49 protein-coding genes and 1 tRNA gene (1 of these 50 running past the window's edge) are annotated in these 57,671 nt (G+C 37.2%); 21 read left to right on the top strand and 29 right to left on the bottom strand.

What is annotated here, in order from left to right:
• Positions 1-980, top strand: the 3' portion of a protein-coding gene (locus EGT49_RS07350) for a uracil-xanthine permease family protein (protein WP_135372992.1). The gene continues 349 nt to the left of window position 1, outside the view; only the last 980 of its 1,329 coding nucleotides appear in the window; the start codon falls outside the window, past its left edge; it ends in the stop codon at positions 978-980.
• A gap of 511 nt (positions 981-1,491) precedes the next feature.
• Here EGT49_RS07350 and EGT49_RS07340 read toward each other — a convergent pair.
• Entirely contained in the window at positions 1,492-3,402 is a 1,911-nt protein-coding gene (locus EGT49_RS07340) for a fructose-bisphosphatase class III (RefSeq protein ID WP_246013816.1), read from the bottom strand.
• Between the two features lie 136 nt (positions 3,403-3,538).
• Between EGT49_RS07340 and EGT49_RS07335 the strand changes: the two genes are divergently transcribed.
• The gene (locus EGT49_RS07335; protein WP_135372988.1) at positions 3,539-4,423 is read left to right on the top strand and encodes an aldo/keto reductase; all 885 of its coding nucleotides are present in this window, start codon (positions 3,539-3,541) and stop codon (positions 4,421-4,423) included.
• A 33-nt stretch (positions 4,424-4,456) separates the two neighbouring features.
• On the opposite strand, the gene EGT49_RS07330 is transcribed toward EGT49_RS07335, so the two are convergent.
• From EGT49_RS07330 to EGT49_RS07320, 3 genes are all read right to left on the bottom strand, one after another.
• The gene (locus EGT49_RS07330; RefSeq protein ID WP_135372987.1) at positions 4,457-5,248 is read right to left on the bottom strand and encodes an FAD:protein FMN transferase; all 792 of its coding nucleotides are present in this window, start codon (positions 5,246-5,248) and stop codon (positions 4,457-4,459) included.
• 132 nt (positions 5,249-5,380) lie between these two features.
• On the bottom strand, positions 5,381-6,160 hold the full coding sequence (locus EGT49_RS07325; RefSeq protein ID WP_135372985.1) for an FAD:protein FMN transferase: 780 nt from the start codon (positions 6,158-6,160) through the stop codon (positions 5,381-5,383).
• 100 nt (positions 6,161-6,260) lie between these two features.
• Positions 6,261-7,547: a nucleobase:cation symporter-2 family protein gene (locus EGT49_RS07320; protein ID WP_135372983.1), complete on the bottom strand. Its 1,287-nt coding sequence runs from the start codon at positions 7,545-7,547 to the stop codon at positions 6,261-6,263.
• A gap of 128 nt (positions 7,548-7,675) precedes the next feature.
• Between EGT49_RS07320 and EGT49_RS07315 the strand changes: the two genes are divergently transcribed.
• From EGT49_RS07315 to EGT49_RS07295, 5 genes are all read left to right on the top strand, one after another.
• Positions 7,676-9,112: a C69 family dipeptidase gene (locus tag EGT49_RS07315; protein ID WP_135372981.1), complete on the top strand. Its 1,437-nt coding sequence runs from the start codon at positions 7,676-7,678 to the stop codon at positions 9,110-9,112.
• A 54-nt stretch (positions 9,113-9,166) separates the two neighbouring features.
• The gene (greA, locus tag EGT49_RS07310) at positions 9,167-9,640 is read left to right on the top strand and encodes a transcription elongation factor GreA (RefSeq protein ID WP_135372979.1); all 474 of its coding nucleotides are present in this window, start codon (positions 9,167-9,169) and stop codon (positions 9,638-9,640) included.
• A gap of 192 nt (positions 9,641-9,832) precedes the next feature.
• Positions 9,833-10,750 carry a DMT family transporter gene (locus tag EGT49_RS07305; protein ID WP_135372977.1) on the top strand — a complete coding sequence of 306 codons (918 nt, stop codon included), beginning with the start codon at positions 9,833-9,835 and terminating at the stop codon, positions 10,748-10,750.
• Positions 10,751-11,504: 754 nt separating this feature from the next.
• Positions 11,505-12,509 carry a D-2-hydroxyacid dehydrogenase gene (locus tag EGT49_RS07300; protein ID WP_135372975.1) on the top strand — a complete coding sequence of 335 codons (1,005 nt, stop codon included), beginning with the start codon at positions 11,505-11,507 and terminating at the stop codon, positions 12,507-12,509.
• Positions 12,510-12,843: 334 nt separating this feature from the next.
• A complete protein-coding gene (locus EGT49_RS07295) occupies positions 12,844-15,351 on the top strand; it encodes a hypothetical protein (protein ID WP_135372973.1) in 2,508 nt (835 codons plus the stop codon).
• Here EGT49_RS07295 and EGT49_RS07290 read toward each other — a convergent pair.
• A complete protein-coding gene (locus tag EGT49_RS07290) occupies positions 15,348-15,689 on the bottom strand; it encodes a hypothetical protein (RefSeq protein ID WP_135372971.1) in 342 nt (113 codons plus the stop codon). The two genes, EGT49_RS07295 and EGT49_RS07290, sit on opposite strands and share 4 nt — an antisense overlap.
• Before the next feature lie 572 nt (positions 15,690-16,261).
• On the opposite strand from EGT49_RS07290, the gene EGT49_RS07285 reads away from it, so the two are divergent.
• The 5 genes from EGT49_RS07285 (at position 16,262) to EGT49_RS12625 (ending at position 21,748) form a co-directional block, all read left to right on the top strand.
• A complete protein-coding gene (locus EGT49_RS07285; RefSeq protein ID WP_135372969.1) occupies positions 16,262-17,386 on the top strand; it encodes a 5-methyltetrahydropteroyltriglutamate--homocysteine S-methyltransferase in 1,125 nt (374 codons plus the stop codon).
• A gap of 236 nt (positions 17,387-17,622) precedes the next feature.
• Positions 17,623-18,009: a YxeA family protein gene (locus EGT49_RS07280; RefSeq protein ID WP_135372967.1), complete on the top strand. Its 387-nt coding sequence runs from the start codon at positions 17,623-17,625 to the stop codon at positions 18,007-18,009.
• 22 nt (positions 18,010-18,031) lie between these two features.
• Entirely contained in the window at positions 18,032-18,412 is a 381-nt protein-coding gene (locus EGT49_RS07275; RefSeq protein WP_135372965.1) for a YxeA family protein, read from the top strand.
• 754 nt (positions 18,413-19,166) lie between these two features.
• On the top strand, positions 19,167-20,537 hold the full coding sequence (locus EGT49_RS07270) for a DHA2 family efflux MFS transporter permease subunit (protein ID WP_135372963.1): 1,371 nt from the start codon (positions 19,167-19,169) through the stop codon (positions 20,535-20,537).
• Between the two features lie 80 nt (positions 20,538-20,617).
• On the top strand, positions 20,618-21,748 hold the full coding sequence (locus EGT49_RS12625; RefSeq protein ID WP_135372961.1) for a GGDEF domain-containing protein: 1,131 nt from the start codon (positions 20,618-20,620) through the stop codon (positions 21,746-21,748).
• Between the two features lie 44 nt (positions 21,749-21,792).
• On the opposite strand, the gene EGT49_RS12720 is transcribed toward EGT49_RS12625, so the two are convergent.
• Together EGT49_RS12720 and EGT49_RS07260 are read right to left on the bottom strand one after the other, a co-directional pair.
• The gene (locus EGT49_RS12720) at positions 21,793-21,927 is read right to left on the bottom strand and encodes a hypothetical protein (protein ID WP_281275457.1); all 135 of its coding nucleotides are present in this window, start codon (positions 21,925-21,927) and stop codon (positions 21,793-21,795) included.
• Positions 21,928-22,221: 294 nt separating this feature from the next.
• Positions 22,222-23,691 carry an MDR family MFS transporter gene (locus tag EGT49_RS07260; RefSeq protein ID WP_135372959.1) on the bottom strand — a complete coding sequence of 490 codons (1,470 nt, stop codon included), beginning with the start codon at positions 23,689-23,691 and terminating at the stop codon, positions 22,222-22,224.
• 252 nt (positions 23,692-23,943) lie between these two features.
• Here EGT49_RS07260 and EGT49_RS07255 point away from each other — a divergent pair, with 252 nt between their 5' ends.
• Entirely contained in the window at positions 23,944-25,113 is a 1,170-nt protein-coding gene (locus EGT49_RS07255) for an RNA-guided endonuclease TnpB family protein (RefSeq protein ID WP_135372957.1), read from the top strand.
• A 595-nt stretch (positions 25,114-25,708) separates the two neighbouring features.
• On the opposite strand, the gene EGT49_RS07250 is transcribed toward EGT49_RS07255, so the two are convergent.
• The 3 genes from EGT49_RS07250 to EGT49_RS07240 all read right to left on the bottom strand — a co-directional run bounded on the left by EGT49_RS07250 (position 25,709) and on the right by EGT49_RS07240 (position 28,944).
• Positions 25,709-26,638, bottom strand: a complete 930-nt coding sequence (locus EGT49_RS07250) for a DUF7916 family protein (RefSeq protein ID WP_135372955.1) — start codon at positions 26,636-26,638, stop codon at positions 25,709-25,711.
• Between the two features lie 20 nt (positions 26,639-26,658).
• Entirely contained in the window at positions 26,659-28,005 is a 1,347-nt protein-coding gene (locus EGT49_RS07245) for a PTS sugar transporter subunit IIC (protein ID WP_135372953.1), read from the bottom strand.
• 291 nt (positions 28,006-28,296) lie between these two features.
• Positions 28,297-28,944 (bottom strand): NAD(P)H-binding protein, encoded by a 648-nt coding sequence (locus EGT49_RS07240; protein WP_135372951.1) that lies wholly within the window; start codon positions 28,942-28,944, stop codon positions 28,297-28,299.
• Positions 28,945-29,068: 124 nt separating this feature from the next.
• On the opposite strand from EGT49_RS07240, the gene EGT49_RS07235 reads away from it, so the two are divergent.
• On the top strand, positions 29,069-29,488 hold the full coding sequence (locus tag EGT49_RS07235; RefSeq protein WP_135372949.1) for a MarR family winged helix-turn-helix transcriptional regulator: 420 nt from the start codon (positions 29,069-29,071) through the stop codon (positions 29,486-29,488).
• A 13-nt stretch (positions 29,489-29,501) separates the two neighbouring features.
• Positions 29,502-30,440 (top strand): nucleoside hydrolase, encoded by a 939-nt coding sequence (locus EGT49_RS07230; RefSeq protein WP_135372947.1) that lies wholly within the window; start codon positions 29,502-29,504, stop codon positions 30,438-30,440.
• 658 nt (positions 30,441-31,098) lie between these two features.
• Here EGT49_RS07230 and EGT49_RS07225 read toward each other — a convergent pair.
• From EGT49_RS07225 to kduD, 4 genes are all read right to left on the bottom strand, one after another.
• Positions 31,099-31,749, bottom strand: coding sequence for a bifunctional 2-keto-4-hydroxyglutarate aldolase/2-keto-3-deoxy-6-phosphogluconate aldolase (locus tag EGT49_RS07225; RefSeq protein ID WP_135372945.1), 651 nt, complete (start codon positions 31,747-31,749; stop codon positions 31,099-31,101).
• On the bottom strand, positions 31,746-32,705 hold the full coding sequence (locus EGT49_RS07220) for a sugar kinase (RefSeq protein WP_135372943.1): 960 nt from the start codon (positions 32,703-32,705) through the stop codon (positions 31,746-31,748). Before EGT49_RS07220 ends, EGT49_RS07225 begins: the two co-directional genes overlap by 4 nt.
• A 63-nt stretch (positions 32,706-32,768) precedes the next feature.
• Positions 32,769-34,106 (bottom strand): PTS galactitol transporter subunit IIC, encoded by a 1,338-nt coding sequence (locus EGT49_RS07215; protein WP_135372941.1) that lies wholly within the window; start codon positions 34,104-34,106, stop codon positions 32,769-32,771.
• A 26-nt stretch (positions 34,107-34,132) separates the two neighbouring features.
• Entirely contained in the window at positions 34,133-34,960 is an 828-nt protein-coding gene (kduD, locus tag EGT49_RS07210) for a 2-dehydro-3-deoxy-D-gluconate 5-dehydrogenase KduD (RefSeq protein ID WP_135372939.1), read from the bottom strand.
• A 171-nt stretch (positions 34,961-35,131) separates the two neighbouring features.
• On the opposite strand from kduD, the gene EGT49_RS07205 reads away from it, so the two are divergent.
• On the top strand, positions 35,132-35,887 hold the full coding sequence (locus EGT49_RS07205) for an IclR family transcriptional regulator (RefSeq protein ID WP_167849783.1): 756 nt from the start codon (positions 35,132-35,134) through the stop codon (positions 35,885-35,887).
• 385 nt (positions 35,888-36,272) lie between these two features.
• Here the strand turns inward: EGT49_RS07205 and EGT49_RS07200 are convergent, their stop codons facing one another.
• Positions 36,273-37,574: an SLAP domain-containing protein gene (locus EGT49_RS07200; protein ID WP_135372935.1), complete on the bottom strand. Its 1,302-nt coding sequence runs from the start codon at positions 37,572-37,574 to the stop codon at positions 36,273-36,275.
• Positions 37,575-37,722: 148 nt separating this feature from the next.
• On the opposite strand from EGT49_RS07200, the gene EGT49_RS07195 reads away from it, so the two are divergent.
• Complete coding sequence (locus EGT49_RS07195; RefSeq protein ID WP_135372933.1) at positions 37,723-38,694, top strand: helix-turn-helix transcriptional regulator; 972 nt, start codon at positions 37,723-37,725, stop codon at positions 38,692-38,694.
• Positions 38,695-39,157: 463 nt separating this feature from the next.
• Here EGT49_RS07195 and rlmH read toward each other — a convergent pair whose 3' ends face one another.
• The 7 genes from rlmH to yycF form a co-directional block, all read right to left on the bottom strand.
• Complete coding sequence (gene rlmH, locus EGT49_RS07190; RefSeq protein ID WP_135372931.1) at positions 39,158-39,637, bottom strand: 23S rRNA (pseudouridine(1915)-N(3))-methyltransferase RlmH; 480 nt, start codon at positions 39,635-39,637, stop codon at positions 39,158-39,160.
• 390 nt (positions 39,638-40,027) lie between these two features.
• Positions 40,028-41,386 (bottom strand): S1C family serine protease, encoded by a 1,359-nt coding sequence (locus EGT49_RS07185; protein WP_135372929.1) that lies wholly within the window; start codon positions 41,384-41,386, stop codon positions 40,028-40,030.
• Positions 41,387-41,474: 88 nt separating this feature from the next.
• Positions 41,475-42,299 carry an MBL fold metallo-hydrolase gene (locus EGT49_RS07180; protein ID WP_167849782.1) on the bottom strand — a complete coding sequence of 275 codons (825 nt, stop codon included), beginning with the start codon at positions 42,297-42,299 and terminating at the stop codon, positions 41,475-41,477.
• Positions 42,271-43,086, bottom strand: coding sequence for a two-component system regulatory protein YycI (locus tag EGT49_RS07175; protein ID WP_135372927.1), 816 nt, complete (start codon positions 43,084-43,086; stop codon positions 42,271-42,273). The genes EGT49_RS07180 and EGT49_RS07175 overlap by 29 nt, the downstream gene beginning before the upstream one ends.
• Positions 43,087-44,400 (bottom strand): YycH family regulatory protein, encoded by a 1,314-nt coding sequence (locus EGT49_RS07170; RefSeq protein ID WP_135372926.1) that lies wholly within the window; start codon positions 44,398-44,400, stop codon positions 43,087-43,089.
• Positions 44,390-46,285, bottom strand: a complete 1,896-nt coding sequence (gene walK, locus EGT49_RS07165) for a cell wall metabolism sensor histidine kinase WalK (protein ID WP_135372924.1) — start codon at positions 46,283-46,285, stop codon at positions 44,390-44,392. Before walK ends, EGT49_RS07170 begins: the two co-directional genes overlap by 11 nt.
• 416 nt (positions 46,286-46,701) lie before the next feature.
• Positions 46,702-47,403, bottom strand: a complete 702-nt coding sequence (gene yycF, locus EGT49_RS07160) for a response regulator YycF (RefSeq protein WP_135372922.1) — start codon at positions 47,401-47,403, stop codon at positions 46,702-46,704.
• Positions 47,404-47,581: 178 nt separating this feature from the next.
• Between yycF and EGT49_RS07155 the strand changes: the two genes are divergently transcribed.
• Positions 47,582-47,654, top strand: a tRNA-Lys gene (locus EGT49_RS07155).
• A 463-nt stretch (positions 47,655-48,117) separates the two neighbouring features.
• On the opposite strand, the gene EGT49_RS07150 is transcribed toward EGT49_RS07155, so the two are convergent.
• The 5 genes from EGT49_RS07150 to EGT49_RS07130 form a co-directional block, all read right to left on the bottom strand.
• A complete protein-coding gene (locus EGT49_RS07150; RefSeq protein ID WP_135372920.1) occupies positions 48,118-48,393 on the bottom strand; it encodes a type II toxin-antitoxin system RelE/ParE family toxin in 276 nt (91 codons plus the stop codon).
• Positions 48,390-48,731: a type II toxin-antitoxin system RelB/DinJ family antitoxin gene (locus EGT49_RS07145; protein WP_246013815.1), complete on the bottom strand. Its 342-nt coding sequence runs from the start codon at positions 48,729-48,731 to the stop codon at positions 48,390-48,392. Before EGT49_RS07145 ends, EGT49_RS07150 begins: the two co-directional genes overlap by 4 nt.
• 99 nt (positions 48,732-48,830) lie before the next feature.
• Positions 48,831-50,060 (bottom strand): acetate/propionate family kinase, encoded by a 1,230-nt coding sequence (locus tag EGT49_RS07140; protein WP_135372918.1) that lies wholly within the window; start codon positions 50,058-50,060, stop codon positions 48,831-48,833.
• 201 nt (positions 50,061-50,261) lie between these two features.
• Positions 50,262-52,457 carry a TonB-dependent receptor gene (locus EGT49_RS07135; RefSeq protein WP_135372916.1) on the bottom strand — a complete coding sequence of 732 codons (2,196 nt, stop codon included), beginning with the start codon at positions 52,455-52,457 and terminating at the stop codon, positions 50,262-50,264.
• A gap of 30 nt (positions 52,458-52,487) precedes the next feature.
• Positions 52,488-52,838 carry a hypothetical protein gene (locus EGT49_RS07130; RefSeq protein ID WP_135372914.1) on the bottom strand — a complete coding sequence of 117 codons (351 nt, stop codon included), beginning with the start codon at positions 52,836-52,838 and terminating at the stop codon, positions 52,488-52,490.
• Between the two features lie 227 nt (positions 52,839-53,065).
• Here EGT49_RS07130 and EGT49_RS07125 point away from each other — a divergent pair, with 227 nt between their 5' ends.
• Both EGT49_RS07125 and EGT49_RS07120 read left to right on the top strand, forming a co-directional pair.
• Entirely contained in the window at positions 53,066-53,410 is a 345-nt protein-coding gene (locus tag EGT49_RS07125; RefSeq protein WP_135372912.1) for a hypothetical protein, read from the top strand.
• 147 nt (positions 53,411-53,557) lie between these two features.
• Positions 53,558-54,010, top strand: a complete 453-nt coding sequence (locus EGT49_RS07120) for a hypothetical protein (protein WP_135372910.1) — start codon at positions 53,558-53,560, stop codon at positions 54,008-54,010.
• A 68-nt stretch (positions 54,011-54,078) separates the two neighbouring features.
• Here EGT49_RS07120 and EGT49_RS07115 read toward each other — a convergent pair whose 3' ends face one another.
• Positions 54,079-54,654, bottom strand: a complete 576-nt coding sequence (locus EGT49_RS07115; RefSeq protein ID WP_246013814.1) for a 5-formyltetrahydrofolate cyclo-ligase — start codon at positions 54,652-54,654, stop codon at positions 54,079-54,081.
• Positions 54,655-54,663: 9 nt separating this feature from the next.
• A complete protein-coding gene (locus tag EGT49_RS07110; RefSeq protein ID WP_135372908.1) occupies positions 54,664-56,247 on the bottom strand; it encodes a cation:proton antiporter in 1,584 nt (527 codons plus the stop codon).
• A 307-nt stretch (positions 56,248-56,554) separates the two neighbouring features.
• Here EGT49_RS07110 and EGT49_RS07105 point away from each other — a divergent pair, with 307 nt between their 5' ends.
• Positions 56,555-57,055, top strand: a complete 501-nt coding sequence (locus EGT49_RS07105) for a GtrA family protein (RefSeq protein ID WP_135372906.1) — start codon at positions 56,555-56,557, stop codon at positions 57,053-57,055.
• The last annotated feature ends 616 nt before the right edge of the window (positions 57,056-57,671 follow it).

Raw genomic sequence — 57,671 nt, 5'->3', positions numbered from 1 at the left:
TTGTTGGTTTTGCCGGTTCCGACTGGATCGACAAAGCATTACCACCTATCGTTGTTGGTCCAATCATCATTGTTATCGGTATGTCAGTTGCCGGAAGTGCTGCAAATAATGCGATGATGAATGGTTCACATTACGATCTTAAATACTTCGGTGTCGCCATGTTCACACTTTTCTTAACAGTTATTTTAAATATGGTCTTACGTGGTTTCTGGAGTAATATTGCTATCTTACTAGGTATCGTCGGTGGATACTTATTGTCATTAGCTTTAGGAATCGTTGATTTTTCAAAAGTTATTTCAACACCTTGGTTCAAGTTACCAGCCTTTGATTTAATGTTCATCAACTACATGCCTAAACAAATTTACTGGGGTGCCATTTTAAGTTTTGCACCTATTGCCTTCGTTACGATGGCTGAGCATTTGGGTCACATTATGGTGCTAGATGAGTTGACCAATCGTGATTTCTTCAAAGATCCTGGTCTTCACAAAACTCTAGCTGGTGATGGTACAGCTTCAATCGTGGCTGCCTTTCTAGGTGGTCCCCCAATTACATCTTACGGTGAAAATATTGGCGTGATGGCTGTTAACAAAATTTTCAGTGTCTACGTTGTTATTGGTGCCGCGGTCTTTGCTGCATTGTTTGGATTCGTTGGTAAACTTAGCGCCTTGATTCAAACCGTGCCTGGTCCTGTTATCGGTGGTATCAGTTTCGTCTTGTTCGGTGTTATCTCTTCAAGTGGTTTAAGAATTTTGGTCGAAAATAAAGTCGACTTCAATGAAAAACGTAATTTGATGATTGCTTCTGTTATCTTGGTTATCGGTATTGGTAATGCTTATCTACAAATCGGTAATTTCCAATTTACTGGTGTCGGTGTGGCTACTGTCGTTGGTATTTTGCTAAACTTGATTTTGCCTAAGCATGCTTTGTCTGAAAACTGGGACGAAGATAAGGAAGATTGGAAGAGTCGTCAGAATAAATAACAAACTAAGAACTTACTTCATTAATATAAAGAGGTAGGTTCTTTTTTGTTTGGAGGTGAAGTATGCCGTCCTCCGCACAATCCCTGTGATGAGCTGGAACGCTGCCGGCACTATTTTGAGTTTTTGCAAAGTACGCAAAATCTCAAAACTAGGCCTTTTCCTAATCGCTAAAGCGATAAGGAAAATTTGGTGGCTGAGTCATCACAGGGATTGTGCTCCGGACTGAATTTTCGTTCTTTGTTTTATTTTCCATTCATTTGGGGATACTAATTCTATTCAAAAATAAAGTTTGGTATTTTAATTCGTTATTGTGTTACCTCCCTTATTTAAAAATCAAAAAAAGAGGGTCTTATCAGAGACGGCAATTTACTGCTGTTCTAGTAAGATTCTCTTTTTTTATCTCAGTTCAAATTAATATATTTAACCGTTATAACGCATTCAGATTGTGCATTAGTTTTGTCTAAATAACGGCAAAGAATCGGATTCATGTTGTATAAGACGACATTAATATCTACTCGTCTACATCATCTTCACTATTATCATGTAATTCAGCCACTAAATCATCAATGTGTTGTTGAATCTTCTTTCCAAAGTCTGTATCGTAAACCATCTTTCGTTCGTCAAATCTTTCAATTGTCTTTCTTGATGCGGCTACATCCTCCATTGAATTGATGGCGTGATTCATTGAAACGAAGGGATTTAATTTTATTAGTTGCATATCAAATGAATCATATAGTAATGTATAGCCACCTTCGTTTTCTGTTTTTGGTCGGCCAGCATTTATCATGATTAAGTTACCTTTAGCTTTCAAGGGGCTCTCATCTGTTGGTGGTGTGTGACCAATTACTATATGACCACTTTCGGGGATATCAAATTCTGCCTTTATTTTCTTAATGAAGGCTTCATCATCACAAAATTGATAAAACGGATTGGATTTTTCTGCTGTTAGATTCGTGTCTTGTAGGAAATAACTCTCAAAAGTAGCCATCTTATCTTTTCCAAACAATGGCGAATCTTGGCCGCACCACAGATACCAAATAATGTCAGAATTAAAGCAATCACCAGTTGTAGGATGGTGCATTGCGTCTAACAATACTTCATTAAAGTAATCGAACAAGGCTTTTCCAGCATATGTGTGCCCATCAATTTCCCACTCAGTAAAATTGCCTTTTTCATCGACTGGAACGCAGCCGTGGAATAATAAATTACCATTGTGCTTGAGATACATCGAACCGTGATCAGCCATAAACCACATGTGCTCATTGAGTTTGCTTGAATGGGTGAATTGATTTATCAAGTCAATCAAAACTACTTGCTCAGGATGGGCGATTTGATAAGGGTCAGCCGGATTGATCAATTGAAAACAGCCATTGTTGATTTCATATTCTTGACCATTTAACTCGATCAAATTCTTGCCTTGGCTCAGTTTGTCAAGTAAGAGTCGATCTTCCATGTGAAATTCTGGACGGCGTTTGATGGCTTGGCCTTCCAATTTAAATTGCATGATAGCCGCTGCTTGTTGAACACAGTTATCGGTAATTCTTTCTTCTTCCGGAATCTTAGGAGCAATCTCTAAATTCTCCTCAAAATTTGGTAGCGGACGATAAAAATGACGAGCAAAGGTTATCAAAGATGTTAAATCAATATCATAAGCATCCCTTAGTAAGCCTAAATTATGGTAGCGGGCACAGAGCCGAATCAAATTAGCCATGCACAATTTAGAACCTGCCATTGTTCCCATCCAGAGAATATCGTGATTGCCCCATTGAATATCAAAGTTTTGCCAGTGATCGACTAAATAATTTAAAACCAAATTAGGATGAGCACCACGATCATAAATGTCTCCAACGATATGGATTCGTTCGATCGACAAACGTTGAATGGCGTGACAAGTTGCTACAATAAAATCATCTGCCATTCCCAATTTAACAATACTTTTTAACATTCCTTGTGAATAGTCGTTTTTAGTTTTGTATTTCCCATCGATCAATAACATATTCTCAATGGTCGTCCAATAATTCGGTTCAATCGACTTTTTAACGAGATTCTTGGGATACTTGTTAGTCGCATATCGCAGTATTTCAATTAGGTGATTGAAAGCATCCATATACCACTGATCTAATTCTTGCCGATTAGTGATTTTGAACTTCATGCCACGGATAACTTGCGAAGGATAATAAATCAGACACGACAGCTTCTTTTGATTTAACGTTGTCAAACGGCCTTCAAACAGGTCTTCAACCTTACGGCTAATGTTACCGGCACCACTGCGCATAATGTGTGAGAAGCGGCCAAAATCACCATGAACGTCACTAATGAATGTCTCAGTTCCTTTTGGTAATTCTAATTCCGCTGACAAATTGATAATTTCCGTTTGTAATTCACTCTTACTCAAAAATTTTTCCTTAAACTTATCTTCCAAGACTCTTCCCCCAAAAATTATGGTCTCACTTATATGATAGCGCATTCAATTTGAACTATACCAAACGAAAAGTAATATTCCAAGTATCAAAATTATATTTGAGTTAAAATTAAAGTTATAGGAGGTCAGAATTATTATGAATTTAAAATTGGATTCTACTGTAACTTTGAATAACGGCGTGAAAATGCCTCAACTAGGAATGGGTGTTTGGAAGGTCAACAACTCTGGTGCTTCCCAAGCTGTTCAATGGGCATTGAAACACGGCTATAAAGCTATCGATACTGCAAAACAATATGGTAATGAAACTGGTGTTGGTGAAGGATTACAAAAAGGTTTCGCAGAAAATGGTCTCAAACGTGAAGATATCTTTTTAACAACAAAGATTTTCAATGGTGACCAAGGCTATCAATCAACACTCGACAACTTCGAAGGTCAATTGAAGAGATTACAAACAGACTATGTAGATTTACTCTTGATTCACTGGCCAGTTAATGGAACATATCTTGATACATGGCGTGCACTAGAAAAGATTTATCAAGAAGGTAAAGCCCGTGCTATCGGTGTTTCAAACTTCGATATTACTAGATTGAAAGATATTTTAAAGAATTGTTCAGTTAAACCAGCTGTTAACCAAATGGAATATCATCCACTTTGCCAAGAAGGCGACATCAAGAACTTCTGTGATGAAAACAATATTCACCTTGAAGCTTGGTCTCCACTTGGTGGTGGTACTGTTTTAGGTGATACTAGATTGAAGAAGATCGCTGATAAATACAATAAGTCAGTTGCCCAAGTTATCTTACGTTGGGACCTTCAAAACGGTGTTATCACAATTCCTAAGTCAGTTCACGAAGAAAGAATCATTCAAAACGCTGATGTTTATGACTTTGAATTGAGCGACGCAGACATGAAAGAAATCGACGGTTTCGACCAAGATAAGAGAAGTCTTTGGTATGGCGGTTTCTATTGGAGCGGTAACCCAGATGGTTATAAAGATGAAGTTGAACAATGGGACGACTAGCATAAAAAAAAGAGCTCAATTGAAGCTCTTTTTTTATGCCTTCACTTGCTTATTATCAATGATACTTCCGAAGTTGAAATTCAATAATTGATCATTTTTTTCGGCCACAATTCCCGTTAAATTGTAGTGTTCGATAAAGGTTTTAAACATTTCAATATCAGAAGACGTTGCTACCAACGACCAAACGGCCGCTTCAACTAAGCTACTTCTAATTACCGTCGCCTGTTTGATATCACTTTGTGTTCTTTTCAAGGCATTGCCGACAAAGTTGCTAGCTTCAGATGTCGAAATGGCACCGTTTTTTAAATAATAAATTGCTATCGAGTCATCATCCGAATCAATTGCGATAGTCCAATTGAAGTCGACATCTTGTTTAGTCGCAAACTTCTTAGAGTCACTACCTTCCAAGTAAACTCCAACTACTTCGGGATTTTTCAACAGCGGCTTTAATTCTTGATTGAAGGCTTGTTCAATTGCCCAATTGATCACGATAACTCTTGGATCGAACTTTCCAGCAAAGTATGGACTATAAATACCATTTGTCATTTGTTCTGATAACATAGCGGCGTTATAAACTGCTTTGAAGTCTGCTGAATTGGCTAATGGCTTGGGATTTCCTCTTTGAAATTGAGATACTAGTGAGTCATAACGAAAGGCCGAAAACTCACGGTCAATTTTTGCTAAATGAGCATTGATTCTCTCAGTTATGACTTTGAGTAGTTCCATAACGGTGAAACTGTTAGTGATTGTTGCTAGTTTAATTAAAAAATTTGTATTCATTTGATTGATTTTATTAGTGTTAATAAAGTATTTTTGATTTTTCATAAGTAATTCCTCTGTTTCTTTTACTTTACAAAACAAAGTATAGAGAAAAGTTTTGAATTATTTATGATGAAAAAACGAATAAAGATGGATTGTCATCAATTAAATTTTTAAATGTTGTAACGGCGTTTTGCTCTATTTTTTTACTGCTATTTTATTTGAGATACCATCTCGAAAATTGATCAAGCCTTCATTTTTATCAACTAACATCCCTGTTAAATGGTATTTTGTTACAAACTCCGGAAACTTATTTGTTCCGGCGGAAATACCAGCATTCGACCAAATATTAGCATCCAATGCATTGTTATTAACGATTGTCACTTGTTCAACGTTACTCTTCTCGCTTCTTAAACTCCGCATACTTTTAGAAGTTGAAACTGAGCCATTTTGTAAGAAGTACGTTGCCAATAAATTGTCTTCATTATTCGGATTTTTAATTTCAACTCGCCAGCGAAAATCAATATCAGGTCGACTTGCCAAGCGAACATCTTCACCGCAACGTAACGATACGCCGTCGATACCATTGACCTTTAATAGTCCTAGCAAATACTTATTGAATAAATTATCGATCATCCAACCGTCCAGTAGACCAACTGGATCATACTTGCCGTTGTAATAGGAACTAAAGTAGTGCTGAGTCATCTGTTCTGCAGTAATTGTTTGTTCATAGACTTCTCGAAAAGCTTTTGAAACCATTAACGGACTTTCTTCTCCGTCTTGAAACCTTGCCAAGAGTGAATCCTTATCTTCTAGTGAAAACATCTCGGCATACTCACTAATTTTCTTGGTCATAGCCTCTACTGCTTGATCAACCGCATTCTGTTCAATTACAGAATCTTTGGGAGTAGCTAATTTCATTTCAAATGGTTCATCAAATTTATTCAAAGTTACGTTTAAATATTTATATTCAGTCATCTTATCACTCCTTGCATAAAAAAATACGTATGCTTATCTAATCATCGACAAGTATACGTACTAAATGTGACAAAAATATGACTAAAGTTTGTGAAAAAAATTAATCCTTATTTGAGTTCAATAAAATATTCAAGATAATCGCTGAGAAACTTCCAACTACTAAACCATTGTTTAAAATAGTTTGGAGTGTAGATGGCAAGAAGTGTAACAAAGTCGGCTGAACTGTAACACCAAGACCCAAACTGATTGAGACAGCCATGATCATAATGTTATTGTTGTTCATTTCAACTTTAGAGAGCATCTTGATTCCTTCGATACCAACAGTACCGAACATGATCAACATTGCTCCCCCTAAAACAGCATTAGGAATCAATTCCGCAACGGCTCCAACCTTTGGTATCAAACCTAGGATAATCAATAAAAAGGCGGAGAAGTAAACGGGCTTATTCTTCTTAATACCTGACAATTGAACAACAGCCACGTTTTGTGAAAACGTTGAATATGGGAAGGTGTTGAAGATACCACCTAAGATAGCAGCTAGTCCTTCAGAAGCATATCCACGTTGTAAATCATTTTCATCTAATTTACGTTCAGTCAATTCTGACAAAGCGTAATAAACCCCGGTTGATTCGATCATACAAGTTAAAGCTGCTAGTAACATAACGATAATCGATGACCATTCAAACTTAGGTGTCGCAAAGTAAAATGGGCGAGGAATTTGGAACCAATGAGCGGATCCTACACTAGCAAATCCAATTTGTCCCATTCCAATTCCTAATAAATATCCAGCTACGATTCCAATTAAAACCGCAATTTGTTGGATAAACCCACGACCCCAAACACTAACAATAATAATGATTAAAGCTGTGGTGAAACCTAAAATCAAGTTGGTAAAACTACCAAAATTTTTGGCAGAGACATCTCCACCACCAATATTTTGGAACGCTACCGGTATCAAAGTAAAACCGATCAAAGTAATCAACGAACCAGTAACGACTGGTGGGAAAAATCTCTTTAATTTGGCAAATACTTTCGAAATTAACATGATAAAAATTCCAGCTACGATAATTGCACCATACATATAGGCAACTCCGAAGTGATGCCCAATATTTTGTAGCGGCGTTACATACTCGACCGCTGAACCTAAAACTACCGGTAATCCAATCCCGGTAAGTGGTGTGCGCTTGATCTGAAGTAGTGTGGCAACCCCACACATAAAAATATCGACTGAGATCAAGTAAGTCATTTCCTTAGCGTTGAAGCCCAGAGATGTACCAATCAAGATTGGTATCAAAATATCCCCTGAGTACATGGCTAGTAAATGTTGAAAGCCTAAAAGCAAGTTCTTTAAAAAAGAATCTTCCTTTTCATTCATATTAAGATCCATTTTTGCCCCTCCTATATTTAGAAAATTATAGCATGTTTTCAGAAAGTTATTAATGGTGAAGTTTGGATTAATTACTAGTCCATCTATGATAAAATGAAGGCAATACAAAATAGGAGGAATTCTAAGAGATGAAGAAAAATCATTTGGATGACGCTTGTACTACTATTTTAGTTGGTAAAAACGCCAGTATAGATGGATCAACAATGATTGCCAGAAACGACGATACCTTTTTTGCGGTTGCTCCACACAGTTTCGTATTAAACCCTGCTGTTAAAGGTGAAAAAGGCCGTACAGTTAAATCATGGTTGAACGGTTTTGAATCAGAAGTACCTGAAAATGGCTACAAATGGCCCGCAGTTCCTAACGTTGACTACAAGAAATTCGGTTATTATGACGAAAGTGGTATCAACGGAGCTAACGTTGCTATGTCAGCTACTGAGAGTACTTACGGTAACGAACGTGCCTTGGCTTTTGACCCACTTGAAAAAGATGGTATGGACGAAGACGTTATTGTTCGTATGGTTCTTCCTTACGTTGATTCAGCCAGAGGAGCTGTAGAACGTACTGGTGAACTTATTAAGAAGTTTGGTTCACCTGCTGGTAACTCTGTTTTATTCAGTGATAAGGATGACGTTTGGTACATGGAAATCGTTACTGGACACCACTGGGTAGCTCAAAGAATCCCTGATGACAGTTATGCCGTATGTGCTAACCGTGTATCGATCCAACAAGTTGACTTTAACAAGCCTGATGAATTCATGTGGTCCGAGGGAATCCAAGAATTCGTTGAAGAAAATCATTTGAACACTGACAAGACTGGCTGGAACTTCAGACATATCTTCGGTACTGATAATCTAAAAGATCGTCATTACAACACACCACGTGTTTGGTTCGGTCAAAAATACTTCAACCCTGAAATTAAACAAGATCCAGAAGATGGTGAATTACCATTCATCATGAAGACTGATCACAAGATTTCTGTTGATGACATCGAATACGTTTTAGGTTCACATTACAACGAAACACCATTCGATCCATTCAGCCCATACGCTGACGATGATGACAAACACCGTTACCGTCCAATTGGCTTGAACAGAACTCAAAACTCACACGTGCTTCAAATTAGAAACGACGTTCCTGAAGAATACGCTGCTATCATGTGGCTATGTATCGGTTACCCAACATTTACACCATACATTCCATTCTACACAAACATGAATGAAACTGATCCTTCATATAACGACGCTTCACTCAAGTTCAACTTCAAAGATGCTTACTGGATGTACAAAGCATTGTCTGTTTTAGTTGAATCAAACTACACAGAATTCATCCAAGATGATATCGACTTCTTAACTGACGCTCGTCAAACATTCCGTGCTTACGTTGCTGAAACTGACAAGTTGGCTAAGAACTACTCTGGCGATGAATTGACAGAATTCTTAACAAATAGAAACCAAAAGATCGTTAAAGAAATGCAAGACAAGACTCATGAATTCTTTGGTGAACTTTATACTAAAGGAATCAATCTTTCAAAACTTACATTTAATATGGATGCAAATCTATAGAAAAAAATACGGTGTCCTAAACGGGACGCCTATTTTTTTTGAAAGGAGTTTACTATGGAACCTTATTTTAATAAAATGACTCCCGCTGGATATAAAGAAATTGAAGCAGAAATCAAACATTTAAAAGATATTCGTCCTGAAAAAATTAGAATTCTCGCCGCCGCAGCTGCCTTAGGTGACCGTTCAGAGAATACTGAATACTCAACTGCTAAACGTGATTTAGGACATCTGAATGGCCGTTTGCACTATTTAGAGAAACAATTACAGTACGCGGACGTTGTTGAACCTTCCGATAGCGACAAATTAGATATCGGGAAGTTCGTCACGATTGAATTCTTAGACGATCACAGTCGCGTGACTTATCAATTAGTTGGTAAGCAGGAAGCTAATTTGACCAAAAATAAGATTTCCTTTGACTCTCCAATCGGCAAAGCTGTGGATGGTAAAGAAATCAATGATGTCGTTTCAGTCAGCGCTCCAGCAGGTTCATATCAAGTCAAAATTGTTAAAATTAGTCTTGAGAAATGAACTAATTGTAGTGAAAACTAATTCATAATTAATTAAATATGGTATATCCCAATCAGAAGAAACGCCCGACTAGCATAAGATTCTTAGCATACCGATTCTAGTTAACTTCATGATATAAAAAAAACAATAGGCAAAATCAAAATTCCACGGTTATAATAGTGCTATTAGTTTTTTTCAGGAGGAAATGTTTTAATGGACGAAAGTAAAAAATTAGCCAAGAGAACACTCGACAAAGGTTTTTGGCTAGCATTTTGTGCTTCCGCTCTCTGGGGAGTTTCAGGTACCGTTTTACAAGTCGTCGCTAAGGATCTAGATATTCCAGCAATGTGGTTTATCGCTACGAGAACTACGGTTGCTGGAATTTTGCTGTTAGCGGTTGGCTTGGTTGTTTTACCTAAAAAAGAATTTTTTGCTGTTTTTAAAAATAAAAAAGATCTACTCACTTTGCTAAGCTTTTCAGTTTTTGGTTTGCTGGCAAATATGTTTACCTTCTTTCACGCTATCAAGACTGGTAATTCATCAACAGCAACGATTTTACAATATCTCTCACCTCTCTTTATCATGATTGGTGCGATCATCTTCACAAAGAAAAAGACTTCACGTGTCGATGTCATTTCATTTGTTTTAGCTTTAGTCGGAGTTGTTTTAATGATCACTCGAGGAAATTTGAGTCACCTCTCAATTCCTTTAGTTTCAGTCCTTTGGGGAATTGGTAGTGGTATTACAGCCGCACTTTACATCACCATCCCACAAAAGTTGATTGCAAAGTATCACGGAATCTTAATTACCGGATGGGGTATGTTGATTGCCGGTGTGATTTCAAATATCTTCAGTCCAATCTGGGTCAATCCACCTAAGATGACAACAACTAGTATTTTGGGAATTGGTACGGTTATTTTGATTGGTACTGTGTTGGCTTTCCTATTGATGGTTATCAGTACTAAGTACACAACTGCTGCGATCGTCAGTATCACTGATGCCGTGCAACCTTTCACCACTTTAGTTTTAAGTGTAATTTTCTTGCATTATGCAGTAAACTTGGCCGAAGTTATCGGTGCGATAATCGTTATTTTAGCGATTTATGTTTTGAATCGTTATGATACTGAATAGCGGTGTTAGATGCCGTCTTCCGCAACAGCTCTGGGAAACGCTGGAACGCTGTGGGCACAACTTGAAGCCAATTTTTAAGTTCGAAAATTGTCTCCAAGATTGGCCTTTTTGTAAATGCTAAAGCATTAACAAAAATTTCACGGCTGAGCATTTCCCAGAGCTGTTACTCCAGACTAGATTTCAGTTATAAGCAGTTTCCCAGGAAAATTTAGATAGGACTCAGCATCTATTTGGGGTAATTCTTGAACTGCTTTACGGTTTGGGTGCGTTATAACGCTTAAATAATAGTTTGATTAATAAAGAAAAAATAGAGGATATTACTAATACCGCAGGATTCTGCAATATAGTAATATCCTCTTTCTTTATCTGTTAATTCCTACTTGACGCACGAGACACTACAATCCTATTAAAATACCAAATTCTAACTCAGAATAGAATTAGTATTCCTAAATGAACGGAACGCAAATACAAAATAGATCCGTTATTCAGCCCGGAATAGCAAAGCCGATTTGGCTCAGCCGCCAAATTTTTGTTGGTGCTTTAGCACCTACAAAAAGGCCAATCTTGGAGATTGCGCGCACTTTGCGTAAGCTTCAAGTTGTGCCGGCAGCGTTCCAGCCAAAATCGGCTTTGCTATGGAGGGCGGCATACTTCACCCACACCTCAAAACAAATAAAGACAATCCTCCCCACTTCTTTTTTCAGCTCAATTTTGTTTTAATATAGTTGTTAGTTAATGAAGGAGGATTTTGTTAATGAAAATATTTGCATATGGAATTCGTAAAGACGAAGAACCTTCCCTAAAGAAATGGGAACAGGCTAATCCTAGTGTCGAAGTTGGCTTCACGGAATACACTTTGACAGCTGATTCAGCTCGTTTGGCTGAGGGTTCTGATGGGGTCGTTACTTTACAAACTTCCCCATACACTCGTGAAGCTTTGGAAGTTTTGAAGAGTTTAGGTATCCATTACATTTCAATTCGAAACGTCGGTGTGGACAACTTTGAATTCAAGGATCTAAATGATTTAGGATTCACGCTAACGAATGTGCCAGTATACTCACCTAACGCCATTGCTGAACACACTGTTCTCTTGATGGGTCGCTTGTTGCGCCGTGTTCCTGAGTTCGATGACAAATTTGACCATGGTGATTTCACTTGGGCTCCAACAATTGGTAAAGAATATCGTGAACAAACTGTTGGTGTCATTGGTACTGGTCATATCGGCCGTGTCGTTATCAAAATTTTGCAAGGTTTCGGCTGCAAGGTCGTTGCTTACGATGTCTACCACAATGACGATATTGAACAACAAGGTCTCTACGTTGATTCACTTGAAGAACTTTACAAGCAAGCTGATATTGTAACTTTGCACGTTCCATTGTTTGATTCCAACAAGTATATGATCAATGACAAAGCTATTTCACAAATGAAAGATGGTGTCTACATCATCAACTGCGCTCGTGGTGAACTGATTGATACTGATGCTTTGATCAAAGGTTTGGACAGTGGCAAAGTTGCCGGTGCTGGATTGGATGTCTTGGATGACGAAAATTCTGTCTTTGGTAAAGTTTGGAGCAGTCCTGACAACATTCCTAATGAAAAAATTAGAAATCTTGCTCACAGATTAAACGTGATTATCACTCCACATAGTGCTTTCTATACTGAAACTGCTATCCACAATATGATTACTACTTCATTTGATTCAAACAAAGCTTTAATTGAGGGTTTGAAACCAAATAATATTGTTGATACTACAAAATAATAATAAAACTCAATCGATTGTAATAAATTGATTGAGTTTTTTGTTTATCAATCGTAATCCAGTATATGTTGTATCGTTATAACGAATAATAATTAATTTTATTGTGTGACACATATTAATTATTTATACATCAATAAATATTTTTAAATCAAGGTTTACATATTGTATTATCATAATTAAAAATTAAATAAATTTATATTGTTCAATCATTACTCACTGCTAGCTTTATAGCGGTGGGTATTTTTTTGTTACCTATTATTTTAATAAATGGTTGCTATAATATGTGCGATAAGCTTATATATTCCATCATTTTTGCACATAGGGGGGATGCTAAATGAGAAAATATAGCAATGTTATTTTGACATCCTTTTTAATAGCATTCTTGTTTTCAGGTATGTTCTTTTTATTCAATTCTACTGTGATTCTTGCTGATGACGCTACTGACCAAGCGGCTTTAGATAGCGCTCCTGCTGGGCTCAATATTAAATCCTACTTCGATATTTATGCTCCTCAACCTTATGGAGAAGATAATCCTTTTATTTACAATTCTGCTACTACTGAAAAAAATGATACAGTCTTACGGCTTGCCAAGGGTGTAGGAAAATATGGAGCTGCCTGGTCTAATCAAGCCAATGGTAATTATCTAGATATCACCAAAGAACAAACTATTTCCGCTTGGTTATATTTTGGCGGTGGTTACGGTTCTGACAAGAAAAACGGTGAAGGGATGGCACTTGTTTTGCAAAACGATCCTCGAGGCGACCATGCCTTGGGTGCTGGATATCAAGGACTTGGCGTTATGGGATACGATAAAGCTACTACCAAATACTATTATTCTTCTCTATTAGAAATTAGCCCCACAAACGCTAGTACTGAATACATCGCCAGTACAGCCGTTCAAAATAGTATGGCTTTGGAATTTGATACTCAAAAAGATGATGCGATTTCAGAATCTAATCAAGAACCAATAAAAGTAAAGTCCAAATCTAATATTCTTTTTCCACCAGGGACGAATTTTTACACTCTAAACGGTTTTGATACTTTTGATACCACTGGTAATTTAAAAATTCCCGATAATTATCCTGCTAATTCACGTTTTGGTGCTGGAGGGACGACCGGCCATATTGCGCTGATCTATCCCGGCCTTGCAACGAGTTATGCCCTAACCCCTATCGGTAGTGCTAACACATCTAAAAGCAGTTGGAAAGGTTTTACCATGGCTGATACTTTAATCCATTCTGATCCTCGAAAAGCTCAATTGGTTGATACCACTAATCCCGATGGTTCATCTATGTATTGGCATCACGTCACTTTTGAATGGATTCCCGCAAAAGATGGTCAGTCGGCTGAAATCCATTATGCCTTTAACGATAAATATTTAGATGGAACAACTAATACTGATTCCAGTAATTCTAGTGGATATCCCTTAGTAACTTCAACGATTAAAGTTGATCCTGATATTTTTGGAAATGTAACTGACAATAAACTGTATTGGGGCTTCACTGGTGCTAATGGTGCTGGGGAAAAAGTCACTACTAACGATGGCAAAACTGCTTATGACGTCTATAGCAAGTTAGCTGTCATGGAATCGATTCCCGCCTTGGTAAATGCTGAAGTTGACACCTCAATTACCGACAACACTTTGGGAAAAATTATTACCGATGATTCAACTGATCGAACTGTCGCGCATGGAGATAACCTGACACTTGATTATCACTTGAAATACGACACCGAAACTAGTCGTGTGAATTGGAGTCAAATCATGGCGGATATTCATTTGCCCCAAAATGTTACATATACTCCTGATGCCACTGGTTCTATTGCCACTATCAACTATAAAAATGACAAAACTGGTAACACTGCAACTGAATTAGTTCCTGGCAGCAACTTATCAGGTAATGAGCTCAAGTTTGCTATCAGCCAAGCGCTTGGTACTTTTGACATAGCCGAATACACTAGTGCTAATATCGTCATCAATGGCATAGCTCAAAATACGACTGATAAGAACATTGACGTAACGGCCCAACCGGCTCATTTTTCTGGTGACCATCAAATTTCTTCAACCAGTACACCTAATTTCACTATCACATATCAAAAAAACTGGTCACTTTCGTTCAAGCAACCAGCACCAATCAATATTATTTATAACGACAAAACTGAAAAAGCAATCTTACCGACTACCCTTAATTACGACAAGAATCATAAGTTCGAATCCAACGACCCTATCCGTTATAACGTTACAGTAGACGGCGAAAATTATACTGCTCAAACACAAGCCAATTCAACTACCTCTTCTGCAACCGGTGAAATTCCTTTAAAGGACCTAATTGGTAGCGACTTCTGGAATGTTTTCAAAGAAAAAACCACTCAAAATGTTACCGTTACAGCTACCGATAAAGATGGCAAGAGTGCGACGACAACTTATGTCATTAACGTTTTACAGGGAAGCTATCTAAATTTGGAAGCTTCCCCTACTTTGGACTTCCAAGATGTTAACTATTTTTCAACCGCAAAATTTCTCAAGCGAAAAAGCGCCTATCAAGTTAGCGTGACAAGTATGCGTAATCCTTGGAAATTAAGCGTTTCTACTTCAGAATTAACCAAAGATAACGAAGTTTTTCAAGGAAATTTAGTCTACAAAAAAGCTAACGGCGTCATTTACAATTTGAGCAAGGATGATGTCCCTGTCGCCGAAAACGATACTATTAGTGATGAATTAGTAACGCAAGTAATTTCCGATAAATGGACTAATGATACTGGTTTGCTTCTCAAGCCAGACGGCATCAGTACTCCAGGAAAATACAGTGGAACTTTGACCTGGACAATCAAAAATTCAGTCTAGCTATTCTGGGTTTTTTGAGGTTTCTTAGTCACAACAAACTTCCAGATGACGGCAATCAAGTACAGCGGATCGTGAACCAAACTCAACACAGCCAGTACAATCAACCAATTTTGATTATCACTGTCCATTTTATAAATTGCAAAACCTAGCACTATTTGAAAAATCACTGTGACTGCAATCGTCAGAATCCAAATCGCCAATTTGAAAGGCGTATCTGGCACACTAGATTGATCAAGCGGATTGATCCAGTTATTAATAAACGAAAATAGTGTAATAAAACATTCAATAATAAAAATTGCCCACGCAAGTAGCTGTGGATTTGACATCTTCTTCCCCACAAGAACATCCCCTTTTATTCTAATATTAATATTAGAATTTCAAATAAACTATTAAAATTAGGTTACATTTTAACTAAAATAATCAGTTGACAAAGCCGTAATTGAGGTGTAATTTATTCACCAATCAAATAATTAAAACTTATTTAATCTGATTAGACAAAGACGATGAAGAGAAGAGTAAATTTAGCGAGTACTTTGAAGAGTGACCACTGTTTAGTGAAAAAGTGGAAGAAAAGTTAAATTGAAGATGAACTTGGAGTCTTACTAAGGTGAAAGCCAGAAGTACGCGAAGGATGCGATATTATCCCGGACATGAAGGTGTCGTTGAGGTGTTTTGTGCAAGCAGAACATAAATTAGGGTGGTAACACGGAGATCGTCCCTACAAATGCATGAGATAAGTGCGTTTGTGGGGGTGGTCTTTTTTTAGTGGCTCTTAACGCTTCAGCGCTTAGAGCCACTTATGGGGTCGACTAACTGTCGACCGTATTCCTGGACCTTTTCCAATAGTTCTTCTTCCTTTTTATTTTTCTTTTCCAATCAACATCAGATTAAACCCGAGGAGGATTCAATAATGACCACAACAAAAAACAAAATCGGCTTCCAACACGTAGGAAGTTTCCTAAGACCAGATGTACTAAAGCAAGCTAGAAAAGATTACTTCAATAACGAAATAACTCAACAAGAACTAACTACCATCGAAAACGAAGCCATCAAAGATCTCGTGCAAAAAGAAGCTGCCGTTGGTCTAGATTACGCCACTGACGGAGAATTCCGCCGTTCATATTGGCACCTAGACTTTTTCTGGGGATTAGAAGGAGTCGATCACGTTCACTACGGTGAAGGCTATCAATTTGCCCACGAAGAAACCCGTGATGACACAGCCATCTTATCTGGACACGTCAAGTTCAATCCTCAAACTCATCCATTCATCAAAGATTTTGAATTCCTTAAATCAGTCACCGATGAGTTGGACATTCAACCTAAACAGACCATCCCCGCCCCATCACAACTTTACATTGAGTTAGTTAGAGGAGTGAATGCGGACAAGGTCAAAGAATATTATCCAAACGTGGAAGATCTATATTTGGACATCGAAAAGGCTTACCATGACGCTATTCTGACTTTTTACGACAAGGGCGCTCGAGTGATTCAACTAGATGACTGTTCTTGGGGATTATTCCTCGACGAAAAATTCCTCAACACACCTGACGGCAAAGCTTACGCTGATTCTGGTATCCAGGATGTTTTGCTCAATCTGAACAACAAAGCTATCGAAAATTTACCTGACGACTTAACAATCAACACTCACGTCTGCCGCGGCAATTACCATTCTGATTTTGCTTTCTCTGGCGGTTACGCCCCAGTTGCCGATACGCTATTTGCTAAAGAAAACGTCGACAGTTATTTTCTAGAATATGACTCTAGTCGAGCTGGTAACTTTGAACCACTAGCTAAGGTTTCAGGTGACAAAAACGTCGTTTTAGGTTTATTGACGACTAAATCTGGCGAACTCGAAGACCGCCAAACTGTTATTGACCGCATCAAAGAAGCAAGTAACTACCTACCACTCGATCAACTCTGGCTCTCGACTCAATGTGGCTTTGCTTCAACTGAAGAGGGCAACGTTTTGACTGAACAGCAGGAGTGGGACAAATTAAAATTAGTTAAATCTATCCAAGATGAAATCTGGAATTAAAATTATTGATAGCGTTTTCAAACAGAACTATAATAATAGATAGGAACTAAAGTTTATAGAGTTGGAGGCGCTAATTATGATGAAATTGTTAGCAGCATTATTCAACAAGATTGTAGACTACACGCTTAACTTTAATTGGTGGTAAACCAGCTTACAAATCTGTAAGAATAATGTAAGTAGAACAAATGTAAAAAATATTCAAAAGCCCTTAGTATATTTCTCAGGAGGTAAGTCAAATGAGAAGTTATTTAAGGGTTTTTCTTTTTGGAATTTTTTTGTTAGGAATGGGATATCTCGGGCTCTGTGCCTATGCCAAGGACAATCCTGGTCAAAACGCCCAAGCCTTCAACCGTTACAACATTCTAGTTAAACACGAGGCTAAATATGTCAAAATCGACAATAAAAATGCCAAAGACAACGACGGATTCGGCAATTATGATTACAAATTAACTAGCTACGACAACGCCGGCAAGAAAAAACAAATCGAATTCACTGGTATGAAAAAACTAAAACAAGGCCATTTTCTAAAACTAGATACCAAAGGCAACTACGTTTATTCATATAAGGAAGTCTTCAAAAAAGACATCCCTAGCGATATCTTCACAAAACTGAACTTACAATAATATTTTAGGAGAAATCACACACATGAAAAGTATCTTTAGATTTTTAGTTTCAGCAGTCGTCTTTTTAGGCGGAGGTTTCTTAATCCTTTGTTTTACAATGAAAGACAATACTAGTGAACTAGGTCAGGGCATCAACAAGATCAATATTTTAGTTCCTGAAGAATCACGTTACGTTAAAATTGACAACGCTCATGCCAAAGATGAAGATGGCTACGGCAATTACGACTACACACTGACAAGTTACGATAAAAAAGGTAACGAGCATCCTATCAAATTCACAGGGATGGGCAAGTTAAAACAAGACCATTATTTAGAAATCACCACTAAAGGTACATACGTCGAAACTTACAAAGAGACTTTCAAAGACAAAATGCCACAGATAGTAGCAGACAAAATTGACTAATTTTGTTTAGTATGCCGCCCTCCACAAAAAACTCAATTGGGACTGGAACGCTCTGGGCACAACTTGAAGCTTTTTTCAAACCCGGAAAAAATCTTCAAGATTGGCCTTATAGTAAGCGCTAAAGCGCTAACTATAATTTCAGAGCTGAGCCCAATTGAGTTTTTTGTTCCGGACTGAATCTCACCTTTATGCTTTATTTACTTTCCGTTCTTTTAAAAATAGTAATTCTATTCCGACTTGGGAACTGATATTTTAACAAGCTATTACGTTCCCTCCCATCCAAAATAGATATAGTAACAATAAAAGAAAAAATCTTACATGGACTGCAGCAAATTACCGCAGTTCTTGTAAGATTTTCTATTGTTTTACGTCAAATTAAACTAGTCCACATACCAAAAATAATGTATCCAGACTATAAAACAGTTAAGCATCTAATCTGAATAGGAGTCTGTCTAATTTCTGAATTTACTAATCTATTGCATAGAATTAGTATCTAGTCTGGAGCAACAACCCTGGGAAATGCTCAGCCCTGAAATTCTTGTTAATGCTTTAGCATTTACAAGAAGGCCGAGCTTGGAGACTTTTTCCGGTCTTGAAAAAGGCTTCAAGTCGTGCCCAGAGCGTTCCAGCATTTCCCAGAGTTGTTGTGGAAGGCGGCATTTACCACCCCCATCAAAAAGAACAGCACCCCACCCGGACCTAGACGCATATGCTAGAATAATCAAGTTACAATTTATTTCTAGAGGTATAAAAAATGTCCAAACAAATTAAAAAATCGCTTTACATCATGGTCTTCGGGACCTTTTTTGGGGTGCTCTGTTCAACACTGATGAATACTGCCCTACCAACCTTCATGCGCGTCTTCCAAGTCAATTCCTCAACCGTTCAGTGGCTAACTAACGGATATACATTAGTGAATGCCATTATGATTCCAACTAGTGCCTACTTTATTAAAAAATTCTCGTTTCGACATTTATTCATTGCCTTCTCAACTATTTTTTTGGTCGGGACATTAATTGGTGCCGTCGCTAATTCTTTTATTCTCGTCATTATTGGGCGAATGATTCAAGCCATCGGTACCGGAATGATGATGCCTTTAGTCAACGTTCTTGCCATGCAGTATACTGACAGAAGCAAGCAAGGAGCCGTTATGGGGATTATTGGTCTGGCCTTTAACTTCTCACCTATCATCGGGCCAACCTTGTCTGGAGTGATTCTAGAGTACTTTGCTTGGCAATATCTATTCATTTTGATCTTGCCATTCATCATCGCGGTCGTTTTATTGTCGTTTTTCTTCTTGCCACAAATTGAAACTGACGAAAATCCTAAATTCGACACTTTGAGTTTGATCACCATCAGTTTTGGTCTGTTGTTCTTATTGACCGGCTTTTCCAATATTGGTCAAGCAAACTTCCTATCTTTCAACGTCCTCGGTTACACAGCAATCGGTTTAATTTTGATTGTTATTTTTTCGATTATGGAAAACAAATCTGATAAACCGATTATCAATTTTGAAATTTTTCACCATTCACAATTCACATTTGCCACAATTATCAATATGTTGATTGTATTAACTATGTACGGCAACACAATTTTGCTTCCTTTAATGATTCAGACGATTCTTCACAAAAGCCCGTTGATTTCTGGATTAGCACTCTTACCTGGTGCTACTTTGACCGGCTTCATGTCACCAATCAGTGGTCGTTTATTCGATAAATATCCTATTAAACGAATCGTTGTCACTGGTGTGTTGATTGATTGCTTCGGAACTTTCATGCAGGCAGTCATCGATGTCAACGCCTCTGTTTTAATGCTGACAGTGGGTCAAACCGTGCGTCAACTAGGATTAGTTTTGATCTTGATTCCTATCCAGACTCACGCTCTAAGTGCCTTGCCGAAAAAATATATCTCTGATGGCGTGGCGACATTCAATACACTCAGACAAATTGCGGCATCTTTTGGAACAGCTATCATCATTGCTGTAATTACCATGGCCGACAAAATCATGACTGGTTCTTCAACTAATCAGGCAGTCGGAATTCAAGCTGGATTCTTGGCTTGTTTAGGCTTTTTGATTGTTGCCTTGCTTACGACGCACAAATTGCATCGTCCCGATTTGAATTAATTTATAATTAATTATTAATTTATAATTAATTATTAATTTATTGTTATACTTGTGTTGAGAACCTTCGAGGAGGACAAATTTTGTTAACAGGCTTTTTTGTAAATCAAGCACCCCTAGTAACTAGCTTATTTTTTATTATGGGTGCTTTTATCGTCTTTCAAATTTTCTTTTCTGGGGCAAAGAGAATTGCACTTAAAATTAATGAAAACATCGACATATATTATTTGCGTGCAATTTTAGGAATTATTTATATCCTACTAGTTCTTTTCATCATGCAAAGCTTTGTCCGCGATGAAACTAGACCTTGGGTTTACGTCAATTTTCAATTAATATCATTACTTTTTTACACTGGAATTTTAAGTGTTCCATTTAAAGTCCATTTCTTTACGCCAATCGTTTTAGCTTTTATGCTATTCAATTCAGCTTTAACCAGTTGGCAATCATGGTTGCTAGCAATTATTTTGATTGCATTCTATTACTCATTAAACTATATCAAAAATAATACCAAGGATAAATTTCCTTTTTTCAAAGGCTTTCTTGCCGCAACTTTTTATGGCATAGCTTATTGGATCGTCACTAGTCTCAAGTTTCCTTTTGATACTAAAGTTTTGATTCAACAAATCATTTATTACATCATTTTGGAACTATTCACTTTAGGTTACATTGCAATGCTTTATTCCGATTTGGAGTCCCGGGCTGCCTTATTTAGAAAAGCTACTCACGATAAGCTCACCACAGCTTACAATTACGATGCCTTTGATATCGCTTTAAGAGCCTTATTCAAAAAGCACCTAGTCTATCACCAAAAATTCACTATGGTAATGTTTGACATTGATCACTTCAAACAAGTCAACGACACCTATGGTCATCTGGCCGGTGACAAAGTCTTACAAGAAGTAGTTGATATCGTCAGAACCGTTTTAAAAAATAACGATCGAAAACTGAAACTTTATCGTACTGGTGGCGAAGAATTTAATATTATCTTTCCTAATTACGAATTAGTCGATACCAAGCAAATCGTCGATGAAATCTTTCAAGCGGTCAACCACTCAGAAGTTGTTTTTGATCAAAACCATATTAAAGTAACTATTTCAGTCGGTGTTTCTGAGGCCAATCACGAGGATACTTCAATTAACGACTTCTACTCTCGAGTAGATAAAGCTTTGTACAAATCAAAACGTAGTGGTCGAATGGCTATTACCGTAATTTAAATAAAAAAAGCTGATGGAAATTAATCCATCAGCTTTTTAAGTAATTACTTACTTTCTTTGTTATCGCGACTCTTTAAAAAGTCTAGAACTTCTTGTGTTTTGGCACGTTTTTCTGCACCATTTTTTTGGTTTACAGGACGGCGGTGGCCAGTCATACCTTTATGTGTATTTTGTGACATCTAAAAACCCTCCTTCCCGTTACAATTTATCTTATTTCATTAACCCTATCATTGTAAAGGAATTGTCTGTATTTTTCAACACATAATTTAATTTGTTCATAAGAAAAGCTGAACCTAGGGTTCAGCTTTATTGAAACGAGTTACACAAGCCAGGCCCAGCCATATAGCTACATTTCCCAAATCACACGCAAAATCGGCGTGCAATTCGTGAAATTAGGCTATCTGTCTGAACCTAAGCGGGCTCGTTTCACTCTCTGTTCTTCGTATCAATTGTTTTCAAATATTTAATGCAAATTAATTCATATCTGTAGCAGCTTCTTTGTCCGGAGAAGTTGCTTTTTCACTGGCTTCGGCCTTAACTGTTTCCTTGCCCTTATTGTGAACTCGGAAAGCTAAAATGAAACCAAAGGCAGCTAAAATCAATGTAAACATAAATCCATAATGAGCACCATTTGTGAAAGCTAACTTAGCTGAATGTCCGCCATTAGCGAAGTAGTTGCTTTGACCTGTGCTCAATAAAATTGTGGCGATACCAGTTGCTACAGCACCAATAACTTGTTGGAAAGTATTGATAATGGCAGAACCATCAGCGGATTGATATGCATCCAAAGAATTTAAACCATAAGTTTGTGATGGTGACATAGCCAATGGAACACCGATCATCAAAACAATATGGGCAGCAATAATATAACCTAGTGAACTGTTTGAGTTACTAAATAGAAACATTGCTGAACCGATGATTGAAATCAAGAAGCCTAATCTTGACATCAATTTAGCACCGATTTTATCGTAAGCACGACCAGCACCAAATGAAACGATAGCGTTGATCACACCACCTGGCAACATGACGACACCAGTTAATGCAACAGCTACACCTAAACCATTTTGTAAGTACATTGGTAACAAGTACATAGCTGATAAAGTAATACCAAAGTTGATCATAACCAAAACTGAACCTGTTAAGAATTCAGGAGTTTTCAAAACTGAGAAATCCAAAGTTGGAGTTTTAGCGTGTAATTGCTGTCTAATATAGACAACCAGAAAAATAATTCCGATAACTAAAGCAATCAAAGCGATAGCCAAATTTTTGCTGAGGAAACTAATTCCAAAGACGATTAAACCAAAGCTGATTGTTGATAATGCTATTGCCAACCAGTCGACTTTTGGCTTCGTAACTTCAAAGACGTTGGTCAAATTCTTTTCCATAATGAACCAACCGATCAATAGGAAAATGATAAATGACGCAAAGATAAATCTCCACGACAAAGCACCAAGAATAATTCCGGAAATTGTAGGTCCAATAGCTGGAGCAAACATAATAACTAAGGCAGCCATCCCTAGGGCAGCACCAAGTTTATTAGGTGGGAAAATTCTCATAGCAGTTGAGAACATCAAAGGTAAGATAATACCTGTTGCGATACCTTGGATCATTCTACCTGCTAATAGTACTGGAAAGTTTGTAGCAAGCGCAGAGATTGCAGAACCAACGATAAAGTCTAATAGTCCAAATCTAACTAATCCACGAGTTGAAAAGTGTTTCGTTAATAAACTTGAAAGTGGTAAAACAATTGCGATTACTAGCATATATCCAGTAACTAGCCACTGTGCGGTACCAGTTTCGATACCAAAAGCTTTCATGATTGATGGAAGGGCAATATTTAGCGAAGTTTCACTGAACATACCTACAAATCCACCGATTAAGACACCCAAAAGTGACAATATTGGATGTTCGGGTCTTGTATTAATTTGTTGAGTTTTACTCATATTTACCTCCAAATAGTTGCAACAGTGGATTAATATAACAGAAATCTGGAGTTTTCGTAAGTTTTTTTTCAGAAATTTTGGAATTTTTTTCAGATTCAAATGTACTTCATTTTATAAAAATCGCTAATTGAGAAAACATGGTAATTTATTACCGTGATGAATCAATGATTTAAGCGATTTCAGATGTTTTTACAAACATATGTTCCCTCAATGTGATATGATTACAATATCAAATCATGGGAGGGAGTTCATATGGTTTTAAAGGGTATCAAATTACGTATCTATCCAGATAGCCACCAAAAAGAACTGATTGAATACAATTTTGGTGCTAATCGTTTTGTTTGGAACAATATGTTAGACATGATGATAAAACGTCATGAAAATAATCCTGATTTGAAATCTTTAAAAGCATTCGATTTGAACTATATTTTAACGACCTTTAAAAAAGAACACACTTGGTTAAAGAAAGCTGAAAGCACTAGCTTACAGGTTTCTAATAAAGACTTATTTGAAGCCTACAAAGGATTCTTTAGTAAGAAACGTAAGTTTCCTCGATTCAAAAGTAAGAAATATCCAAAACAAAGTTATCAATGTAAATTTGTTAATAGAAATATTGAAGTAATCGATGATTCTTACATTAAACTACCTAAACTTGGAGTAATGAAATATAAGAACAAGAGAGCTATCCCTAATACCATCAAGTACGTGACTATTCGTAAATCATCAACTAACAAGTATTACGCCGTTTTGACAGTTGATGAAGAAACGGTTCAATTACTAAAAACAAACAAGTCTGTCGGTCTTGATATGGGCGTTTGTGACTTGGTTATCTGTTCAGACGGAAGTAAGTATAAAACTATTCGTTTTGACAAAAAACTTGCTAAAAAGAAACATTATTGGGAAAAACGATTAGCTAGAAGACGTGCGCAAGCTCTAAAAGATATCCAGTATAAAAAGAAATTTGGATTGATTGATCCAAAACCTTTAGAAAAATACTCAAATTATATGAAAGCTAAACTCATGGTAGCTAAATATAGTGAGAAGATTGCTAATCAAAGAAAAGACTATCTCCATAAGATAACTCGTGAATTAGTTGAACATAACGATTTGATTGTTGTTGAAGATTTGAAAACCAAAAATCTTCTTGGTAATCATAAACTATCACGTGCTATCGCTAATCAATCATGGAGAGCATTAAGACTAATGCTTGAATACAAATGTGAATGGTACGGTAAGAAACTTCTAATTGTTAATTCATTCAAAACTAGTCAAATCTGTTCTAACTGTGGTTACGATGATGGTAAGCACGGATTAGATATTAGAGAATGGGATTGTCCTAGTTGTGGTATTCATCATGATCGTGATATCAATGCAAGTAAAAATATATTAAATAATGGCTTGGAACAAGCCTTAGTAAAATAGTTCTAACCTCTACCAACTGGTTGAAATACTGGTCGGCAAGTATGGAATGTTCCTAGAAGCTCGGTACTTTAGTGCTGATGTAATTCACCTACTTCTTTGATCAGCAGCAACAAAACCACTAATATCAAGAATACTAAGGTTAGATATCCCAAAGTTAACTCCTACTTTTACTAGGATGACGTGCCTTACGAATTTATCATTCATCAGCACCACCTCCAGTCTTCCATAGGTGATGGAAACACACTAAGTTTTTATGTTTTTAGTATAAAGAAGATTTAACTTATTTTCACTTAATTACCATCATGTTTTTCAATCTATAAAAATAGGCAGTCACTCCGAGATTTGGAGTGGCTGCCTATTTCTTTTCTTGTTTTTTATAAAGGGTTTTTATTGTCTGTGTTGAGTGTTTTTAGCTTGGTTGTTCCGTCCCTTTTTTGGGGGAATAACCATGGTTCTATGCGGTATAGCTAAAACGCGTTCCGCAGGGGCAACTCCCTACAAGATAGTGAAACCTCCCAAATCGCCCGCAAAATGCGCGTGCAATTCGTGAAGTTCCACTATCCTCCGGGAGCTGACCGCCCCTGCTCCACGCTCTCTATCTATTAATCGATCTTGCCATTCTTACAATAGCATGTCTATCTCCACGGATAGCGCGGCTGACGGCGAAGATGTTTTCAAATGGTGATTGAATTCCCCAGGCTGCATCCCCAACATGTTGAATATCTACTCCATCGATCTTGTTTCTGATGGCAATATTTTCCATGTAACTGTGGCCTGAACCTTCTTGGCTAGTTCCGATTGTACTCATAACTAATGCGCCTTTAGAATGAGCCAATTTTACTACTTCTTTCAATTCATCATCATCAAAGCCAGGTACTGTTCCGACTGCTGGTACTAAGATAACGTCAGCTCCAGCTTCTAGAAAGGCTGTGACTGATTCCTTACTTACTACTGCTTCATCAACACCTGCTCCGTGCATCTTACCAGCAATTACTAATCCAGTGAAGTTCTTCTTTGCTACGGTAATATTAGCAGCGATTTGGGCGTTTGTGACACCAGTTCCGGGATTACCGGTCAAGACTACGAAATTGAAACCTAATTTTTCAGCTTCTTTAAGTGTCTTTTCACTGGCCATACGTCCTTCTGGAATTACTAGTCGATCTTCAGCCATTTTGGCATTTGGATCAACGGGTTCAAGGTTGACTCCAATTGGGCGACCGACTAATTTTTGCAAACGATGAATACTTTCACCGTCATGGTGTGGTTTAGCAGTTGCTAAAGTTTCCTCACCGGGATAAAGTCCTAGAATGATTGGATTCAAGACATCTAATCCGTTTAGCAAAATCAAATCAGCACCAAAGGCTGCAGCAACCTCAGACGTTGTAATTCCATCCCCAGGTTCGTGCATTACAACATTTTCGCTTAAAACAACACGTCCCTCACTAGCCTTGATACTCTGTTTTAACTGAGCACCGTCCATAGCTAGCATGTCGCTAGTATCAGCACTAATTAATCGTTTAACCATATTGAAATCTCTCCTTTAAATTAAGCTTCTTTGAGTTGACCTGTTTCTTCTTCAATTTGCTTCTTGTTTAGAGTCATCATAAATGGCAAGTAAATCAAGACATCAAGTACGACGTTGATCAATTGAATAAGTGAACCAGTCCAACTGTTTGTAGCTAAGAATCCTGAAATAATAGGTGGCATTGTCCAAGGAACAACGGCCCCATTACATAATGGCACAAAACCAATCTTCATTGCAACATAAGTAGTGATAGCGTTTACCATAGGTGCAATAATGAATGGAATAATCAAAGTTGTATTCAAAACAACTGGTAGACCAAACATTGTTGGTTCGTTAATATTGAAAATACCTGGTGTGATTGTCAAAGGTCCCATGATCTTTGATTGTTCACTGGCACGTTTCATCATGATCAAAAGACCAATACTGAAGACAAGTCCGATAGTGGCACCGCCACCACCCATGTAAACGAAGTTATCGATGAATGGTTGAGCAATAATGTGACCACCATGTGCTAAATCAAGGTTACCTGCTTGGAACAATACACGGTTAGCATCAGTATTCATTAACCAAATAGGTGAAATGATAGGATTGATAACATTTCCACCATGAATACCAACAAACCAGAACAAACTGTTGAGCAAGATGGCAACTAAAGTACCACCCAAAGTGTCACCCAATAGACCAAGTGGTTTAGATAAAATGTGGAGTAATAGTTCGTGAATATTTCCGAGTCCTGTCCATGTCATGATGGCATAGATAGCACCAAAAATTGTGATAATTACAGCACCAGGAATTAAAGCACTGAAACTCTTAGCAACTGCAGGTGGAACTGTATCAGGCAACTTAATTTGGATATCCTTGTTAATGAACCATTGGAAAATGTATCCAGTAAGAAGACCTAACAAGATGGCAACGAACAAACCTTGACTACCTAAGAATCCGTAAGGCATTCCTTCTAGAGGAACTTTGTCACCACTCATAATACTTGGTGTTACAACGAAGAATGAAGCAACAGCGATAACACCAGCTGATTTACCATCAGTCTTATATTGTTCGGCATAACTTGATGCGATACCGAAGGCAGAAATCAAACCAATCAGTCCAAATGAACCGTTAGTGATCTTAGCGAAAATTGCGGAAATTGTTACTTTATTGATAGCAGTTGTAGCTAACCAATTCGTCCATGCCGGAATTGGAAAACTGTTAGCAATCATAAAGATAGAACCAATAATGATAAGTGGCATTGCAATTGCAATACCGTCACGAATCGCAATCAATGGTTTCATTTGTCCCATTTTAACTGCGACTGGCATTAAGTGTTTCTCAACGGCAGCTGCGAAGCCCCCGCTATTATTCTTATTAGCCATAATATTTTGCTCCCTCAAAGTTATTGCAACCGGTTACAGGAAGAACCATAGCACGATGGTATAGCCCAATCAACGTTTTTTTGTTTTTTTGAAAAAAATATATTTTTCACATGTTAAATATTTTTATAAAAATCAATTAATTTTAGGTATAAAAAAAGAAGTGTCCCATCACGCTGACACTTCTTTGGTATGTAGGGCTTTAGAGCCGTTCATGAGGTAGCCGTTATAACGCATGTAACATGTTTTTTATTGCGTAACATCGGCCAAAAATAAATTGCTATTTCACAAGAATTAATACCAAGAAGGCTTGTCCCCGTTGGTGTTTGGCTTGTTTACACCAATGGATTGACCCTTAAACTTGTCTGGATCTTGTGCAATATCGACTACAATTTGGGCAATTGATCTTCTGGAGACCTCGGTACCCTTAAATTCTTCACCTTTTTGGGTAATTTCATAGTCAACTTCAGGCTTATCTGTCAACCAAGCTGGACGAATGATCGTATAATCCAAGTCTGAGTCTTCGATCACCTTTGCGGCAGCTGCATAATTAGTAATATAGTCGCCTAAAATCTTCTTATTCCAGTCACCGAACTTGCCAGGTACTTCATCATAAATCCCTAATGTCGAAATCCAGACCAAACGAGTCTTGCCAGTTTCATGCATTGCTTCAACAACTGCCTTAGCTTGAGCAGTAATGTTGTCACCAGCCAAATTAGCGTAAACCAAATCGACATCTTTAAGCGATTCGACCATGTTTTCTACATCAGTCGTGTCACCTTCGATAGCTTCAGTCAGTTTATCGTGTGAATTGACGAAATCTTCCAAGCGATTGGCGTTTCTCAAATACAATTTCAAACTAGCGTCAGTCGTATCGACAAAAATATGTTCCGCCAAACGAGCAATTTTACCATTAGCACCTAAAATTAATACTTTAGACATTTATTTTTCCCCCTGTTTTAGTTTCTATAGTCCAATATAGAATTCTTTTGGAATTATTACAAAAAATGTTTCTCGAGGATGATGTTATAATTATGAAGTAACAACTAAATAAGGAGGATTTTTCATGGCGAGTGATGTGGCTCATCTAATCAAGGTTGCTTCAAACGAAATTTCACGTGGTATCAATACTTTTGCCCACCAATTTGGTCTGACCGGGACCCAAGTTCAGATCATTTTCTTCCTATCTAATAGGGACGAAAATACGTATCAAAAAGATATCGAAAAAGAATTCAATATCAGGCGCCCGACCGCGACCAACATTTTGAAGACCATGGAAAAGGATAAATTGATTACTCGTGTAGCAGTGAAAGAAGATTCACGCTTGAAGAAAATCGTTTTGTCGACTAAATCGCAAACCTTAGAACCTAAAATCAGTCAGTTCATGGATGACAACAATCAAAAGATTTTATCGACCCTAGGAACCCTTGAACGCCACAGCTTCGTGCGTGCTTTGAAAAAAATCCCCCAAAAATTAAAAAAGTGAGGTACATATATTAATGACAAAAGTAATTATGGATTGTGACCCCGGTATTGATGACGCAATCGCTTTGACAGTTTTACTAGCCCATCCCGAAAAAGCCGATTTGATTGGTGTAACTACGGTTGGTGGCAACGTAAAATTAGATTACGTGACTCAAAATGCCAAGAAACTTCTAACTTTCCTTGGTTCTCATGCAGAACTTGCCTCTGGCCAAGCGACTCCACTAGTTAAAGAAATCGAAACCGCCGGCGAGATCCACGGAAAAACCGGGATGGACGGTTACGACTTCCCCGCAAATAGCCAGGATTATCCATTGACCAGCAACAATGCTGTTACATATATGTACGACAAAATTTCCAAGAGTGACGAAAAAATCAACATCGTTGCGACCGCTCCTTTGACCAATGTGGCTTTATTATTGAAGACTTTCCCCGATGTTGCCGAAAAAATCGAACACATCTACATCATGGGTGGCTCAACCTTGCAAGGAAACATCACGCTAGCCGCCGAGTTCAACGCCTATGTTGACCCTGAAGCAATGGATATCGTCTTTAACTCCGGACTACCAATCACACTTTCCGGATTGAACTTAACTGAAAACAAAGCCTATCTCACGATGGATGAAATCGGTAAAATCAAAGATCTCGGTCCCGTCGGTGTAATGGCCAGTTCAATTTTAGACTTCTACGCCAAAGCCGAATTAGCAAAAGGTATGACCAAGATTCCCATTCACGATGCCTGCGCCGTTATCAGCTTGATTGCACCAGAATTATTCACTAAGAGCACCAATTACTCAATGGACGTCTCCCTTTCAAACGACCAATATCGTGGAATGACCTATCCCGATCGAAGAACCGACGCCCCACAAAAGAACAGCATCAAAGTCCTAGAAGACGTTAATCGCGAAGCCTTCGTGAAATTCTTATTCGATTCAATTCAAAGTTACGATAAATAACAGTTTGAATGCCGTCTTCCGCACAATCCCTGTGATGGACTGGAACGCGGCCGGCGGTTGAGCCACCACAGGGATTGTGCTCCAGACTAAATAACGAGTTTTATATTTATTCCATTTAATTCAAAAATAAAGAAGCTATACTATCGCACTTTTCTTTCATCGGTATAGCTTCTTTTTTGTTTACTAGAATCGCATTTATTTACTTCAATTCTAGTAAAATATTCTAGTCTTTACATCAAATTAGACCAGTTAAAGAATAGGACTCCAAAACATATCCAGACCATAAAGCAATCTTACGCTTTCCACAAATAGAGCTGTATCCATTTCAGGATTTACTTAATCAACTGCAATAAAATGGAATCCAGTCTGGAGCAACAGCTCTGGGAAATGCTCAGCCCTGAAATTCTTGTTAATGCTTTAGCATTTACAAGAAGGCCAATCTTGAAGACAATTTCCGGTTTTGAAATTGGCTCCAAGTTGTGCCCAGAGCGTTCCAGCGTTTCCCAGAGCTGTTGCGGAAGACGGCATCTAACCACCACCCAATCAAAAGAATTACACCATCAATTTTCAGAAATAAACATACAAAAAGAGCCGAGATGACAATGTCTCGACTCTTTTTATGAAATAAACACACATATCTTTCTTTATTCTTTAATGATTACTTAGATAGTTTTTCAAATTCAGCGTGAAATGCTTTAGCATTCTTTTCTACTGCTTCATAGTCGTCATCTTTACCAGGTCCAACTAAACCGCCGCCGACACCGACAACGTAAGCACCATTTTCAAACCATTCGTGCATGTTTTCTAGAGATACACCACCACTAGGCATAACGTTTGCATATGGGAATGGTCCTTGGATTTCTTTGATTACATTCAAACCGGCAATTGAACCAGGGAAGATCTTCACAACATCAGCACCATAAGTCAAAGCACTTTGTACTTCTGTTGGTGTGAAGCAACCAGGGATGTAAGGTACATCGTAAAGGTTACATGTCTTAGCTGTTTCTTTATTGAATGATGGACTAACGATAAATTTAGCACCAGCAATGATAGCTAATCTAGCTGTAGCTGGGTCCAAAACTGTTCCGGCACCAACAACAACGTTGTCATCTTCAGCATATTCTTCGCTCAAACGTTTGATAGTTACATCAGCGTTTGGTGATGTGAAGGCTAATTCGATAGCTGTAACGCCACCTTTGATACAAGCCTTTGATACTTGATAAGAGTTTTCTTCGTTGTGTCCTCTGACAACAGCGACAACTCCTGCTTTTTCAACATTCTTCAATGCTTCATACTTTGGTAATGTCATATATTTTCCACTCCATTTTCCTGATAAAATTCATCTAATTCGTTTCTAGTAGGGTACCCATCATTGTCACCGTGAGCTTGAACTTGCAAAGCTCCGACGGCATTGCCACGTTTAGCTGCTTGTGCATACGTTTTACCTTCTAATAACGACGTTATAACGCCTAGTGCAAAACCATCTCCAGCACCTACAGTATCAACGACTTTCTCAACTTTGAACCCGGGAACAAACACCCCAGGACTAGTCTTAGTTTTCACATACGCACCTTTTGAGCCAACTTTAACGAAAACAGCTTTAGTCTTACCTTGTAAGTAAAAGTCAGCAATTTTTTCAGGATCATCATAGCCCGTTAAAATCTTTCCTTCACTTTGACCTGGTAAAACAATATCTGCCAAACTAGCCATCTCATTAAGAGTCCTCACCATTGTCTCTTGATTTGGCCACAAGTCTGGTCGTAAATTAGGATCAAAAGTTACTGTGATTTCATTTTGATTAAGTCGCTTGATCAAAGCCATACTAGTAGCTAGAGCATTTTTCGATGTCGCAGGAAAAATTCCTGTTACATGACCGATTTTTACTCCAGATAAATCAATTTTGTTAATTAAATCCAAATCAATATTTGTTCCCGCTGAATTTTTTCTAAAATTAAAAACCTTTGGGTCCCCTTTAGTTACCAATTGTTTCATTTGATAACCATTCAAATACTGATCTGTTTGTTCTAAATACTTAGTCCCAATACTCTTACTCTTTATTTGCTTCTCGATAAATTTACCCTGGGGATCTTTGCCAACCTGACCGATGTATTCCACGGAATGACCTAAACGACGCACTCCAACAGCAACGTTTAATTCGGCTCCACCAACTACTTTATTGAAGTTAGTGGAATCTTGAATGGTTACATCTGGTTCGGTAGAGCAAAAAACGACGAGTGATTCACCGATAGTAATAAACTCGCTCATTTCTTTTGCCTCTTACCAACACAAAATCTCCTCGAAGTTAATACTCCAAGGAGAATGTATCTATTATAAACCTTTTCTGATTTCTTTTCTGTTCCAAACCATCATACCAGCAACGACAACTGCAAGAACGATAGCTCCGATAATTGGAAGATTTACTGTACCTTCGTAAACGATCCAAGCTAATGGACTGGCAGCAAAGTCGATACTTGCAACAGATGAAGTACCTGCTGGAATTAGACTTGCTTGGACAATCTTAACAGCCTTTGTGAAGATACCTGCCAACATTGTTGCGGAAAGAACACCAAGAACCAAACTAACAATACCTACTAACAAAGTCTTCAAAACATTTCCTTTAGTATATGGAAGTACTAATGGGAAGATGTAGATCAAACCTGACAAACTTGCCAATGGTAGGAATTGGTTTCCTGGGATAACAACTGACAAGAATAAGATAATAGGAATTAGTAATAAACTGGCAACCAAAGTAACAGGGTGACCGATTACTAGAGCTGGAGTCATACCAATATTGAATTCCTTACCCTTGAATTTGTTCTTAATAATTTCTTGTGCACGTTTTGAAATTGGTGATAAACCTTCGATAAATAGTCCAGTGATTCTAGGAATCAAGACCATAACGGCAGCTAGGATAACACCTAATTGCAAGATCTTTGCAACTGGGTAATGTGCCAAAGCACCGATAATCATACCAATAATAACACCAAGAACAATTGGGTCACCTAAGACACCGAATTTTTCTTTCATCTTATCAGCATCAATATCAACCTTGTTTAGTCCAGGAATACGATCAACAATCCAATTTACAATAATTGCAAATGGAATAAAGCTGACACAAAATGCTTGAGGGATTGAAATACCGGTTAGATCTTTACCATAGAAGGCTTCAACCTTCTTTTGAGATCTATCAGCACCAATCAATGTGATGATGATTGTAATGATGGAAGCAAACATGCCCCACCAGAAATTGTCTGTAGCAAAGTAAACGATTGAACCAATGAAAGCAAAATGCCAGTAGTTCCAAAGGTCAATGTTCAAAGTTTTTGTAGTACCAATAACTAACATTAAAACGTTAACTAGTAAACCTAATGGAATAATGATTGCACCAACTGATGTAGCAAAAGCAACTTGTGAAGCAGCTGGCCAACCAATATCTAATGTGTAAAGGTGAAGATGGTAAGTTTTTACCATCGCATTAACAGCTGGTCCGATATTATCAGACAAGAGTTGTGTAACAACACTCAATCCAACGAAACCAACACCAACTTTAAGTCCTGATACTAGAGATTTACTTACTCCCATTCCAATTAATAAACCTAAAATAAGGAAAATAATTGGCATCATAACACTAGCACCCAAGGACATAATGTAATTTATGACAGCCATGATGTTTTCGTACCCCCTAAGTTAGATTAACGAACTAAGTAACCACCATCAACTGGAACAATTGCACCGTTGATATATGCGGCAGCGTCACTTGCTAGGAATACAGCTGGTCCCATCAATTCATAAGGTTCTGCCCAGTGGCCCATTGGAATTCTTCCAAGAATTTCATCATTACGTGACTTGTCAGCACGGATTGGAGCTGTGTTTTCTGTCTTGATGTATCCTGGTGCAATAGCGTTAACAGTAACATTGTAAGCACCCATTTCTGAAGCGAATGCCTTTGTAAGTCCAGCAACACCATGTTTTGAAGCTGTGTATGAAGGAATGAATTTACCACCTTGGAATGAAAGCATTGAACCAATGTTGATAATTCTACCTGACTTTTGCTTTGCGAAGACTTTGCATGCTTCTAGTGACATATGATATGCAGCACTCAAGTTGATAGCAATAACTCTATCCCAGTCTTCGTCTTTTGATTCAAGAATTGGGTTACGTTTGATCATTCCGGCGTTGTTTACCAAAATATCGATATGGCCCATCTTTTCAACTACTTCATCAATAACTTCTTTAGGTGTGCCTGGAGCTATAAGGTCACAATCTTTGAATTCTACCTTACGACCTAAACTTTCAATAATTTCGCGAGTATTGTCCCATTCTTTCTTACCGAATGTAGGAATGAAAATATCGGCACCGGCTTTAGCCATAGCAATAGCATAACCTTGACCTAATCCTGTATTACCACCTGTGATAACGGCAACCTTACCTTTAAGGTTGAATAGATCCAAATTGAAGTTATTCTTCAATTCTTCCTCATGTTGACGAATTTCTTCTGCACTCTCGTGAATTTCTGACATTTCAAAACCCTCCTAGAATTGTTTGACTATATTTCCTAATAAGAAACGTCATTTCTTATTTACAAATAGATTTTATAATATTTTAAAAACCATTGCAAGCCTTTTCATTATGTTTTTTTATATCGTTATGGTATAGAATTGTAGATGATAAGAATGAAAAGAGGTCAAGTAATGGCGGAGAAACATTTGTACGGTGCTGTATTACTGAAGGCTAAAGAGATTCTGGACTTTATTTCCAATTCAGAAACGGCTCCTGGGTTAAAAGAAATTAGTGAACACGTCGATATTTCCAAACCAACCGTTTTAAAAATTTTACAAACTTTAGAGTATTGTGGTTTCGTCAGATCAGATGGCAAAATTAAGCAGTACTATTTGGGAACTATCTTTATTAAATACGGAAATGAATCGACTCAAAGCTTTAATTTGGTCAAAATAGCAATGCCGTTTCTTAATAAGCTACGAGATGAGACTACTGAAGCAGTCAACTTGGGTATCGTGGAAAAAGATCGAGTCGTATTGCTAGATCGTGCCAAGAGTACTAACAGTATTCACTTTGACTTGGAACTCGGCGGAACGATGCATATGTATTCATCCGCGATGGGAAAAGCTATTTTATCTCATTACTCGGATGAACAGATTGACAACTACCTTGATCAAACTGCTTTAAAGCCATTGACTAAAAATACATTAGTCACTCGTAAAGATTTATTGAACAATTTGTCAGAAATCAGAAATTGTGGTTATGCTATCGATGACATCGAGAATCAAGAAGGTGTTTACTGTATTGGTTTTCCATTAGTTAAAAATGGTCAAATCTTCGGAGGCTTCAGTATTAGTGCACCAGTCTTTCGAGTTGATGAGCAGATCATTGCTAACTGGGTCAAGTTAGGCCTCGAAACTGAAAAAAATATTGTGGATCAATTTTAATAAAAAAAGAGCTTGGGATATAACATAACAATTTCTTCTTAAAAAAATAGCACCGGGTAATCGTGTTTGATTACCCGGTGCTATTTGCCTTAATACTCGAATGACTCTTTTGTGTTCCGCTCTCTAACTGAAACGAGTTGCACAAGCCAGGCCCAGCCATATAGCTACATTTCCCAAATCACACACAAGTTCGGTGTGCAATTCGTGAAATTAGGCTATCTGCCTGGGCCTATCGGGCTTGCTTCACTCTCTATTTTAAACGAGTTGCACAAGAGCAACTCCCTACAAGATAGCAAAACTTCCCAAACCGCCCGCAAAATACGCGTGCAATTTGTGAAGTTCCGCTATCCTCCGGGAGCTGAACGCTCTTGCTCCACTCTCTATTTTATTTATTAATACTTACCGCAAATTCTGGTTCTGAATATGCATAAGTCTTCAAATTTAAACCGCTATTCAATCTCACGTTAGAAATAAAGACCCATTCATTATTGGAAACTTGTCCCCAATAAGCACCGTACTTATTAACGACTAATTTAGCAATCTTCCATGAGGTATTAGCCTTCAAAACTTGACCATAAGTATTAGTCTCAGAATTATAAACCGCCTGTTGTTTAGTAGTAGTTGCCACTAAGCCATTACCAGGTGTAGGGATTCCAGGATTTGTGATTGTCGTCGATGTAGAAGTAGAGGTAGAAGTACTTACTGCTGATTTTAGTAGAAAGTCTCTTGCAGTAACGTATTGATTAGTCCCAACTTCATAATATTCCACACCGTTGATACGGATTGTTTCTCCCAGTTTCCAAGAAGTACCCTCTGGTAATTTTACGCCGGTCGCAATTCCTGCAGCGGTCACTATTTGTGAGTTTGAAAAAATTATTGTCCCGTTTTGTCCACGAACCTTGTCGGGATTAGTTGTCATAAATGGTTTTTCACCGGGAATATTCACAAAAGTAGCATCAATATATTCATTAGTTGCCACCTGATACATCTTGGTACCACCGATTGTAACCAGATCACCTAACTGCCACTTCGTCCCTTGTTTCAAAGTGATTCCTAATGGTTTCCCATCTGAACCGTACACTGAAACTGTTGAGCTAAGTGTTCCTACTTTTTTAGTTGCTGTTTGAGTTTGTGTTGGAATGGCTTGTTTCTCAGTGTCACCAGAAACCAAATTAGTTACGTAACTAGCTGGAATCCATTCATTAGTACCCACCTCAAAATAAGCTTCGTCATTGAAAGTCGTGATTTGACCTAGTTGCCAAGTACTACCTTTAGTCAAGGTCCGACCGGTATTTTGACCATAACCATTAACAATTGGTGTATTGGCCGCAACCGTCGCTACATGATACACATTAGGATTGTAATTGGCTGCATAATAACCGACTTGATTGCCATTTTTTGAAATATCCATCGAGTCGAAAGCAACCCATTGATTGGTACCAACTTGATAATAAGTTTTACCACGTAATTGTTTTGTTTGACCTAACTTCCAAGAAGTAAAATTAGGTAAAGTTGTCTGCGTGATATTTCCGTTATCATCAACAACCTGACCAGCATCACGTCGAATCGTACCGACAAACCCAACCAAACCACTAGCTTGAGTAGTCTGTTGTGTCAGTGAAAGTGCTGCTGGAGCCAGCATAATTGCAATCGCCGAGGCCGTTAAAATTTTATTTCTTTTTGTCATTATTTCCTCCTCTTGGAGAATTTTTTTATCTAACTTTAGTCTAAAAGATGCGGCAAAATTAACAAGCCAATCTGGCGAAACAAAACGAATTCTTAACTAATGCTTTGGCAAAAATAATATGATAATCTATTTCTCGAAAAGGTAAACTATGAACATCACATTTGAAATATTTTTGCGACTTTTAGATAATCAAGGATTAGAAACAAAAGACCTAGTAGAAGATTTAGATATCAGCTTACGTAAAGCTCAACGGACTATTAAAGAAATCAAAAATTCTCTCGATAGCAATCCCAGTTTCAAAAAGTATTTTGAACTAACTAAAAATGGTAACCGCTATTCAATTAATCAAAGATTCTTATTGAGCCGCGACCAAGTTTTAGTATTGATCAAAATTTTAACAGCCAGTCGGTCTCTAAATGAAAAAGAATTTCCCGAGTTAACGCAGAAAATGCTTAATATGCTTTATCCAGAACAGCGTGAATTGGCTAGTGCTTCCATTCGTAGTGAGCAAATTGCTCATAACTATATTGATAATCAAAGTGACCGTTTAGAAAAAATTGGTCTCCTAGAAGAATTCATTTATCATCAAGATCATATTTCTTTTGAATATACTGACCACGAAGCCTTTGAACAAGCGCGTACGGAAACAGTTGAAATGCGACCAATTCATATTTTCTTTGATAACTACTATTTTTTCATTGTTGGTTTCTTAAAAACAACTCGAGAAAATCGAATTTTTCGCATCGACTGGATGAATAAAATCAAAAAATCTTCAGTAAAAATCCCTTTTAATTACAGCAAACACTATGACCACGGGATTGAGACCCAACACGAAGCTTTCGGATACAATGGTAAAAAAACTCACATTGTTTTTGAATTTTATGGTTACGTTGAATACGTTAAAGATGAGTTCCCCAGTTGTCGTGTTATTAAAACCATCGATAAACCTAATCGTTTCCCTTTTTCGGTCAAGGTATTGGAGATTGAAGTCAATTATTCTGACGGGGTAAAACTTTGGTTGCTCGGTGAAACTACCATTTTACGGGTACTTTCGCCTAAGTATATTGCTGACGATATACGGGATACTTTAAAAGAGGGATACGAGCGATATTTGGAATAGATGTAACTTGCCGTCCCGTCCTCCGCACAATCCCTGTTTTATTTTTTTATCTGTTTACTGTAAAAATGGGAAAAATAATAAGTCACTACTAATAGAAATACCATTAATAAAGCCTTTCTATATCTTTTATAACCAAACTAGGATGAGAGCCGCTAAAGCATTAACAAGAATTTCAGGGCTGAGCATTTCCCATAGCTGTTACTCCAGACTAGACCCAATCTCTTTGCAGTTAACTTAATAAACTCTAAAATGGATACAATTCTATTTATCGTTTGGATACATCATTTTAATTTGATAGATAAAAAAGAAAGAGAATCTGACCAGAACTGCCGAACATCTTCGCAGTCTGATAGGATTCTCTTTCTTTATTATTTCAAGTTTAATACAAAAAATAATGATTCTTTTCGTAATTTAGTTTTATGAAGTTGAGGTTCTTTCGGAAATTTCTCCCCTTCTTCATACTCTATTTGTGATAAGTCCGATGGTTTATTATCATAAATGATCGATAAATTTGCTCAGTCAATACTAGTCTCATCAACTGATGCGGTAAAGTGAATTTTCCGAAACAAATACTCATATCAGCTCTTTTCATAACTTCTGGGCTAACTCCTAATGACCCACCGATCACAAAGGTGATGTCACTTGTTCCATATGTGGATAAGTCATCGATTTTTTTAGCTAGTTGTTCAGAAGTTAGTTCTTTTCCACGCAAATCTAGCAAAATAACAAATTCCTTATCTTTAATTTTGCTTAATATTCGTTCTCCTTCGATTTGTTTTACTTTCTCATCTTGAGCTTCACTCAAATTTTCCGGAGCTTTTTCGTCAGGACATTCTTCGATTTTGAATTTACAAAATGCGCCCAAACGCTTGGCATATTCGGCAATTCCTGCCTTAAAGTACTTCTCTTTTAACTTTCCTACTGTAACCATTTTTATATTCATTTGTCTAAATCTCCTCAACTAATAATCATACGTAACTTCGGCTAAATTGCCAAATTATTTATAAATTACGAATTATCATGGCATTTTACTTTTACACCGTAAAATAAAAGTTTGTCCATCACTGTGTAACAACGTTTTAGCCTTTTATAATAGGAATATCAAACATTCTTCAAAAGTATATACAAAAGTTTTCAACAGCTGTGGGTAAAATTGTGGATAACTTTTCTACAGTGATATAACAAATATTTAGTTGATTTTGCACAGGTTATTAACAGTTGTGGATAACTCCTGTTCATTAGTCTTCTTAATTACCGAAGAATATTTTATCAATCAAAAAAAATGTTCAAAAAAAAGTGTGAAACTACTATTAGTTAGTTTCACACTTCTTATTTAATCCGATGTCTTCTTTGTTAGATGTACATTTGCGGTATTCAATTTACCATTACGGTAATATTGAATGCTTACAGTATCACCAACTGAATGTGAGTATAGAGCTGTATGTAAGTCAGCTACTGAAGTGATCTTCTTCTTGCCTAACTTAACAATAACATCATACTTCTTCAATCCAGCGTCCTTAGCAACTGAACCGCTTGTTGTGCTGTACACTACGACACCCTTGGTAATATTATCTGGTAATTTCAAGCTAGATTGTGAGTCATCAGTAATTTGATCAAGATCTAAGACTCGAATTCCTAGCGATGGACGTTCAACTTTACCATTTTCAACTAACTCATTGATAATTTTGACAACTTCATTACTTGGAATAGCAAAGCCCATCCCTTCAACCGAGGAACCATCTGAGTTAGAGGCTAACTTCATTGAATTGATACCAACGATTTGTCCAGCAGCGTTAACTAAAGGACCACCAGAATTACCTGGGTTGATAGCTGCATCGGTTTGGATAACTGTTGCTTCACCGGTTGCTTGACCAGTAGTTTGATCTTGAGTCGTCACAGTTCTGTTTGTAGCCGAAATAATACCTTGCGTTACAGTTGTTGCATATTCACTACCTAATGGTGAACCAATGGCAATAACTGGATCACCTGGTGAAACATTACTTGAGTTACCAAATGAAGCTGTTGCCGGAACTTTGCTACCAGGAATTTCCAAAACTGCCAAGTCAGTTGTTGAATCAGTCCCGACTAATTTAGCAGCGACTTTCGTTCCATCTTCCAAAATGATTTCAATTGAATCTGATCCAGAAACAACGTGGTTATTAGTTACGATATAACCTTTACCATTTTGTTTAGCATAAATCACACCAGAACCTTCACTATATTCTTCTAGATCACTTGAATTACTTGATGAAGAATTTGAGTTGGAGTCTGATGAATCAGATGAGCCTGATTGTGAATTATCACCAGAACTGTCGCTTCCACTGTCACCAAACAAGTCACCAAAGATAGAAGAAATATCTCCATCACTGGACTGTTCCTTTTGCTTTTGCAAGTTGATGACGGAAACAACCGCGCCACTTACTTTCTTATACGCACCAGACATCGAACTGGAAGTATTCACCTTAGTATTACTTACTTGTGTAGTACCAGATGTACTGCCCAGATTCGTTGAACTAGTTGTACTGCCACCAAAATATGTGAATCCAAAAAAGGCAATTACCACACCTAAGGCAGCGGAGATGAAAGCCACGATACCAGTTTTGAGTAACGAATTATTCTTGTTACCATCCTTGGTTGAACGTTTTTTATCATCTACTCTTGATTCAGGTTTGTCATTTTTGTCATTATTCATGTGATGTCCACTTCCCCATATTTTCTGTCTCTAATATAACGATTAATTATGAAAAATTTATGAACGACCTATGATTTATTTATTAACACTACAATGCAATCAATGGATCAGCAATGGCCGGATCAGTATCGTGAATTTGAAAATCGCTGCCCACTCCAAAATCATGATCTTCCAACACTTGAGTAACCTCTGTTCTAGCAACTTGTTTTGTATTGTTTTCATGACTCAAGTGACCTAAGTAGATCTGTTTAGTGTGATTGCCAATCACATCCATCAAAGTGTGAGCTCCGTCTTCGTTAGACAAATGACCACGCTCACTGAGAATCCGTTGCTTCAAAGGCCATGGATAAACGCCTTCCCGTAACATTTCGACATCGTGATTACACTCTAATAAATAACCGTCCGCATTTTCAATTGTTTTTTGGACCCATTCTGAAACATATCCAGTATCCGTCAAGATAACAAATTCCTTACCATTATGGTAGAACTTGTAAAATTGAGGATCGATTGCATCATGTGATACGGCAAAACTTTCAATATCAAGATCATCCAACGACATAATCTTATTATGTTCAAAAACATTGATCTCATCTTCAGGCACTTTACCAATTTTTGGTAACATTGCTTCCCAAGTCTTCTCATTAGCATAAACGTTTAAATTATAACGTCGAGCCAACACTCCAACCCCTTTGATGTGATCCGTGTGTTCGTGTGTCACAAATAATGAATCAACCGTATTGATATCTTTTCCAATACTTTCCATTGCCTCTTTGATTTTCTTACCAGACAAGCCGGCATCTACTAATACGTGGTGTTTCGGTGTCTCAATGTACGTTGCATTACCAGAACTACTGCTGGCAAGAACAGAAATTTTCAAACTATCATCATTGGGCATTGTAACTACTATCTCCATTTGTTGAATTCTTAATAATATTACCGGTAAAGGCATTGACTTTCTTAACAGAACTGACTTTACTATCTTTATTCTTAATCGTCACGAACCAAACCGGAATATAAATCGTACTATTTTTGGCTACTAATAATTTTGTATAGGCCATATTGGCATATGAAATCTTAGAATTATTCGGAATTTCTGAATTAGCGTAAAGATTCGTAATAACATCTTTTTCACTTTTAACCGATTGCCGTTCATGCAAAATAATCAGTGATTTAACATGTGTCTGAGTATAACTGTCAACCCGACCGTTTTCAATTGAAAAGACTAGCTGGTCGGTTTTATCGTAAACATCCCCAAGATCGCCGGTTCCAACATAAACCATCTGTGAGGTTGTCGACAATTGTGGTGCATATTTATAATCTCTTCCAAATAAGACATTGGTTTCCTTTTCGAGAAACTTATCCATTATCTTTTTTCTATTATCATTCGTTACAGCAATCGTACTGTTCAAAGTACTAGTCAAACGATGATCTTCCTCATCATATTGCACTTCCTGATTACGTAACTTATCGACATTCTGAGCCAGCGAATTATCCGGCTGCGAACCTAGATAGTAGGCGTTGCCGTCTTTACTATCTAAAGTTCCAAAACTGATATTACGTTTTCGCATTTCAGAAACAGTCGACGTATTCGTACTCGAACTGCTGACCAATTGCTGACTGTTGCGAAAAGATAAGAATAAAAAGATATCTAGTGAGAAAAAAACTATTAAGAAAATAACTTCGATTCTTCTAAAGTCCATCTATTTATCCTCCGCAGTATCATTTGTCCAATCACTATAAGGTTTCCAATGATCATCGATCTTAACGTAATAAGTTGGTTTCAAATCAACAACTTTTTCATTGTCGACTTCACTTTCCCATTGATAACCGACTTCGATTTTTTGAATATCATTGATTGAATAACCGACTTTATCCAAACCTTTTAGAATGTCCGTGGTCGATTTTAATTTTGTCGGTTGCTGATCAGATGGCACTGGCACTTCCAAAACTTTATTCAAGAAATGTTCCGTACTACCCTTACGACTAAATTTGATGCGAATCGAGCCAAACTCACTCTTCTTAAAAATCGGGAATCCTTCAACGTATTCTCTAAAAATTAAACTCTTTTTATCCCAATCAGCACTATATAATCGCAAATTGGAAATTGAATTTTGAAGATTGGTAACTTTTTGGTAACCCCTTTGTAAGAAGGCTAATTTAGTTTTTGGCACTGACGTATCCGTATAATCATCGAAAGTTAATTCACCCGAATTATGATCGGAAACTAATCGCTTGGATTCACCATAATTATAAGTGTAAACACCGTTATCTTCCGATGTAACGAGTCCACTAGTATTCGAGTCAAACAAAGCCGTCGTATATTCTCCATCATCTTTACTGCTGATGACGTAAGAGTAAGTGTTCAGCTTAATTGGTTCGGTAAAAATAGTAAAGACACCGTGTTTCATAATATCTAAACGAATCTTCAAATTAATATTAGCTTTATTAACTAATTTCTTAATTGGCGCTGAAGTGGCATTTTTCACTGGAGCCCGATAGATCGTATAGTTCTTATCATTTGCCAGATAAATATTCTTATCTTCTTTATCTTTTAAATTAATTAAAATTCGATTGAAAGAATATGACTTATCGTTACGCAAACTGTTATTATCTAACAAATATCCCAGAATACTCGTCGATGTCTGACTAGGATAAACTAACTGTAAAACATTTTTCGATTGAATCGTCTTTTGATAGTAGGCACCATCTTTTTGAGAAACTAGCTTTGGACTATCGATTTTCCAATCTTGCATAATCTTTTGGATACTTAAAGCAATATTTTCATTACTATTATAAATTAAATGTTGCGACGAATCTTTACGCCAAATAACTGAAGTGGGACTAATAACTTGATTGATCGGCACTTCGTTTTTATTTTGTGTTGACGTTGTAACGTCGATGTTGCGGCCACGCTGATAGCGAGCAGTATTCGTCCAAATGAAAAAGGAAAGAACAATACTCGTTATAACGGCGATGACTAAGAGCACTTGAATGATCAATCGACTAAACTTCATCCCATTCTCCTCCTGTTTCGTTAGGATCAAATGGTAAGGAGATGTAGAATGTTGATCCCTTACCTTCAGCACTGTTTACCCAGATTCTACCTTTATGTTGTTCCACAATTTCCTTCGAGATAGAAAGTCCAAGTCCAGTACCACCTTGCTTTCTAGAACGTGCTTTATCAACACGATAGAAACGTTCGAAGACTTTCTTGATATCCTTTCTAGGAATACCAAGACCTTCATCAGAAATACTAACAATAATGTGCTTGTTAGTTTCCAATAAGCGGCAAGTGATAACTCCACCATCCGGTGAGTATTTAATCGCGTTATTCATAATATTATCAATAACTTGGGTCATCTTATCAGTATCAATTTCGACCCAGAGATCTTTACTAGTAAAAATGCGCTTGATGCGATAATCTTTGGCAATCTTTTCACCCTTTTCTTTCGCATCAGCCTTTTCCTTTTTCAACATCATATCAAAACGGTCCAAAATATAAGAGAAGAATTCATTGAAGTTAACTAACTCTTTGTCTAATTTGGAACGACCTTGGTCCATTCTTGATAAACTCAAGAGATCTTGGATCATTCGAATCATTCGGTCTGTTTCTTCAGCTGTAACGCCTAAAAATTGTGGGGCCAACTTTTGATCTTTCCAAGCACCATTGTTCAAAGCATCAATATAACTACTGATACTTGTCAAAGGTGTCCGCAATTCATGGGAAACATTTGAAACGAATTGACGACGTTCACTATCGATCTTCTGTTGTTCAGTAACATCATGCAAAACACAAACCATACCACTGATAAAACCACTGTTTCTTTGAATCAAAGAGAAATCAGCGTTTAATATCAATGAATTGTCATCACTTGCATCATAGTCTTCACCCGAATCATTGGTCTCAATCACCATTGGATCAGGATTTTCCAACAATTCGTCAAAACTCGTCCGATCTTTAATCCCCAAGACTTCAACTAAAGGTTTCCCGATAGCTTCATCTTCATCATTATCCAAAAACTCTTGTGCCATTTCATTAATGACCGTTATGTTACCGAGACGGTTCGTCGCAATAACACCATCGGACATTTGCGTCAAAACGCTATCCAATCTTCGTCGCTCGGATTCAGAATTCTCAGTCGCTTCTTCAACTTTAACCGAGAGGTCATTAACAGCCATTGCTAATTGACCTAGTTCATCAGGTGAGTAAACACGTACTTGTCCGGAATAGTCACCTTCCGCCATTCTAACGGCCTGCTGTTTCATTTCATCAATTGGTCGCGTGATAGCTCGAGAAATGAAAATGGCAATCACGGCTCCCAAAAGCCCGGCAACTAACGACGCCGTCAAGAAAATTAAAATAATATTATTGATTCCGGTATAAACGGACTCCATGCTGGCTCGGACGTAAATCGCCCCCACCACGGTACTATTGTCCGGTGATGTTACCGGTTCAATCGATTCATAGGAACTCCCGTTGTCCTTCTCATAATAAATTTGGGTAATTTTCTTGTCAGTTTTGATACTTTGTTTGATATTATCTTTCAAAGTTTGCGTTCCAACAATATTGCCGCCTTCAGAATCTTTGGCCCCAACAATGATTCCACTTCGGTCGACAACTTGCACGTCAGTGATATCGGTACTAACTCTGGCATAATCAGAGATAGCATTACTAATATTTTCACGTGTGTGCTGATCATTATCAGTCAAATTTTCAGAAATTTGATTGAGGGTATAAGGCGGTACAACGACAGAATTTTCAAAGTTTGTCACATTTTGATCTTCCAATTGTCGTACGAAATAAGCCCCAATGATTTCAATGGTGACGATAAGAATCAAGATAAAAGATAATCCAATTTTGAAATTAATTGAATGTAAAAAAGCAAATCTATTTTTCAAAATATTTCCACCTAAACAATATAGACTTAGTTACATTATACAGCTATGTGGGTAACAAAAAAAACTGACTCGTTTTTTGAATTTGAGTCAATTTTTTTCAGTTTCATTTTTTGATTTTGGTTTGATTCTTTTTGAGAATTGCCATGGTTCTATGCGTTATAGTCAAAACGCGTTCCAGCCAACAGGAGTCAACATATAGCTACGCTTCCCAAATCGACCGCAAGTGCGGCGGTCAATTCGTGAATCGGGCTATCTGCTGACTCCTAACCGTTGGCTTCCACGCTCTATCTAAAACACGCTCCACAGGGGCAACTCCCTCCGAGATAACAAAATTTCCCAAATCACCCGCAAGTGCGGCGGATAATTCGTGAAATTACGTTATCCTCCGGAAGCTGACCGCCCCTGTTCCACGCTCTCTAATCTGCGTCCGGATCTCTCAAATAATATCCAACTCCACGTCTTGTCATCAACCACTCTGGTTGGCTTGGATTGTTCTCTATCTTTTCACGCAATCTTCTGACTGTAACGTCCACGGTTCTAACATCTCCAAAATAGTCATAGCCCCAGACTGTTTGAAGTAAGTGTTCCCGTTTCATTACTTGTCCAATGTGTTGTGCTAGATAATGGAGCAACTCAAATTCACGGTGAGTTAGTTCAATTTCTTTTCCATTTTTAGTTACGGTATATGCATCGGGAAGAATGGTTAAATCGCCGATTTTAATTTCACTACTTTTATTGTCGTCACTGTGCATATGACTTTGTGATCTAAGTCTTGCTTTTACACGTGCAACTAATTCTCGATTTGAGAATGGTTTTGTAACGTAATCATCAGCCCCGAGTTCTAGGCCAATGACCTTATCAATTTCTGTATCCTTTGCTGTTAACATGATAATTGGAGTATCTTTAGTCTTTCTGATAGTTCTAGCTACTTCAAGACCGTCAATAACTGGAAGCATTAAATCCAATAGAATTAAATCTGGATTATCTTCATCTACTTTATCTAAGGCTTCTTGTCCATCGAAAGCAGTTATGACTTCGTAGCCTTCATTTTCCAAATTATATTTAACAATATCGGAAATTGGTTTTTCATCATCTACTACTAGAATTTTTTTAGCCATTAATATATCTCCTTGACGTAATTATTATACTAGTTATTGACCATTAAAACAAAATCAACATAAACCCAACTTAAATTTTTTCAATTTTTTTAAAAAAAGTACTTGTCATAAATTTGGAGCTTATGGTATGATATATCTCGTTGGTTGAGAGGGAAACATTTCAACCGATAAGAAATATGGGTGGTTAGCTCAGCTGGCAGAGCAACGGACTCTTAATCCGTGGGTCCAGGGTTCGATCCCCTGACCACCCATCAGCGATTCTCGCTTAAACCGATTATGATGAAAATCATGATCGGTTTTTTAGTTTTATAATCAAAACTTGGCCATCACTTTAACTAGTGGTGGCTTTTCCTTTGCAAACACTCATGGTAACACCAAAAAACAAAAAATATCAAAGAATCAGTTTTAAATATCTATATTAAATCTCAAAAATCCATATCCCAACTATTTGGAAGAGATGCATCTTACTGGCGATAGACATTTAAAAAATACCTTTGAGACTTAAAAATTGCCGAATCTACGAGTGTTGCGAAATTTGCAAATATCGTAAATAATAGGAGTTTCGATCAAAATAACGACCCACATTATAAACGTGGAAAAAATAGCTTTTCTGCTTAAAATGAATAAACCAAAGTAATCGCAATTTTCACAATTACCTTGGTCCATTTGATTTAATACTCGATTTATTTTAATCTGTACTATTTTTCTTTCCAATCAGAATAATTCATCATGCTTTCCCGTTCTTGTTAATACTAAAGTTACTTTTTTACCATCAACTCTATATATTAACAACCAATCATTGGAAATGTGTAATTCTCTAAAACCTATCCATTCGCCTTTCAATGCATGATCCTTATACAGTCTCATTAATTTTGATAGATCATATTCTTGAAGGTCATCAATAACTTGCTGAAAAAATTGTAAATCATAATGCTTTTTTCTTACCCTTTTGAAATCGCGTTTAAAAATAGGAGTATACCGTAATATCATTCATTCAAGTCCGTCCACAGTTCTGACGTATCTTTATATTCTTTTAATGTATCTAATTTAGCTTCTCTCCTGGCTTCGAGATTATCTAAATTCACTCTCGTTGGTCGAAATGGCATCCCATTTTTAAGTAAACTTTGCTTAAAAAATATTTTTACTGCAGTTGTCAAATCCATTCCCATATCATCATACAATCTTTTTAATTGTTCTTTCTCTTCTTTATCTATTCTCATTGTAAAAAACGTTTTGTTATCTTCTTTAGAATTAGGCATAGTTTCACCTCTTTTCAAAAGTATGTTACCACATTGTTCATACGACGTATAGTTATTAGCAAAATCCATAATGTTTTCTCCCTCCATTCTTAATAGGAAATTACGTAATGAATGAAATAAAAACCATAACAAAAAAACGATAACCTCGATTGAGATTATCGTTTTTATTTAATATGCAACCATTTTTTCACGTAATTCGTTTGCATCTTCTTTACCAGTCAAACGAACGACGTCTTTTAGAATCATCAATTCTTCATTCGTAGGTACGACTAAAACGTCGGTTGAAGAATCTTTGGCACTGACTCTATGAATGCCTGATCCATTTTGATTGGCATCTTCATCCATTTTAATACCTAGATATGCGAAATGTTTCATGATTCCGGCTCTAATTTCAGCATTTCTAGCACCAATTCCGGCTGTAAAGATTACAACATCGACCCCATTCATCAAAGAAATGTATGAACCGATGTATTTCACGATCCGATTGATGTAAATATCGATTGCCAACTTGGCACGCTTATTGGTATCTTTTACGGCAATCAAGTCACGTAAATCTGGTGAAACTCCAGAGATGCCTAATAAGCCAGACTTGTTATTCAAAAGATCGACCATGTCGTCAACGTTATCCATCTTTAATTTCTTCATTAAAAAGGCAACTAATGACGGATCGATATCACCGGCTCTAGAACTCATTGTGACTCCAGATTCAGGAGTGAAGCCCATTGAAGTGTCGACTGATTTGCCACCTTCGATAGCGTCGATTGAAGCCCCACTGCCTAAGTGACAGGAAATGATCTTCAAATCTTCAATTGGCTTGTTCAAAAATTTTGCGGCTTGCATAGAAACGTAACGGTGGCTGATTCCTTGTGCCCCAAATTTTCTAGCGCCATATTTTTCATAGTATTCATAAGGGATGCTATACAAATAATTCTCGGGTTCCATTGTTTGATGGAATGATGTATCAAAGGCTGCCACTTGCGTTACTCCTGGCAGGATTTTTTCAAAGGCTTTGATACCAGCGACTTGGCTAGGATTGTGCAGTGGAGCTAATTCGGATAAGTCGCTAATTTGTTGAATAACTTTTTGAGTAACTACGACTGAATCTTTGAAGATCGTACCTCCAGCAACAACTCGGTGTCCGACTCGCGTGATTTCTGTAAAACTACTAATGGCATTTACTTTCAACAACATTTCTAAAGTCTTTTGTACGGCTGCTTCGTGTGTTGGGATCGATTCATTTTCGGTAATCTTTCTACCATCATACTTGATTTCAAAAACTGAATTCTTTTGACCAAGGCGGTCAACCATTCCTTCAGCGACACACTGTTCATCGGTTAAACTATATAGTTTCCATTTAAAAGTTGAGCTACCTGAATTTACGATTAATACTTTTGACATTAAAAACACCCACCTCATAAAAATTAAAAGTTCAAAATTGACTTTTTCCTCACTACTAATATAAATACTTTTGAAAGCGATGTCAACAATTGGGCCGTACCAAATTTTTATTTGGTTAGTACTATTAATAAATCGAGTTTCTTTATAATGAACCGTAATAAAAAATCCTGAAACTTTTCAATCTGTTTCAGGATTTTCAATTTATCCAACAGTATCAGTTAAAGTCCAAGTAATTTGACCTTCGTACACTCCAGACTGATTAAAATCGGTTTGGCTCAGTAAAACGCCGTTATCCGCGTTCCATTTATCATCGATAGAAGTGATTTTTTTACCTTCCTGGACAACATTTTGACTAGCAATAATGGCATCTTCGTTATACATCGTTTCAACATCCCCATCACTCGGGTCAACGTAGCAAACTGCACCTTTAAAGGAATTATTATCTTCATTCTTCAAACCAGTTGCCTTGCCTGACAATTGCCAAGTGGAATCGTAACTAATTACATCGAGGTTAAAACCAGATTTACGTTTCAAAACTTTTTTCGTATCGTAACTAGTAATATCTTGGAATTGTAAACTATCGGAAGCTGCCAGTTCCAGATATTTTTGCGTTACGTTAACGTTATACGTGACGGTATTCGAGGTAACGCTGTCCAAATCGTAAGCATAAACCTTCACAGGAACTGGCTGACTCTTATTAGGATTGAATACATCCCAGAAATTCAACGAATCGTCACTATCGATAATATCTTTTAGCGGAATAGAAATATTAGCAGTATTTGTTGTTGAATCAGTCGTTGCCTTAGTCGTATAAGTTTTACCAGCAACACTGATTTTATAAATAATCGTATCTCCATTTGAGAACGTGTGTCCCGAGTCATAAGTCAAATTAGTTGATAAAACTAAATCAATATTTTCATTACTTGGTTGGTAAAGCAATTCAATCTCTTCTGGCTGACTCAAAGTCAATTTCCACTGCTTACCCGGGTCGATAATGAATTCCGGCGTACTTGTAGTGGTGATACCAATAGTATTTTTAAATCGTGCCCCAGCAGCATCGACTTCAATCTCGCTATCCGTATCATTGACAGCTTTTCCATTGATTTCAATATTGACGACATCGTTGTCATCATTCATCGCCTGTTTAATGACGTGTTTGAGTGTAGAATCACTTACTTCAGCCGCTGTGATATATTCCGGAGCAGCCCCATTAGCAAAGGAAATTTTGGCAACATTACCATTTTCATCTGGTGTCACGTTAAAGTGATCCGGCAGTTGGATGATTGATTCAATTTGGCTCCAGTCCTCTTTACCATTTAAGTAGTTGAGATTGTAATGGAGTGTCAAGTTATCACCGTTGTTGACGTGATTATCATCAGAAACCGCTCCAGAAGAATCAACACTGATAGTTTTTTCCAAAGTATTGTCGACAATGTAAGCATTAGAAGAAATACTTACTAATGCCGGAATCGATTCGAAGTCGACTAGTTTTGCTTGAACGTCACTTTTGTTGTCGTTTGAACCTGTAAAGCCCCACAATAATCTGTGATCTTTAATATTGCCGAATGTACTCATGTCGACTGTTGTCTCGGCTTCACTTCTGATAAAGCTATATTTATCAGTCGTACCATTTAAATTGTTATTATATGTTCCATCACGATATTTGTCATTGAAAGAATATTTCAAATTGGCGGTTTTCCCGTCATCAGAATTTTGCCATGTGATGGTCACATGATGCCAATTATCTTCATCACCGGTATTAATAATTGTCGTTTCGTTAGTTCTAATATGATACATCTGATATCCACGTTGACCCCAATCTGCATTCAGATCATTAGAATCTATGGAACTAATTAAATATGTTTCTGGATTACCTGGGTAAGTGAAAGAAATATGACCATATGCACCACCAGCCCCTAGCTTTGTTGCATATCTATCTGGATAATCAATAGGTACATTGTAAGCACCAATTGCTCCATCGAATCCACCCAATGTTCCATAGGATTTATCTCCTCCTAATCCAGTATCTGTTGATACTAATGAGATGGGAGAATTTGCACCCAATTTGTTTGGAGTAGCATCAAATTCAATTGAAACACTGTTCTGAATTGCTGATTTAGCGATATCTGTATTTCCTAAATTTTTTAAATTACTAGTGTTGCCAGTTATACCAGCTTTTTCTCTATAAGTCTCATCATACCCATATGCACCTAATCCTTGTTGTCCTGCACCGATTGCACTAGTTCCGTAATCATCATTTTGCACAGTAAAGGTCATTCCTTGGGCATTATGAGGATCCCAATCATCTCCTCCACCTACAAATATCCAGGCCGAGATAATTTGTGGTTCTGTAGTCTGAGTATCAATATAGTTATCTTGACTGACATCAGACCACATGGCACCAAAGGAACTAATATTTGAATACGTCTATGTAGTCTTTGATAATCCTAAAAGATCATTCTTGATAACCTTCGTTTTTTTATAATCACTATTATTTCCTCTAGCCAAGATCAAAACTTTGCCAGAATCATCAGTAGTGGCGTAGTTTTCTGAATATGGATAAAAATCTAATCCTGTTTTGTTTTGAAAATCATCATCACTCATAGTCCCATGTGTAAAATATTTATTAACCAACAACCCCTCAGGGGCATCAGCAATCACATCGTCATCAATATCGGCGAAAACTTTATTAGTTGAGAAAATAGAAAAAAGCGTACAACAAATAAATACCATTATAATTGCAATAAAGTATAGCCTATGTTCGCTTCTTTTATCCATTGGTCTTACCCTTCTATCCTTGATAGTATAAAGATAGCATGTTTAAACATACTAAATAATTCATATTTTGATATTATTTCTATTTTTATTTGAAAGCGTTTACCCTCAACTAGCTGTTGAAACCAGCGATTAGCAACAAAGTTGTAAAAATAAGAAAAACTTATCTTGACCTCACCCCTACTTGAGGGCTTATTATAAGCTTAAATAATTCTCGAGGGGGAATGAAAATGAAACTAGTACTTCGTAATTTAAATAAAAACCGAACTGAAATAGGTATCATTATTGCCAATAAGTCGTCCCTTGGTGAAACAAATCAATTCACAATTAAATTGGAGAATCTCAAACAAGTTCCTAATAAGGGTGATTTCTATTTGATTTCTTTCCGTGGTGCTGCTGGAATTAAGAGAGGCTTCTATCGTTTCCGTAGCAACAACATCCCTGATGAAAATAACCTTTTGAATTTGTCGATCGAGGATAACCGCGAACTCAAACATAAATTGGATAAAGTCAGTGTGGGAACTAAAGTCAGAATCAAAGGTCCTTTCAATGCTTCCCTAAAAGAAGTCGGATAACTGTATCAAACAATGAGCCAAGGTTCTAACCGACTCTTGTTTCATTAGACTTCATTTAAAAATAACTAATTAGCCTCAAAGCACTTTTTAAAAATTCCTGAATCTTGTAAGATAGTAAGGTAAATTTTTTTATTATGAGGGATTTTAATGAGTGAAGAAACTAAAAAGAAAAAAATGAATATTATTATTTGGATACTCTGCGCTTTGATAGCCTTGGGTGCCTTTGGTATTCCCAAAATCTATCACAATTATCACTCTGCCCCAAATTATTATTCTGTCGGTCAAAAAATTCCCTTGGAAAATTCTAAGACACACAAACTAAATGATTTTCAAAAACATCAATTTATTAAAATGGCTAAAAATACTATTGATAAAAAAGATGGCCCCTATAATTGGCATAATTATAAAACTGTCTCCATTGACGTTTACAAAATGAATGGTTTCCACGAATATGGTCTGATTTACAAAATCAAATCAAAATCTAACAATGAAGTTCTCACCAATTCAATGATCGTCAAACTAAAAAGTAGCGATTTACTTCAATATCATAAAGTAGTCATTAAAAGTTATTCATCAGAAATGTCCTTATCTTTTAAGTAAAAAATAGACCAAAATAATCAAAAATGATTATTTTGGTCTATTTATTTACTACTTAAAAGTGTTACTGCTTATGCTCTAATTAACTTGCCGATCTTAATATCATACTCACCAATTTCCCAATCAGCCGTCGCAAATTCCATAGCTGAAGGAACTAAAGCCAGTGTCTTGCCACTATATTTAGCTAAGAAGCGGTCATAATAGCCACCACCAAAGCCAACTCGATAATGACTGTCTATTGCAAAGGCTAAACCAGGGACTATCACTAAATCTGGTTCTTGATTAACCAATTTTTCATCGTATTCTGGTTCCAACAAACCAAAACTGCTTTTAACTAATTTATCGTAACTGACAAAAGGTAAGAATGCCATTTGGCGATGTGGCATCGTTTTAGGGATATAAACTGTCTTACCAGCTGCTAAAGCGGCTTCAATTACTGGTGTTGTGGGAACTTCAATTGACCCACTGATAGTTGTAGCAATTGATTTGGCATTTTTCCACTCTGGTGATTCAAGCAACTTTTGCAATAGGATTTCTGCTTCCAGTTGAGTTTTATCTTTACTTTGAGCTAGCTTTTGAATCTGCTGTTGACGCAATTCTTTCTTTTCGATGATAATCCCTCCCTTAATATAACCAAAGTATATCAAATAAATTCCTTATTTCGCGTTTTCATCAAAAATATCTGGTCCAATGACCAATGATTCTGCTAACAAAACTTCATTATATAAGTCGTAAACATAATTTTGATATTTCACTTCACTCTGTGACACCATGTCTAAATACTCCCGCTCTTTAGCTAAAGCATTCATGAAAGCCCGCATTTCCAATTCCTTTTCCGCACCGGTAAATTCCGGTCTTTTGACCACTTCTAACCAAGCACGGGCAAAATCTCGAGTTCTGGTGCGCTGTTTTTGACTCATCAAATCAAAAATTACCGACTTTCTAACATTGTCCGGCAAATACATCTTGTTGACCGCATCAATTGCTCGATGCACCATCTCAACTCGCAACTCATCAATTTCTTTAGCTGCGGACTGATTATCGACTTCTTTTGGCAAGATAAATTGGAAAACAATCGTCGGTACGATCAAGCTCAAGATGATCAAAAAACTTTCTGACATCAGAACTAGATTGAAATCACCCACACGAACACTGCTCTCGGCCAATGTATAAGCTAAAGCTAACGTCACCGCACCATGGACACCGCCTAGTGAGAAAATCCAACCCGCACGGTTATTAAATCTCAACCGGATTCGACTATAGAGATACCTTGCGGCTACATTAATAACGTACAAAATAATCCCGATCCAAACCCAGTTGAGTGATTGGGAAGTAATTTTGTCGTCGATAATAATTTTGACAAACATGTAACCTAAAATAACAAAAACTGTACTATTGAAAGTTTCCGTAATTAACGAAACAAGTCCCATCCCTTGATGAACTTGTGGGGCATTCGTCAGTTTGCTTCGTTGAGCTTCAGCGTTGTGGACCAATCCAGCACAAACTACTGCGATGATACCCGAAACATGGATTTTCTCGGCCAGAAAATAAATCACCAATGGCGTAACGATGTACAAAATATTCTGGGCATTCAACGAATTGAAGGAACTACGAATAATAACTTGTCGGAAGAGAACAATAATAAAAGCAGACAAAAAGCCAAAAACAACTCCGCCAACTGCTGAAATCAAGAAATCTCTAAGCGTTTCAGTGTAGTTAACGTAACCATTAGCGTACCAAAGAGCTGCCATATTCAACAAAATAATTCCTGAAGCATCATTGAAAAGTGATTCCATTTTCAAAAAAGTTCCCTCTTCTTTAGGAACCTTCAGGCCATTGGTGACTGACTCCATTGCAGTGGCATCGGTTGGTGTACTGACCGCCGCTAAAATAAACGCCAACGGCAAACTGATACCAGCAAACAAGTGCACACTAAATTCAGCAAAAATCATACAGAGTAGCACCAAAAATACCGCAGTCTGGATGATATGCTTAATCTCTTGTCCCACAACCCTTAATTGAGTCGCCTGTCCTTCAAAGAACAACAAAGGGGCGATAATCAAACCCAAGAAAATTTCCGAATTAAAATGCTCAATGTAGTTACTCAGCGGAATCAAAGCAATCATTGCTCCCAGAAACATGCTGATATAACTGACCGATATTTTTTGAAAAGCCTGGGCCAGCAAAATACTGATCACGGCTGCCAGAATCAAAACAAATGTCGAAATCATCAAATTCATAGTTTCCCCCCTCTAATCAAAATTAATATATCATAAACTCTTGAAAAGCCTTACTGATAAGGCTTTTAATTGTTCGAAGAAACTTTGATTTTTCAGCTTTCTGGCATAATTGTTTCACATGGAACATATGGTATTTATAACGCCGTTTTAACACTATATATGGTGTATGATTAAATTACGAAAAAAAATTTAATTTGTGTTTGAAACATAACTTTTTAAACTTAAAAAATCAGGTCACAAAAATTGTCTAAATTATGTTAAAAAGGTTTAATATTAAGGTATGCACTTTTACGGAAGGGGTTAGAAAATGACTAAAAAAACAGACAATGAGCGTCCGGTAACCAAAATTATGGAAGAAGTTTCTGAGGGGATCAATGACGCTGAACCAGTTTTCTCAGCCCAATCTGAAATAATCGAAGAAAGTACTGGTAAGCAGGCCGTCCGTTACGTTTTATGGGGTTTGATCTCAGTTGTAGTTAACTTCGGTACCTTCTATCTTCTTTATCACGCTATTCATATGAACTATCAAATCGCCAACTTAATTGCCTGGTTCTTAGGTGTCCAAGTTGGATTCTGGGTCGATCGAGTTATCGTCTTCCGTCACAAGTCTAAAACTGCCTTTGCAGAAATGTTGGCCTTTTACGGAACACGTGTCCTAACTTATTTAATCGAAACCGTCACTCTTTGGATCGGTATTTCCTTATTGAGCGCCAATGGAACAGCTTCAAAAGTTGTCGGACAAATCTTAGCAATTATTGGTAATTACGTACTTTCCAAGTTCTTTATTTTTAAAAATCGTAATCATTAAAACAGAGAGTGAAACAAGCTCGATTAGGCTCAGACAAATAGCCTAATTTCACGAATTGCACGCCGATTTTGCATGTGATTTGGGAAATGTAGCTATATGGCTGGGCCTGGCTTGTGTAACTCGTTTCAATCAGAGAACAAAATAAATAGACCAAGATAATTCATCAGGGCTCTTTATTAAGTTTGGTTGTAAAATCAAAATCAAACAGTTGTACTAATAATTTTTTCTTTGTACAACTCTTTTATTCAACTTTAGAATTAATCAGAATAAGCAACAATTGTCGTTAAAATAAAAGAAGATGGATTAATGCATATAGCACTAATTCATCTTCTTTATTTAGTTTTAGAATTAAATAGAATAAATAATAAAACCTTCTGTTTAGTCTGGAGCACAAGCCCTGTGATGACTCAGCCGCCAAATTCTTGTTAGTGCTTCAGCACTTACAAGAAGACCTAGTTTTGAGATTTTGCGAACTGTGCAAAAGCTCAAAATAGCGTCGGCAGCGTTCTGCGATAATCCTTATATGGTTGACATTTCAAAATAGTATAAAAATGTTAACCCAGTAATGGAGGGATTTTATGCAGAAATATACACCTAATCAAAAAATCAAAACAGT

Source organism: Companilactobacillus suantsaicola (assembly GCF_004745525.1).
GTDB classification, from domain to species: domain Bacteria; phylum Bacillota; class Bacilli; order Lactobacillales; family Lactobacillaceae; genus Companilactobacillus; species Companilactobacillus suantsaicola.
The sequence above is the reverse complement of the archived record's forward strand: the minus strand, read 5'-3'. Positions and strand labels throughout refer to the sequence as shown.

Bases quoted from the DNA above. Each gene is read 5' to 3' on its own strand.
- EGT49_RS07335 (WP_135372988.1), top strand. From the start codon at position 3,539: ATGAATTTAAAATTGGATTCTACTGTAACTTTGAATAACGGCGTGAAA.
- EGT49_RS07330 (WP_135372987.1), bottom strand. From the start codon at position 5,248: ATGAAAAATCAAAAATACTTTATTAACACTAATAAAATCAATCAAATG.
- EGT49_RS07325 (WP_135372985.1), bottom strand. From the start codon at position 6,160: ATGACTGAATATAAATATTTAAACGTAACTTTGAATAAATTTGATGAA.
- EGT49_RS07320 (WP_135372983.1), bottom strand. From the start codon at position 7,547: ATGGATCTTAATATGAATGAAAAGGAAGATTCTTTTTTAAAGAACTTG.
- EGT49_RS07315 (WP_135372981.1), top strand. From the start codon at position 7,676: ATGAAGAAAAATCATTTGGATGACGCTTGTACTACTATTTTAGTTGGT.
- greA (WP_135372979.1), top strand. From the start codon at position 9,167: ATGGAACCTTATTTTAATAAAATGACTCCCGCTGGATATAAAGAAATT.
- EGT49_RS07305 (WP_135372977.1), top strand. From the start codon at position 9,833: ATGGACGAAAGTAAAAAATTAGCCAAGAGAACACTCGACAAAGGTTTT.
- EGT49_RS07300 (WP_135372975.1), top strand. From the start codon at position 11,505: ATGAAAATATTTGCATATGGAATTCGTAAAGACGAAGAACCTTCCCTA.
- EGT49_RS07295 (WP_135372973.1), top strand. From the start codon at position 12,844: ATGAGAAAATATAGCAATGTTATTTTGACATCCTTTTTAATAGCATTC.
- EGT49_RS07285 (WP_135372969.1), top strand. From the start codon at position 16,262: ATGACCACAACAAAAAACAAAATCGGCTTCCAACACGTAGGAAGTTTC.
- EGT49_RS07280 (WP_135372967.1), top strand. From the start codon at position 17,623: ATGAGAAGTTATTTAAGGGTTTTTCTTTTTGGAATTTTTTTGTTAGGA.
- EGT49_RS07275 (WP_135372965.1), top strand. From the start codon at position 18,032: ATGAAAAGTATCTTTAGATTTTTAGTTTCAGCAGTCGTCTTTTTAGGC.
- EGT49_RS07270 (WP_135372963.1), top strand. From the start codon at position 19,167: ATGTCCAAACAAATTAAAAAATCGCTTTACATCATGGTCTTCGGGACC.
- EGT49_RS12720 (WP_281275457.1), bottom strand. From the start codon at position 21,927: ATGTCACAAAATACACATAAAGGTATGACTGGCCACCGCCGTCCTGTA.
- EGT49_RS07260 (WP_135372959.1), bottom strand. From the start codon at position 23,691: ATGAGTAAAACTCAACAAATTAATACAAGACCCGAACATCCAATATTG.
- EGT49_RS07255 (WP_135372957.1), top strand. From the start codon at position 23,944: ATGGTTTTAAAGGGTATCAAATTACGTATCTATCCAGATAGCCACCAA.
- EGT49_RS07250 (WP_135372955.1), bottom strand. From the start codon at position 26,638: ATGGTTAAACGATTAATTAGTGCTGATACTAGCGACATGCTAGCTATG.
- EGT49_RS07245 (WP_135372953.1), bottom strand. From the start codon at position 28,005: ATGGCTAATAAGAATAATAGCGGGGGCTTCGCAGCTGCCGTTGAGAAA.
- EGT49_RS07240 (WP_135372951.1), bottom strand. From the start codon at position 28,944: ATGTCTAAAGTATTAATTTTAGGTGCTAATGGTAAAATTGCTCGTTTG.
- EGT49_RS07235 (WP_135372949.1), top strand. From the start codon at position 29,069: ATGGCGAGTGATGTGGCTCATCTAATCAAGGTTGCTTCAAACGAAATT.
- EGT49_RS07230 (WP_135372947.1), top strand. From the start codon at position 29,502: ATGACAAAAGTAATTATGGATTGTGACCCCGGTATTGATGACGCAATC.
- EGT49_RS07225 (WP_135372945.1), bottom strand. From the start codon at position 31,749: ATGACATTACCAAAGTATGAAGCATTGAAGAATGTTGAAAAAGCAGGA.
- EGT49_RS07220 (WP_135372943.1), bottom strand. From the start codon at position 32,705: ATGAGCGAGTTTATTACTATCGGTGAATCACTCGTCGTTTTTTGCTCT.
- EGT49_RS07215 (WP_135372941.1), bottom strand. From the start codon at position 34,106: ATGGCTGTCATAAATTACATTATGTCCTTGGGTGCTAGTGTTATGATG.
- kduD (WP_135372939.1), bottom strand. From the start codon at position 34,960: ATGTCAGAAATTCACGAGAGTGCAGAAGAAATTCGTCAACATGAGGAA.
- EGT49_RS07205 (WP_167849783.1), top strand. From the start codon at position 35,132: ATGGCGGAGAAACATTTGTACGGTGCTGTATTACTGAAGGCTAAAGAG.
- EGT49_RS07200 (WP_135372935.1), bottom strand. From the start codon at position 37,574: ATGACAAAAAGAAATAAAATTTTAACGGCCTCGGCGATTGCAATTATG.
- EGT49_RS07195 (WP_135372933.1), top strand. From the start codon at position 37,723: ATGAACATCACATTTGAAATATTTTTGCGACTTTTAGATAATCAAGGA.
- rlmH (WP_135372931.1), bottom strand. From the start codon at position 39,637: ATGAATATAAAAATGGTTACAGTAGGAAAGTTAAAAGAGAAGTACTTT.
- EGT49_RS07185 (WP_135372929.1), bottom strand. From the start codon at position 41,386: ATGAATAATGACAAAAATGACAAACCTGAATCAAGAGTAGATGATAAA.
- EGT49_RS07180 (WP_167849782.1), bottom strand. From the start codon at position 42,299: ATGGAGATAGTAGTTACAATGCCCAATGATGATAGTTTGAAAATTTCT.
- EGT49_RS07175 (WP_135372927.1), bottom strand. From the start codon at position 43,086: ATGGACTTTAGAAGAATCGAAGTTATTTTCTTAATAGTTTTTTTCTCA.
- EGT49_RS07170 (WP_135372926.1), bottom strand. From the start codon at position 44,400: ATGAAGTTTAGTCGATTGATCATTCAAGTGCTCTTAGTCATCGCCGTT.
- yycF (WP_135372922.1), bottom strand. From the start codon at position 47,403: ATGGCTAAAAAAATTCTAGTAGTAGATGATGAAAAACCAATTTCCGAT.
- EGT49_RS07150 (WP_135372920.1), bottom strand. From the start codon at position 48,393: ATGATATTACGGTATACTCCTATTTTTAAACGCGATTTCAAAAGGGTA.
- EGT49_RS07145 (WP_246013815.1), bottom strand. From the start codon at position 48,731: ATGGATTTTGCTAATAACTATACGTCGTATGAACAATGTGGTAACATA.
- EGT49_RS07140 (WP_135372918.1), bottom strand. From the start codon at position 50,060: ATGTCAAAAGTATTAATCGTAAATTCAGGTAGCTCAACTTTTAAATGG.
- EGT49_RS07135 (WP_135372916.1), bottom strand. From the start codon at position 52,457: ATGTGGTCTGATGTCAGTCAAGATAACTATATTGATACTCAGACTACA.
- EGT49_RS07130 (WP_135372914.1), bottom strand. From the start codon at position 52,838: ATGGATAAAAGAAGCGAACATAGGCTATACTTTATTGCAATTATAATG.
- EGT49_RS07125 (WP_135372912.1), top strand. From the start codon at position 53,066: ATGAAACTAGTACTTCGTAATTTAAATAAAAACCGAACTGAAATAGGT.
- EGT49_RS07120 (WP_135372910.1), top strand. From the start codon at position 53,558: ATGAGTGAAGAAACTAAAAAGAAAAAAATGAATATTATTATTTGGATA.
- EGT49_RS07110 (WP_135372908.1), bottom strand. From the start codon at position 56,247: ATGAATTTGATGATTTCGACATTTGTTTTGATTCTGGCAGCCGTGATC.
- EGT49_RS07105 (WP_135372906.1), top strand. From the start codon at position 56,555: ATGACTAAAAAAACAGACAATGAGCGTCCGGTAACCAAAATTATGGAA.